The organism is Maritimibacter sp. DP1N21-5 (genome assembly GCF_019218295.1).
Taxonomy (GTDB): domain Bacteria; phylum Pseudomonadota; class Alphaproteobacteria; order Rhodobacterales; family Rhodobacteraceae; genus Maritimibacter.
This window is the reverse complement of the sequence record NZ_JAHUZF010000002.1, coordinates 115,344-168,874: the sequence shown is the minus strand read 5'-3', so window position 1 is coordinate 168,874 and position 53,531 is coordinate 115,344. Positions and strand designations below refer to the sequence as shown.

The following is a 53,531-nucleotide window of genomic DNA, read 5'->3' as shown; positions in this document are numbered from 1 at the left end:
GCTCTTCGGGTTGGGCGACCTGCGCCAGATCGGGTCCGGCAACATCGGCGCGACCAATGTGCTGCGCACCGGCAACAAGCTCGCTGCCTTCCTCACCCTGATCCTCGACGCGGGCAAAGGCGGCATTGCGGTGTTGATCGCGCGTGCCGTCTTCGGTCCCGATGCGGCGCAACTCGCGGGCTTCGCGGCCTTTCTCGGTCACTGCTTCCCCCTCTATCTCGGGTTCAAGGGTGGCAAGGGCGTGGCGACCTGGCTCGGCACGTTGCTCGGGCTCGCCTGGCCGGTGTTTCTCGCCGCCGGCGCCACCTGGCTGGTCACCGCCGCGCTCTTTCGCATCTCCTCGCTTGCGGCGCTCGTCGCTGCTCTGCTCACGCCGCTCTGGGCCTATCTCCTCGGCTATCCGCAGATGACCCTGCTCCTCGTTGCGCTGGCCGGGCTCATCTACCTGCGCCATATCCCCAATATCCGGCGCATCCTGGCCGGGACCGAAACGAAGATCGGAAAGAAGTCCTGAGCCCCGGGGGAGCAGGATAAACGCAAGCGAAAACATGAATGTGGCCCGCCCGCCAAGGCCCGCGTTGCTTTTCGCCGTGGTTGAGGCAAAGTGTCTTCACGAAAACATTACCGAACACGGAGATCTGGGGACATGAACATGATGGAGGCCGTCAGGGCCGTCTTCTCGAAATACGCGGTCTTCAAGGGCCGTTCGCGCCGGGCCGAGCTTTGGTGGTTCGTGCTCTTCTGTTTCATCGTGAACATCGTGCTGGGCGTCGTCGACAGCGTGCTCTTCGGCACGACGACCGAAACCGGAAGCCTCGCGACGGGCGACTACAACTTCTCGTCCTCGACCGACACGCCGATCCTGTCGATGATCTTCGGGCTGGCCACGCTGATCCCGTCGATCGCGGTGGGCGTGCGGCGTCTGCACGACATCAACAAATCCGGCTGGTGGATCCTGATCGGGTTGATCCCGCTCATCGGTATCATCATTCTCATCGTCTGGTATGCCAAGGCCGGCGACAAGGGAGGGAACCGCTTCGGTCCCGATCCCATCGACGGCGCGGGCGGTGGTGGCGGCTATGCGCCAAGCTCGGTGCCCCCGGTCGCCTGATCGAGGATCTGGAAGGAGAGACGGACCATGGATTGGAAAACAGCGCTTCACACCTGCCTGCGCGAAAAATACGCCGACGTGAACGGCCGCGCGCAGCGGTCGGAGTTCTGGTGGTTCGTGCTCTTCATTTTTCTGGGCTCCCTCGTGGCCTCTGCCCTTGACGCGATGCTCTTCGCGCCGGTGGCAGGAACCACGGGGCCGCTCAACCTGATCTTTACGCTGATCACCATCGTGCCCGCCGTGACCGTAACGGCGCGCAGGCTTCATGACACGGACCGCTCCGGCTGGTGGCAGCTTCTGCTCCTGATCCCGATCGTGGGCTTTCTCGTCATCCTGTGGTGGACGGCGACCAAGGGCACGGACGGGCCCAACCGCTTCGGCCCAGATCCGCTTGGTGGCAGTGGCACACCGGCGCCCGAGGAGCCCCTGAACCGGGTGCCTCCGGCGGGGTAAGCGGGAACACGGATCGTGTTACAACAAGGCCGGGATCACATCCCGGCCTTTCCTTTCGGGCGACAGGGCGTGTGGTCCTCGCCTTTCCGGTGTCAGATTACAAGCGCAATCACCAGAAGCCCGAGGGCAAGTTCCGCGCCGTGCCCGATGACACGGATCGATCCGGCATGGCGGGCGCCGACTTCACCCAGACCACCGCGCAGGCTCGTCGAGGTCAAGGCAACGGCCAATGTCACCAGCGCGGTGCCAAGCCCCATCGCGTAAGTCGCGGCAATCCCGACCCAGACCGCACCGATCATCCAGGTGAGGAGCATGAGGAACACCGCCCCCGTGCAGGGCCGGAGCGCCACGCCCGCGATAAGCGCCAGAGCTTCGGGGAGCGTGGCCTTCGCGCTCGCCTCGAGGTCGGGCGTATGCGCATGGCCACAGTCGCACTCTGCGCCGTGGGCGTGATGGTGGTCCTGCGCACGGTGGTGGTGTCCGTGGTCGTGGTGGTGCCCGGCGTGAGCCACCGACACCCGATCCATCCGCCAGAATCCGCGGACGCCGCGCAGGACGAGCCAGGCGCCCAGCCCCGCGATCACCAGATTGCCCAGCGTCGTCACCGGCCCCTCGGCGATCCCCGTCAACGCCTCGCGCCCAAGGTCGAAGATCAAGGCCCCGGCCAGAACGATGACGATGGCCGTGGTCGCCTGCGCGAGGCTCGCGATCACGGTGATGGCCACCACCCGCCACAGGCTCGCCCGCGTCGACCAGGCCCAGGCCCCCATGACGACCTTGCCGTGCCCCGGGCCGACCGCGTGAAGAACGCCGTAGACAAAGCCGAGCCCGGCGAGACTCAGGGCGGCGCCGGGTGTCCCCGCCTTGAGCGCCCGGACCCCGCCGGCCAGGTCTGCCTGAAACGCGCGTTGCGCCTCGACAATGGCGAGCCGCGCCGCCGTCAATCCGCCCAGCGCCCAGAGCGCCGCAAGAAAGAAGGCCACCGCGCCGAGCGCGAGTATCAGCCGCCGCATGTGACCCGCACCTCGCGGGCGTAGAGCCGCCCGATCTCGCCCAACCCCAGGAGTTCCGGCGAGGCCTCCGGCGGGAGTGCTGCCACCTGTTCGGCGACCTCCGCGCTGACCGCGTCGTCATCCGGCGCGACGACTTCGCCCGAGCAATCATCGCGCCCGGTAAAGACGGGCTCGGCTATCACGTCGTAGTCCACATAGAAATAGGGATCGAAGGGTCGGATCACGACGCCGCCCGCGACATCGACCGGCGAGGTGAGCTCGCGGGTATGGAACGACACGGCCCGACCTTCGATCCAGTCCGCATCCCAGTCCTTGGGCCGGGACAGGTCCATGACCTCGCCGCCGACGACGACTTCGACATCGCCTTCGAAATCCGCGGGCCAGTCCGCATCCCAAAGGCGCATCGCCTCAAGCTCCCTGGGCGAGATCGACCCGTCGCCGTCCTTGTCGAACCCGCCATCCTCGACCATGAGAAGGGTGAAGACCTCGTCATAGGACCATGTCGCACGCAGCGCCGTGAGCCGCCCCTTGGCGTCGAAGATCAACTCGTGGCGCGCGTCCACGAAGATATGCGGATGGGCGAACGCGGGCAGCGCCGCCGTCAGGAAAAGGGCGAAGGACAACCGGATCATGCCATGGTGATGGCCTGCGCCGAGGCAAAGGTCCAGCGGAGTCTGCGAGCGGGCTGCGGTAAACCGCTCACCCCACGCAGGATACCCCGGGTCGTGCCGTCAGTAGGAGTATTCTCCGAAGACCCGCGTCACGTCGCCGTTCCAATCCCCTTCGAACCGCGCGATCATCTCGTCGGCCTGCGTCGCACCCTCTTCGACCATGTCCTCGAGCGTGTTGAGGAAATGGCGCTCGTCGGGGACCATCCCTCCGAAGCCCGGCATGGCCCGCCGTTTCAGACCGGCGCGCGAGATGTCGAGCACCTGTTCGGCGAGATCCTTCATCTTTAGCGCCCCGACCTCGGCATCGAGCGCATCCACGCTGGCGGCGACGCGCAGTTCCTCGCGCGTCTCGGCGTCCCAGCCTTTGACAAGGTCCCAGGCCGCGTCGAGCGAGACCTGATCGTAGAGAAGCCCGGTCCAGAGCGCAGGCAGCGCGCAGATCTTGCGCCACGGACCCCCATCGGCCCCGCGCATCTCCATGAACTTCTTGATCCGCGCCTCGGGGAAAATTGTGGTCAGGTGATCGGCCCAATCCGACAGCGTCGGCACTTCACCGGGCAGCGCGGGCAATTCACCCTTCAGGAAGTCGCGGAAAGACTGGCCGAGCGCGTCGATGTACTTCCCGTCGCGGTAGACGAAATACATCGGCACATCGAGCGCGTAGTCCACATAGCGCTGAAACCCCATGCCCTCTTCAAAGACGAAGGGCAGCATCCCGGTGCGCGCGTCGTCGAGTCCGCGCCAGATCCGGGAACGCCACGACTTGTGGCCATTGAGCTTACCCTCGAAGAAGGGCGAGGTCGCGAAGAGCGCGGTGGCCACGGGTTGCAGCGCGAGCGCGACCCGGAACTTCTGGACCATGTCGGCCTCGGAGGCGAAGTCGAGGTTCACCTGAACCGTGCAGGTCCGATACATCATCTGGGTCCCATGGGTGCCGACGCGCCCCATGTAATCGGTCATGAGGGCATAGCGCCCTTTCGGCAGGCGCGGCATGTCATCGTGACGCCAATGCGGCGCCGCGCCCAACCCGATGAATCCGGCACCGATGCGGTCGGCGATGGTGCGCACCTCGTCGAGATGGGTGTTCACCTCGTCGCAGGTCTGGTGGATGGTCACGAGCGGCGCACCCGACAGCTCGAGCTGCCCGCCCGGCTCGAGGCTCACGTTCGCCCCGTCCTTTTCCAGACCAATGAGCGCGTCCCCTTCGAGGATCGGCTTCCAGCCGAAATCGTCCCGCAGGCCTTCGAGCATGGCGACAACCGAGCATGGCCCGTGATAGGGCAAGGGCTCCAGCGTGTCCTTCACATAGCCGAATTTCTCGTGCTCGGTCCCGATCCGCCAGTCTTCCTTGGGTTTGCACCCGCTTTCGAGGTATTCGGCAAGCTGGTTCGGGTCGGTGATCGGCCCGCCACCGGACTGTGGTATCGACATGGGAAACTCTTCTTCTGATCGGGCCTAACCGTTGGGCGATTGCGCGCCGGGTGTCAATCCGCCCCAAGCGCCGTCAGTTGAGCCGCACCCGATGTCCCCAGACAGTCACCGCCTGCGCCGGTGGGGCATGCAATGCGCGGATCGCGGCTTCCATGTCGGCGCGGGGCAGCTGCGTCAGCACGTCGAAAAGCGCCCCCGCCCCTTCCGCCGCGGCGGGAATGGTCAGGACCTCGGTCCCGGTCATCAGCCGCCAGATCGCAGCCCCGGCCCTGTCGCGGGCGATATCCACCTGCGTCAGGGCCTCGACGCTCGCCACCCCGCCCCCGACCGGGGACAGATAGGTTACCTGCCGCTCGGTCACTTCGACCACGCCAAGCCCCCCGGATGCCGTGCGAAACCGCCCCCGCTGCACACCCGACCACAGAAGCGCCGCACCGACCACCGCCACCAGAGCACCGAGCCAGACGACAAGTCCAAGGCCGGTCAGCGCCCACCACAGGCCAATGGCAATGACGACGCCCCCGATCAGGGCCTCGCGCCAGCGGGACAGTCCGGCAACCGCCTCGGGCCGGAGAAAACTCATCGCCAGTCTCCCAGACGGTCCTGCCAGAGCGTCATCGCCGCCACAGCAGCCGTATCTGCGCGCAGCACGCGAGGTCCGAGCGAGACCGCGACGGCTTGGTCCATGCCGTGAAGCCGCGCGCGCTCGGCCCCGGAAAACCCGCCTTCCGGCCCAATGAGGATCGCCCAGGATCCACCGTCGCCCGCGAGCGCCGCGTCCCGACCCACCAGCGCCTCGTCGCAGAACATGATCCGCCGGTCGTCCCAGCCCGCGAGCAGCCGGTCAAGCTTCACCGGATCGGCGACCTCGGGCACGAAGGTGCCGCCGCATTGTTCGGCCGCTTCGACCGCGTGGGCCTGCAACCGATCCACGCGGACCCGTTCGGCATTGGTGAACTCGGTCAGGACCGGCACGATCCGCCTCGCCCCCATCTCGGCGGCTTTCTCCACGATAAAGTCGGTCCGCGACTTCTTGATCGGCGCGAACATGAGCCAAAGGTCCGGCGGGTCGAGTTGCGCCGCCGCCTGCCCCAGACAGGTCAGCACACCGCCGCGCTTTCCGGCCTCGGTAATCTCGCAGGTCCACTCGCCGTCACGCCCGTTGAACAGTGCGACCTGCCCCCCGACGGCCTGCCGCATCACCCCGAAAAGGTAATGCGCCTGCTCCCGCGTCAGATCGACGGATTGCCCCTCGGCCAATGGGTGCTCTACAAAGAGCCGGATTTTCGCTCGGTCCATCATGGGAGGCACGTTATGGCGACGAAACAGGGGATGCCAGAGGGCACGGTAGCCGATGCCTATTCCGGCAACTGGGTCGACCGCCATGCACCTGCCCGGCTTCGCCCCTTCCTGCGCCTATCGCGCGCCGACCGGCCGATCGGCACATGGCTCCTGCTCCTGCCCTGCTGGTGGGGGCTGCTCCTCGGGATGGGTCAGACCGGCACGATGCGGCTTCATGACCTGTGGATCGCCGTCGGCTGCGCCATTGGCGCCTTCCTGATGCGCGGTGCGGGGTGCACCTGGAACGACATCACCGACCGCCATATCGACGGCAGCGTGGCGCGCACCCGGTCGCGACCGATTCCCTCGGGTCAGGTGACCGTGGCACAGGCCATGGCATGGCTCGTGATCCAGTCGCTCGTCGCCTTCTTCATCCTGATCAGCTTCAACACCGCCGCCATAATCCTCGGCATCGTCGCGCTCGCCCCGGTCGCGATCTATCCTTTTGCGAAGCGCTTCACCTGGTGGCCGCAGGTCTTTCTCGGCATCGCCTTCAACTGGGGCGCGCTTCTGGCCTATACCGCCCATACCGGCAGCCTCGGCTGGCCCGCCGTCGCGCTCTATTTCGCGGGGGGGAGCTGGACGCTTTTCTACGACACCATCTATGCGCATCAGGACAAGGAAGACGACGCGCTCATCGGCGTGAAATCCACCGCACGCCTCTTTGGTGCCGCGACCCCGCGGTTCCTGCTGGGCTTTCTCGTTCTCACCGTCACGCTCATGATGCTCGCCGTGGTGCTGGCCTATCTGCCCGGGCGCTCAACTCTCGCGCTAATCGTCGCGCTCGCCGCGCCCTGGGCGGTGGGCTGGCACATGTCCTGGCAGATGCGCGTGCTCGACATCGACGATCCCGACACCTGCCTCAGGCTTTTCCGGTCGAACCGGAACGCGGGCCTGCTGCCTGTGCCGTTTCTTGCCGCTGCACTTTTCCTTTGATTGCACCCCCGGCCAAAGCGCCCTAAGGAAACCAACGTTTCTGACTGCTCGGGAATCCAAGCCCATATGCGCCTTACGAAAGCCCTTCTGGCCCCCGCGGTCTTTGTCGCCGCTGCCCTGATCGCGATCATCGCGGCCTGGAGCGCGGTGGGCGCGATCGAACGGGTATCGAAATCGGCCATCGAGAACGCGCTGATCTTGCAGGGCGAGGACTGGGCCACGGTCGAAACCGACGGGCTTCAGGTCATCCTAACCGGCATGGCCCCGTCCGAGAACGCGCGCTTCAAGGCGATATCGGTCGCCGGCGGCGAGGTCGACAGTTCGCGCGTCATCGACCGGATGGAAGTGCCCAGCGCCAAGGCGGTGACCCCGCCGCGCTTCTCGGTCGAGATCCTGCGCAACGACGCCGGCATCTCGATGATCGGCCTCGTGCCCGCCGCCACCGACCGCGAGGAGCTTGGCCGCCGGATCGGGCGCATCAATCCTGACCGTGCGGTAGCGGATTTCCTGGAAAGCGCGGACTACGCCGTGCCCGAGGGCTGGGACGCCGTGCTCGACTTCGCGATCAGCGCGCTCGAGGAACTGCCGCGCTCCAAGATCTCCATGGACGCCTCCCGGGTGGAGATCGAGGCCATCGCCGACAGCGAGGCCCAGAAGAAGGCCTGGGAAACCGACCTCGCCCGCCGGGCACCGGGAGGCCTCAGGCTCGCCCTCAACATCTCGGCGCCACGCCCGGTGATCACCCCCTTTACCGCCCGCTTCGTCATCGACGAGGACGGCGCGCGGTTCGACGCCTGCACCGCCCATACCGAACAGGGCCGGACCAGGATCGTCGCTGCCGGAATCGCCGCCGGGGTCGAAGGCCGGCCCAATTGCACCATCGGCCTCGGCGTGCCCTCGCCCGACTGGCCCGATGCCGTCGCCATGGGCATCGCCGCCCTGCGCGAGCTTGGCGCTGGCACCATTACCTTTTCCGACGCCGATGTATCGCTCGTCGCCGCCGCATCGGTCGAACAGCGGAATTTCGACCGCGTCGTGGGCGAGCTCGAGACCGACCTGCCTGACGTCTTTTCCCTGCATGCCTCCAAGACCGCGCGCGAAGACGCGGCCCAGCAGGGCGCCGAGGAATTCGTCGCGACCCTGTCGTCCGAAGGACAGGTCCAGTTGCGTGGCCGCGTGGCCAGCGAACAGGACCGCGCCATTACCGAAACCGTTGCGCGGTCGCGCTTCGGTATGGACCGGGTCTATGCCGCGACCCGGCTCGACCCCGACCTGCCGCCGGGCTGGTCGAACCGTGTGCTGGTCGCAGTCGAAGCGCTGTCCTATCTCGACAGTGGCACCGCGACCGTGAAGCCCGACATCGTCGAACTGCGCGGCAGCACCGGCGATCAGGGTGCCTCGGACGAGATTAGCCGCATCCTGTCTGACAAGCTCGGCACGTCGCAGGACTTCCGCGTCAACGTCACTTATGACGAAGCGCTCGATCCCGAGGCGAACCTGCCCTCTCCCGAGGAATGCGTGGCGCAGATCAACGATGTGATGCGCGGCGCCAAGATCACCTTCGCCCCCGGCTCGGTCGAGATCGAGGCCCGCGCCGCCCCGACCATCGACAAGATCGCCGATATCCTGCGCAACTGTCCCGACGCACCCATGGAGATCGGCGGGCATACCGACAGCCAGGGCAGCGAAGAGCTGAACAAGTCGCTGTCGCAGCAACGAGCGAACTCGGTCCTGAACGCGCTGCTCGCGCGGCGCATCCTGACCGCGAACCTGACGGCCCATGGCTATGGCGAAGAACAGCCTATCGGCGACAACGACACCGAAGAAGGTCGCGAGGACAACCGCCGGATCGAGTTCCGCCTGATCGGCAGCGCGGAACTGCCGGAGACCGGCGCCCTGATGGCCGAGGGCACCGAGGTCATCGAAGAAGGCACCCCCTCGAATGCCGAACTCGCCGCCATCCGCCCCCGCCCGCGCCCCGAAAGCGTGCTCGAGGCCGCCGCTGCTGCGGGCGAAGAGGCAGGCACGGATGAGGCTTCAGGAGATGAGGGTTCGGGCGATGAGCCGCCCGCCGAAGACACCGAAGCGACGGTAGACGACGAAATATATGTGCCCGGCGATGCAGGTCCGGAAGGCGAAACGACTGCGGACGAGAGCGCGGCGGACGATGGGGCGGACGAAGCGCCTGAAGACGAGGCGGTTCCTGCTGGGACAGAAGGCTCAGGTGACGACAGCGCCACGGCCGACGCCGACCAGACGATCCCGGCAGATGAGGCCGAGCTCGTCGACACGGAGGGCGAGGACGCCGGCGAACTCGCCGCGCCTGACGCCCCGGTGACCGACGCGCCAGAAGAGACCGAGGCCGAAGAGACTGCGAGCGACGCGCTTGCGGGCGACGACACCGGCACGCTCGCCACCACGGACGACGGCACGGAAGGGGCCGTACCGGTCGAGCAAACAGCGGAAACGACTGAAGATACCGTTGAAAACGCTGGGGAAACGGACCAGACTGCAACCGACACCACGACCCTGGGCCCGCCCGTCGTCGTGCATCCGGAGCTGGAAGGGGTTCGCCCCCCGCCGCGTCCGGACCGATAGGGATAGGAACATATGAACCGCGCCGAGTTCATCATTGTCACAGCGATCATTCTCTTCATCGCCTTCGCGCTCGGCTGGTTCGCCTATTGGCTGATCCATCGCTTCACCCGCGTCTCGGGGGCGGAAATGGGCGAGCTCGATCGCATGGCACAGGCCCTGCATGAAGCGGAAGAAACCCGCGATCAGGCGATCACCTATCTGCAGCAGCGCGAATCGGAGCTGTCCAACCAGCAGCACCAGACTGAAGCGGAACTGCGCGCCGCGATGGACGGTCTTCGCTCGGCCCGGCAGGAGGCCGAGGAACTGCGCGCCTATATCGAACGGATGAACGCGGGCTGATCGTCGGGTGTGTGCCGGCACCTACGTGGCCTGCCCGTTGACGCTGATCTGCAAGCCGGTCGGAGCCCTTAAGGGTGGCGATGCGCTCCAGAGCTTTTTCCGCGCGCCAAGACGGATGGCCCGCACGATGGCCCGGCTCACCGTATTTTCGCACAGGTGTGGCCCGGTGATCGCCCCATGGACGAGGCGCACCGCCATCTCCTTGGACAAGCGACCGGTCACCGGATGCCCCGCTCCGCCCAGTGCCATCATGCGCGGGGCCACAAACAGGCGTTTGACCTCGCGCGCCTGGGCCTGGTCGCCGGGCACGAGCGGGTCGTAGAGCACCGCCACCTCGCCCCGTCGACGGCCGCTGTCGCGGATGATGCCATGGGCGTGGCGCAGGAAATCCGCGTCGGCTTGCCCGGAAAGATAGCGCAGGTCCCCCAACGGGTGCCGTGAGGGCAGGTCCGGCAGCGGCGTGGTATGCGGAGACAAAAACAATGCCTGATCGAGCGAGATGGCCCGGCTCAGGATCAAAAGCCCATATCCCCCCATGGAATACCCGACACCCCGGCGGGTACGGTAGGGACCGCTCGCCCCTTCCACCGCATCGAGCAGAGCGGGAAGGTCAGGGTTCAGGAACCAGTCGTTATGCGCGGACTGGATGCGGATGTGATCGAAACCCGCGTCCACGAATCCCCGTGCCGGCGCGGCTTGGACGAACCCGGCCCGGTCGCACCGCCAGTGATCGAAGGTGAAGATCACGTCGCGCCCGCCGCCGCCGAAAAGCGTGGCCCGCAGATTGTCGCTGGAAAAGATCGTCGTTCCGAACATGGGCCAAGTCTGGCGCCCGTTCGTTAGGATCAGGTGAACGACCCTCCGCTCGGGTGTGAAACGCTCACCAGCGCGACAGCGCGTCCTCGTCTTCGTCCTTCGCCGCGACCCAGGCTTCGCCGTCTGCCCCGAATTCCTTCTTCCAGAAGGGCGCGCGGGACTTGAGGTAGTCCATCAGGAACTCCGCCGCTTCGAAAGCGGCCACGCGGTGACGGCTGGCGGTGGCCACCATCATGATGCGCTCGCCGGGCGCCAAGGTGCCGAAGCGGTGGATCACCAGCGCATCGGCCAGATCCCATCGGTCCATCGCCTGTTCCACGATGGCGGCGATCGCCTTCTCGGTCATGCCGGGGTAGTGCTCGATCTCCATCCGCGACAGGCCACCGGTGTCGCGCACCACGCCCGTGAAGGTCACGATCCCGCCCGCATCGGTGCGGCCCCGGGCGAAAGCCTCCGCCTCCTCCCCCAGCGAAAAGGGTTCGGACTGAGCGCGGACGGTGGGCATCTCAGCCGCCCGTCATCGGGGGGAAAAAGGCGACCTCGCGCACACCGGCAAGCGGCGCGTCGAAATCCGACAGTTCCTGATCCAGCGCCACGCGCAGCGCCGAAAGGTCGGCAAAGGCCGCCTCGTAGCGCGGTTCGCGCGCTTTCAGTTCCTCGACCAGATCGGCCACGGTCGCAGCCCCGGTCTCCACTCGTTCACGGGGTTCCCCGATCCGTTCGCGCACCCAGGCGAAATACATCACGTCCACCTCTGTCCGATCAGACATCCGGCTTCTCCTTCAGATAGGGCCAGGCCTTGCGGAAGTAGTCGTAGCCCGACACTGCGGTCAGCAGGGCCGCGACCCACAAGAGCACGACACCGATGTTGCCCGACCAGACCATGACCTGCATCTTCCAGCCAAGACCAAGGTGGTCTGTCCGCTCGCCCGCGATCACGCTGTCAAAGACCTCGGGCGCCATGCCGGTGGCCTGCATGCCGACATAATGCTCGAAAACGCCCTTGGCGAAAAGGAACGTGAGCGCGACCATCTGGACCGTCGTCTTCCATTTGCCGATCTTGGTGACCTTGAGCGCGCGAGCCTGGTCGCCCAGAAACTCGCGCAGGCCCGAGACGAAGACCTCGCGGAAGATGATGATGGCCGAGGGCAGGATGATCCAGACGGCAAGCCCGGAATAGGCGGCAATCACCAGAAGCGCCGTCAGCACCAGCGCCTTGTCCGCGATGGGGTCCATCGCCGCCCCGAAGCGGCTTTCCTGCGACCAGGCCCGGGCGAGATAGCCGTCCACATAGTCCGTGACGGACGCCACGATGAACACGACGAGCGCGAACCAGTCGGCGTAGGGGCGGTAGAAGAACAGGAACATGACCGGCAGGAGCGGCACCGCAATGAGCCGCCCGACGGTCAGGATATTCGGGATCGTCCAGGTCATAGGGGTGATCTAGCCTTTGGCGCGGGCGGGGGAAAGCACACATTCGTGCCGGATGCCCTCAACGCGCCCGGCGCCGTGAATGTTTCGCCCTGCGCGCCGCGCCGGGCGACCGCCTTGGGGAGAGGCTTTGCCTCTCCCCAAACCCCTCTCCAAGGTATTTTTGAAGCGATGAAGGAAGGACCCGGTCTGCCTATCCTCTTTCATGGAAGAAACCGTGGATGGTTTCGGCCAGTGCCTCGGAAATTCCGGTGACGTTCTGCAAATCCTCAAGCGACGCGGTGGACACGGCCTTGGCGCTTCCGAAATGGCTCAGAAGCGCTTTCTTGCGGCCCGCGCCCACGCCGGGAATGTCGTCCAGCGGGTTGGCCGAGATCGCCTTGGCCCGTTTCGCACGATGCGTGCCGATGGCGAAACGGTGCGCCTCGTCGCGCAAGCGCTGGACGAAATAGAGCACGGGGTCGTTGCGTTTGAGCGCGAAGGGCCGCTCACCATGCCGATGGAACTCCTCTTTGCCGGCGTCCCGGTCGATCCCCTTGGCGACGCCCACCATGGCGATGTCCTCGACCCCCAGATCCTCCATGATCTGGTTCACCGCCGACACCTGCCCCGCCCCGCCGTCGATGAGGAGGAGGTCGGGCCAGGCCTCGGTCTGGCGATCCGGATCCTCCTTCAGGAGCCGCTTGAAACGCCGGGTCAACACCTCTTTCATCATGCCGAAGTCGTCGCCGGGGGTCAGCTCTTCGCCTTTTATGTTGAACTTACGGTATTGCGACTTCAGGAATCCCTCGGCCCCGGCCACGATCATGGCGCCGACCGCATGGGCGCCCTGGATGTGGGAGTTGTCGTAGACCTCGATCCGCTTGGGCGGACCATCGAGCGCAAAGGCCTCGGCCAACCCGTCGAGCAGCCGCGCTTGGGTCGCGCTTTCCGACATCTTGCGGCCCAGCGATTCACGCGCATTCCGCGCAGCATTGGCCATGAGTTCCATCTTCTCGCCCCGCTGGGGCACTTCGATCGTGACCTTGCGCCCGAGTTTTTCGCCCAGAGCGCCCGCCATCAACTCGCGGTCCTCGATGTCGTGGGACAGGAGCAGCAGCCGCGCCGGGTCCTTGGTGTCGTAGAACTGGCCGATGAAGGCCTGCAACACCTCGGCCTCGCCCGCGCCCGCCCCGGTCTTGGGGTAGAAGTCGCGGTTGCCCCAGTTCTGGTTCGCCCGGATGAAGAATACCTGCACGCAGGCCTGGCCCCCCTCCATGTGGAGCGCGATGACGTCAGCCTCGGTCACGCCGCGCGGGTTGATGCCCTGCGACGACTGCACGCGGGTGAGCGCCGCGATCCGGTCGCGCAGGATGGCGGCGCGCTCGAACTCCATCTCCGCCGAGGCCTTCTGCATCTCGGCCGCAAGCTCGGATTGCACCTTGGTCGATTTGCCCGACAGGAACCGCTCGGCGTCCTTCACAAGCTCGGCGTAATCGGCTTGGGACACCCGTCCGTCACAGGGCCCCGAACACCGCTTGATCTGGTAGAGAAGACAGGGCCGCGTGCGACTTTCGAACATCGCGTCCGAGCAGTTGCGCAGCAAAAAAACCTTCTGAAGCTGGTTCAATGTTCGATTGACCGCATCCGCACTAGCAAACGGGCCATAGTAGGCTCCCTTCGTCTTCTTCGCGCCGCGATGTTTGCGGATCTGCGGAAAGCCGTGGTCCTTGGTCACGAGGATGTTCGGAAACGACTTGTCGTCGCGCAGGAGCACGTTGAAATGCGGCTTGAGTTGCTTGATGAGGTTTTGTTCGAGCAGCAGCGCCTCGGTTTCGGTGCGCGTGGTCAGGAACATCATGCTCGCCGTCTGCGAAATCATCCGCGCGATACGGGCGGAATGGCCGGTGCGATTTGCGTAATTCGAGACCCGGTTCTTCAGGCTTTTCGCTTTGCCCACATAGAGCACCCGGCCCTTGTCATCGAGCATCCGGTAGACGCCGGGCGAATTATCGAGCTTGCGCACGTAATCCCCGATGAGCGCATGGCCACGACGCCCCTCGGGGCCCTGAGGCGTGCCATCCGGCGACGTAGGGTTCTGGCCTGTTTCGTCCATTGGATCGGTCCACTGATTCCCGGCTTGGCTGCAATGTAGGTAGGACGGCGGCAAGAGCAAACAACTCCACAGTTTCTGTGGATAAGTCCGGGGAGCAATTCATTATCCGTGGAAATTTCCCTTGTTTCACTGGCCCCGGATCGCGCTGCCTAATTTTTAGGCGACAATATAAAACTCTGATAACATTGGAGAAAAAAGTAAAGGAAATGTAAAGGCATGAAATTGCTGGATAAAGGAGGTTGGATTTGGGCAAGTCTTCGCCAAAGTGCACAACTTGTCGCAGGTTTCGCTTGGAGAATGGCAATTGCGGCCGGAATCACGCCCCTGAAACGCCCGCGATGCGCGTCAATCCCGTGACGTCAGATCCGGTGTCTGCCAGGCGAGATGCTGTCCGCCGTCGACTGCGAGCATCTGTCCGGTTACGGCGCGCGCATCGAGGAAGTAGCCCAGCGCCGCGCAGATATCCTCGGGGTTCGAGCCACGGGCGAGGACCGTGTTTGCGCGCTGTTCGGCGAAGTCCTCGGCACCCTGGTGTGCACCCTGGAGGGTGGGTCCTGGTCCGATGCCGTTCACCCGCACATGAGGCGCCAGCGCGCGGGCCGCAGTCTGGGTCATGGCCCAGAGACCCATCTTGGCGATGGTGTAGCTGGCGAAATGCGGGGTCAGTTTCTTCACCCGTTGGTCGATCATGTTCAGGACCAGCGCCTGTGCGACCGGCTCGCCCCGGTCGTCGGGGATGGCACGAGGGGCTTGGTCGGCGAAGGACTGGGTCAGGAAGAAGGGCGCACGGAGGTTCGAGTTGATCGCGCGGTCCCAGCTTTCGGGCGTGGCGTCGTCGAACCCGTCGTGCTCGAAGATCGAGGCCGAGTTCACAAGGACGGTAAGCGGCTTGCCCAGCGCCTCCGACGCGCGCGGCACGAGGGCCTGCGTGGCCTCCATGTCCAGAAGATCGGCCTGTAGCGTGGCGGCGGAAACGCCCATATCCCGCAGGGCACGGGCGGTTTCCTCGGCACCGTCCTCGGACCCGGAATAGTGCACGGCCACTTCGTAGCCCCGCTGGCCCAAATAGAGCGCCATAGCCCGCCCGAGCCGCCCTCCGGCCCCTGTCACCAGCGCAGCGCTCACAGGATCACCATGACGGTGTAGAGCGCATAGAGCGCCACCAGCGCGGTGCCCCAGACCCGGCCCATGTACCAGCCCTTGAAGACGAAGGGCGCGAGCAGAAGCGAGGAGGCGAACATGACGACCATGTCGAAGCGCAGCATGAGCGGATCCACCGGGATGCGCCCGACGAAGGCCGCGACACCGATGATGCCCAGAAGGTTGAACATGTTCGAGCCGATGACGTTGCCCAAGACCACGTCGGTCTGACGCCGGTAGGCCGCCATGACCGTGGTCGCGAGTTCGGGAAGCGAGGTGCCCACGGCGACCAGCGTCAGGCCGATCACGGTTTCCGACACACCCAGAACGCGGGCGATCTCGGTCGCGTTCTCGACGAGGAGATTGGCCCCGATAGGAAGACCGACGAGGCCGATCACGAGGAAGAGGCCGATCTTCCAGCCGGCAAGGTCTGGGTCCGCACCCTCGACCTCGTCCAGTTCATCGCCTTCGACGGCCTGCCCGGCACGGCGGTGGCGCATCGACTCGCGGAAGGCATGGGCGAGCATGAAGGCGAGGCCTGCCAGCAGGATCACGCCCTGCACCCAGCCGAAACCGCCAAAAAGCGCCGCCAGCGTAACGAAGAGCACCGTCGCCACCATCATCTGGATGAAGCTGTCACGGCTGTCGCAGTCGCGGGTGGAAAGCCCGAAAAACAATGCGGGCACGCCAAGCACCAAGAGCACATTGGCGATGTTCGACCCCACGACATTGCCCAGCGCAAGCCCGGGCGCTCCGTCGAGCACCGCCTTGATCGACACCAGAAGCTCGGGCGCCGAAGTCCCGAAGGCCACGATCGTGAGGGACACGATGAGCGCCGGAATCCCGGCCCGAAGCGCGAGGTTCACCGCCCCCTTCACGAGGCTGTCGCCTGCCAGCAGAAGGATGACCAACCCGAGGGCCACGAGAAGAAGATTGACGATCATGACTTACCGCAGGGACAGGGGGATTTGCCCAGCCGGAACCGCCCGCACTTGGGGCATTTCGCGTCCTGGAGTTTCTGTTGGCCGGGAAAGCGCAGACGCCCGAACATGGCGAGCACCAGCATGAAAATGAGGAAGACGGAGATGATCTTGATCATGGATCAGAGACCGAACCGCGACCAGGCGAGTCGGTCGTCGAGCACATCCAGCGTCTCCGACGCGACCTGCGCGCCAAACCGTTTGAAGAGCGACTTCTTGGGGCCAAAGACGGAAAACTTCACGTCTTTCCCGAATTTCGTCTTCATAAAGGGTACCAGATGTTCGATTCCGTCAACGAGCCCAAGCTCCCGCGCACGTTCGCCCGCCCAGAATTCGCCCGAGAACACGGCGGGCTCGTCCGCCAGCCGCACGCCCCGGGAGGCTTTCACATGGTCGATGAAGGCCTCGTGGATCTGGCCACCGAGCGCCTTGATCCGGGCCACGTCCTCGGGGTTTTCGGGGCGGAAGGGATCGAGCTGCGACTTGCTCTCGCCCGAGGTGTAGACGCGCCGTTCGATACCGTGCTTGCCGATGAAATCCGCAAAGCCGAAGCTCGCCATGATGACGCCGATGGAGCCCACGATCGAGGACCGGTCGGCATAGATCTCGTCCGCCGCACAGGCGAGCCAATAGCCGCCCGAGGCGGCAGCATCCTCGACGAAGGCATAGACGGGCACCTCGTTCTCGTCGGCCAGACGCCGGATGCGCGCCGCGATGAGCGAGGATTGCACGGGACTGCCGCCCGGCGAATTGACCGAGAGCGCCACCGCGGCTGGCTTGCGCTTGAAGGCGCGTTCGATCACCGGGCCCAGGCTGTGATCGCTCAACTGCCCACGTGCGCCGGTGGAAATCGTGCCGTGAAGGCGTATGACCGCAACCATCGGGTCCGGTTTCATGAACGGAATGAAGCGCTTCATGCGGAGCGATGTAGAACCGCCCCCCTGCCCCTGCAAGGGCGGGAGGCGCTATAAAACGACCCTGTGGCGAAAACGCCGGGTCACGTCAGGTTCTGATCTTCCAGCCCGACCGGAAGATCGCGTTGATCACCACCAGACAGACCACGAGGAACACCGCGATCGCGGCGAGCGAAATCCCTACCGACACGTCGGAAATCCCGAAAAACGACCAGCGGAACCCGGAGACGAGATAGACTACGGGATTGAAGAGCGCGATGGTCTGCCAGGCCTCGGGCAGCATCGAGATCGAGTAGAAGGCCCCGCCCAGGAACACCAGCGGCGTGATCACCAGCATGGGGATCAGGTTCAATTGCTCGAAGTTCCCTGCCCAGATTCCGATGATGAACCCCAGAAGCGAAAAGCTGAAGCAGGTCAGCACCATGAAGGCGAGCATCGCGAAGGGATGCTGGATCTGCAAATCCACGAAGAGCGCCGCGGTGGCCAGGATGATGAGGCCGATCATCATCGACTTGGTCGCCGCCGCCCCTACGTAACCGATCACGATCTCCTTGGTCGACACGGGCGCCGAGAGGAGCTCATAGATCGTGCCGATGAACTTCGGGAAATAGATACCCAGCGCTGCGTTGGTCACCGACTGCATGAGCATCTGGAGCATCATCAGGCCCGGCACGATGAAAGCGCCATACTGCACGCCCTCGACCGTCTCGATGCGGCTGCCGATGGCGGCACCGAAGACCACGAAATAGAGCGAGGTCGAAACCACCGGGCTGACCACGCTCTGCCAGATCGACCGGAAGGTACGCGCCATTTCGAATTTGTAGATGGCGCCGATCGCGGTCCAGTTCATGCCGCGTCCTCCCTCTGTTCATGGACGAGGCCGACGAAGATGTCTTCGAGGCTCGATTGGCTGGTGGAGATGTCGGAGAGTTGCAGCCCCGATGCGCGCAGGCCCGCGAGAATATCGGTGATCCCGGTCTGCGGCGCCGCCGTGTCGTAAGTGTAGACGAGGCTCGTGCCGTCCTCGCCAAGTTCCACGCCCTTGGCGGCAAGGTCCGGGGGTACCCCGGACAGGGTCTGGTCGAGTTCTATGGTCAGAACCTTCTTGCCGAGGGACTTCATCAGCTCGTTTTTCTCCTTCACCAGAAGGATCTCGCCCTTGGATATCACCGCGACGCGGTCGGCCATCATCTCGGCCTCTTCGATGTAGTGGGTGGTGAGGATGATGGTCACGCCCGCGGCCTTCAATGCCTTCATCACCTCCCACATCTCCTTGCGCAGCTCGACGTCCACCCCGGCGGTGGGTTCGTCGAGAAACAGGATACGCGGCTCGTGGGAAAGCGCCTTGGCGATCATGACCCGGCGCTTCATGCCGCCGGACAGTTCGCGCAACTTGTTGTCGCGCTTGTCCCAGAGGGTCAGACTCTTCAGCACCTCCTCGATCTTCGCGTCGTCCTTCGGTTTACCGAAGAGCCCACGCGAAAAGCGCACGGTCGCGATGACCTTCTCGAAGACCTCGATGTTCATCTCCTGCGGAACGAGCCCGATCAGGTCGCGCGCCTTCCGGAAATCATTGACGGTGTCATAGCCGCCGACCGTCACGGAACCGCCGGTCTTGTTCGCCATGCCGGTCACGATGGAAATGAGCGTGGTCTTGCCCGCCCCGTTGGGACCGAGGAGTGCGAGCACTTCGCCTTCCTCGATGTCGAGGTCGACAGCTTTCAGGGCCTGGAACCCGTTGTCATAGGTCTTTTCGAGCCCCTTGATGGAAATGATCGGTGCCATCGTCCCCCTCCTGATCGTCGGTCTTTTCATGTTTGCGCCAACACGTCGGCCATAGGTAGGGCGCGCGGACCCGGCGCGCCACCCCTCTTGCAAGGTTGGCTGCGCACAGGGCGGACTTACGTTGCGCACATCGGCGCGCGTCATGAACCTTTCGGCCCGCTTCGCGTTGCAAAGACATGACCTACTCAGACGACACGTCAGCCGCTCCCGAAGCATCGGCGCATTTCTGGGGCGAAGAGGAGAACTTCTGGCTCGAGGGGCCGGACTACTACCGGGCTCATATGGTGCCTGACGCGGTGATGTCCTTTCCCGAGCCCACCGGACTTCTGAAGGGCGAGCAGGTGCTGGCCGCACTCGAAAACGCGCCGCGCTGGGACCGGGTGGTGTTCTTCGATAAAACCCGCGAGACCCTTGGCAACAAGGTCCGCCTCACCTACCGCGCCGAAGGCTGGAAGGACGGCGCAGCGAGCTACCTCGCCCGATGCGAAAGCACCTATGTGAAGATGGGCGGCGACTGGCTTCTCGCGAGCCACAAGCAGGAGCCGATCAAGTCGTAATCCGGTGAGCCTCTCGCTCGCATCGGCAGACCGCCAAGCGGCCAAGCGAGACATGCTCTAGACCGACTTCCGTGCTCGCAACGCCGCCGTAATCGTGCCATCGTCGAGATAGTCGAGCTCGCCACCGATGGGCACGCCCTGCGCCAGTGTCGTCACCGAACAGCGCCCCTCCAATTCCTCCGCGATGTAATGCGCCGTCGTCTGGCCCTCGACGGTGGCGTTGAGCGCGAGGATCACCTCGGACACGTTTTCATCCGCCACCCGCGCGATCAGCTTCGGAATCCGAAGCTCCTCGGGGCCCATCCCGTCCAGCGCCGACAGCGTGCCGCCCAACACGTGATACTTGCCCTTGAAGACCTGCGCCCGTTCCATCGCCCAGAGGTCCGCCACATCCTCGACCACGCAAAGCTCTCCATTAGCGCGTTTCTCGGAGGCGCAGATGTCGCAGACCGCCGTCGTGCCGATGTTGCCGCAGGTAATGCACTCCCGCGCGGAGGCTGCGACCTCGTGCATGGCATCGGCGAGGGGCGTAAGAAGCAACGCCCGCTTGCGGATAAGATGGAGCACCGCCCGGCGGGCCGAGCGGGGGCCGAGCCCCGGCAGCTTGGCCATCAGGTCGATCAGGTTGTCGATCTCACGCGGGGTGTCGGACATGGAAGGGGTCAGCCGCCGAAGGGATTGCCCATACCTGCGGGCAGGCCAAGCTCCTCGGTGATCCGTTGCATCTCCTGCGCCGAACGCTCGCTCGCCTTGACCTGCGCGTCCTTGATCGCGGCGAGGATCAGGTCCTCCACCACTTCCTTTTCGTTCGGGTCGAAAATCTGGGGATCGATGTCGAGCCCGGTCAATTCGCCCTTCGCGGTCGCCGTCGCCTTGACGAGCCCCGCGCCCGATTCCCCGGTCACGGTGATCGTGTCGAGCCGCTCCTGCATCTCGGCCATCTTGCCCTGCATTTCCTGTGCGGCCTTCATCATCTTGGCCATATCGCCAAGCCCGCCTAGTCCCTTGAGCATTGCTCTCTCCTTGATCCGTTTGGCCTTGATCCGTCTGGACCCTATATCGGGTCGCCCGTCAGGCCGTGCAACTCACTGATCCTCGAAGGGATCCCATTCATCTTCGACTTCCGCCAGCGCCTCCACGGCGGCTTCGGCCTCGGCGGCTTCCGGCGTGCGGATGTCCGCAATCCGCGCCTTTGGAAAGGCAGCGAGCACGGCCTGCACCAGGGGATGTGCCTCGGCCTCTTTCCGGCGGGCCAGTTCGTCGGCGTTCTGGGTCTCGTAGAGCGTCGGCGCGTCGGAGGTGCTGGTCACCGAGACGCCCCAGCGCACGCCGGTCCAGCCTTGCAGGCGGTTCGCCAGACGCGCGGCGAGGTCCGCGGGGGCCTCGGGCGTCGGCGTGAACTCGATGAAGCCGGGCCGATAGGCGGCGAGCCGGATGTATTTCTCGATGTCGTTCAGAAGCACCATGTCGCGGTTCGAGCGCACCAGCGCGACGACCGCTTCGAAGGTCTGGAACCGGGCGAGCGCATGTTCGGTCTGGGCGGCAAGCGCGGTGACGGTGCCGCCAGAACCACCACCGGTGCGCGCGCCGGAATAGGCGCCCGAACCGCCCATCGCGCCGCCGCCATTGCCCATCGGGGCACCACCGCCCGAAGGCGGCGGCGGGGGCGGCGCATCCTGCAACCGTTTCACAAGTTCCTCGGGCGAAGGCAGGTCCGACACATGGGTAAGCCGGATCACCGCCATTTCGGCCGCCATCATGGCATTGGGCGCCGCGCCGACCTCTTCGATGGCCTTCAAGAGCATCTGCCACATGCGGGCGAGCACCCGTTGGGGAAGCGCCTCGGCCATCCCCTGCCCCCGCGCGCGTTCGTCTGGCGATACGGTGGGGTCTTCGGCGGCCTCGGGCGTGATCTTGATGACGCTCACCCAATGAGTGACCTCGGCGAGGTCGCGCAGGACAGCCATCGGGTCGGCTCCGTCCGCATATTGCTGACCCAACTCGGTCAGTGCCCCCGCCGCGTCGCCCTTGAGGATCATGTCCATGAGGTCGAGCACCCGCCCCCGGTCGGCAAGACCCAGCATGGCACGGACCTGTTCGGCCGTCGTTTCGCCGGCCCCGTGGGAAATTGCCTGATCGAGGAGCGAGGTCGCATCCCGCGCCGACCCCTCCGCCGCGCGTGTGATCAGCGCGAGGGCATCGTCGGCGATTTCGGCGTTCTCTTTCGTGGCGATCTTGCGCAGGAGGGCGATCATGTCCTCGGGTTCGATCCGCCTGAGGTCGAAGCGCTGGCAGCGCGACAGGACCGTGACCGGCACCTTGCGGATCTCGGTCGTGGCGAAGATGAACTTCACATGGGCCGGCGGCTCCTCAAGCGTCTTCAGAAGCGCGTTGAAGGCGCTCGTGGACAGCATGTGAACTTCGTCGATGATGTAGATCTTGTAGCGGGCCGAGGCGGCGCGGTAGTGAACCGAGTCGATGATTTCGCGAATGTCGCCCACGCCCGTGCGCGAGGCCGCGTCCATCTCCATCACATCGACATGCCGCCCCTCGGCAATCGCCACGCAATGCTCGCATTGGCCACAGGGCTCAACCGTCGGCCCGCCGGTCCCATCGGGTCCGATGCAGTTCATCCCCTTGGCGATGATCCGGGCCGTCGTCGTTTTCCCGATCCCGCGAATCCCCGTCATGATGAAGGCCTGCGCGATCCGGTCCGCCGCGAAGGCGTTCTTCAGCGTGCGCACCATCGCGCCCTGCCCGATCAGGTCGGCAAAGGTCTCGGGGCGATATTTGCGGGCGAGCACCTGATAGGCGGTGGTGTCTGACATGGGTCCCTCGTCGTGTCCGGGTGAATGTAGGGGGTCCGGAGGGCGAGGTCCAGTTGGGTTGGGCGGGGCCGGTACGGGTCGGTTTTTCAGGAGCGGCTTCGGGCGCGCCTACTCCTGGCGTTAAGGACTTCGTTAAGGCGACTTCTGAAAATGTCTTAATTTCAGAGCCTTAAAGATCTCAGGATTCTGGAATTCCGGAATCCTGGAATCGCGTATTGCGCAGCCGCAGCCGTTGGCAGAGCATCACTCGCCTCCGCAGGATCCGCCACCCCGCAAAGAAAAAGGGCCGCCTCAAGGACGGCCCCGTTTCGTCACGTCTGTCGGCTCAGAGCCGTTCGATGGCGATGGCGATCCCCTGCCCGCCGCCGATGCACATCGTGATGAGGCCGATCTTGCCCCCCGTGCGTTCGAGTTCGTACATCGTCTTGATCGTGATGATCGCCCCGGTCGCACCGACCGGGTGGCCCAGCGCGATGGCGCCGCCGTTGGGGTTCACCTTGGCCGGGTCGAACCCAAGGTCATTGGAAACGGCGAGCGCCTGCGCGGCGAAGGCCTCGTTCGACTCGATCACGTCGAAATCTGCGACCTTCAGACCGGTGCGCTCCATCAGCGCGCGCACGGCCGGGATCGGGCCCACGCCCATGACCTCGGGCCGGACGCCGGCATGGGCATAGCCCAATACGCGGAACTTCGGCGAGAGGCCCGCCTTCTCTGCCGCCGAGGCGCGGGCGAGCACGATGGCCGCGGCCCCATCGTTGATGCCCGACGCGTTTCCGGCTGTCACCGTCCCGTCCTTCTCGAAGGCCGGCCGCAACCCGGCCAGCGCCTCGGCGCTCGTCGCCTTGGGGTGTTCGTCGGTATCGAACTGGACCGTCTCGCGACGCGAGGGGATCTCGACGGGCACGATCTGGTCCTTGAAGATACCCTTTTCGATGGCACGGGCCGCGCGCGTCTGGCTCTCGAGCGCGAAGGCGTCCTGATCCGCACGGCTCACGCCGTTCTCGCGGGCGACGTTTTCAGCCGTGACGCCCATGTGCCCCGTGCCGAAGGGACAGTTGAGCGCCCCCAGCATCATGTCGAGCGATTTCACATCCCCCATCTTCTGGCCCCAGCGCGCGGCGGGCAGGATGAAGGGCGAGCGGCTCATGCTCTCCGCTCCGCCGGCAAGGGCGAAATCCGCATCCCCCAGCATGAGCGACTGGGTGGCAGAGACGATGGCCTGCGCGCCCGATCCGCAGAGGCGGTTCACATTCATCGCGGGGGTGGTCTCCGGCACGCCGGCCTGCATCGCGGCAACGCGGCTGAGATACATGTCACGGGGTTCGGTGTTGATCACATGGCCGAAGACCACATGCCCGATCTGGCCGCCTTCGACGCCGGAGCGTTCCAGTGCCGCCTTGGCCACGGTCGCGCCGAGGTCGATGGGCGGGATGCCGGCGAGGCTGCCGCCGAAGGTGCCGATGGCGGTGCGTGCGCCGCCCAGAATGACGATGTCTTCCATGATATCCTCCAATGTTGCGCCGAACCTGAAGGCTCGTGCGCGGATGTCCAGTGCGAATGTCCCATTCTGCGCGGTGACGCCCCGTCAGGCCATCATGGGACAGAAAACACTCAGTCCGTGTCGACGTCCCGTTCGGATCCGCCGGGCGCCCTGTCTCGTGCGTATGCCGTGAGCTTGGCCACCCGTTCGCGAAAAAGACTGTCGTCGCCGCCCAGCACCTTTCGCAGTTCCGCGTCATAGGCATCGGCAAGCGGCGTGAGCGTTTCGACCATGTCGCGCCCCTTGTCGGTCAGGCTCAGGGCCACAAGGCGCCGGTCGAGTTCATTGGTGACCTTGGTGACATAGCCCGCCGCCTCAAGCCGCGAGGCCGCGCGGCTGACCTTGGGTTTGTCGAGCCCGACGCGCACCGTGATCTCGCGCACGGAAACGGCGTCCTCTTGGCTCAGATGGGCGACGACGCGCCACTCGGCCACCGTGATGCCGTAGCGTTCCCGGTAGTGGCGCGAGAAACCCGCGCTCACGGCGCGCGCCAGGACGGCCAGTTGATAAGGCAGAAAATCATCGAGTTTGAATGCGGTCACGTCGGTCTCCAGAAGGTCGTTCCGATCAAAAGGGATTACGTGGCTCCATGCAAGCCGCGCGCGCGGGGTTGCGAAGGCGCGCGTTCGCGTGTTGTCTCGCTCGGACGTGTCGGCGGGGGAGGATCGCATGCGGGCCGGAATCGTGACCTTGGTGGTCGCCTATGTCTTGTCGCAGTTTTATCGCGCATTCCTCGCCGTCATGGCCCCCGTCCTGGGGTCCGACATCGGCGCGACACCCGAAGACCTGTCGGCCGCATCTGGGCTCTGGTTTCTCGTCTTTGCCGGGATGCAGCTTCCGGTGGGATGGCTGCTCGATCACATCGGCCCGCGGCGCACGGCCTCGATCCTCTTCGGGCTGGGCGCGGGCGGCGGGGCCGCTGTCTTCGCCCTCGCGCAGGGACCCGGGCATGTGAGCCTCGCGATGGCGCTCATCGGGGTCGGCTGCTCACCCGTGCTCATGGCAGCCTATTTCACCTTTGCCCGCATCTACGAGCCGCGCGTCTTCGGCACGCTCGCCGGGATCGTGCTGGGGGTCGGCACCTTCGGAAACCTGATCGCCTCCTACCCGATGGCCTGGAGCGTCGACACCTTCGGCTGGCGCGAAACCATGGGGGCGCTCGCGGTCATCTCCACCACCGTCGCGCTGGTCCTCGCTGTGCTTGTGCGCGACCCGCCCGCCCTGGTCCACGAGGGCCCGGCGCCGCGCGGTTCGGTCCTGACCCTTCTGGCGATTCCCGCTCTCTGGTTCATCCTGCCGATGCAACTCGTGAACTACGCCCCCGCCGCGGGTCTTCGGGGCCTTTGGTCGGGGCCCTTTCTCGAAGACGTCTACGGCATGGGACCCGAGGGGATCGGCATGGTGACGCTGGTCATGGCGTTGGGGATGATCGCGGGCAACTTTGCCTATGGGCCGGCGGACCGGCTGTTTCGCACACGCAAGTGGGTGATCTTCGCGGGCAACCTCTGCTCGTCCGCCGCGCTCTTCACACTCTGGGCGATCCCTGCGGGCGGCGTGGTGACGACCACCATCCTCCTGACCGCTATCGGGTTCTTCGGGGCGTCCTTCCCCCTCATCATGGCACATGCGCGGGCGTTCTTTCCGCCGCATCTGACCGGCCAGGGCGTGACGCTCATCAACCTCATGGGGATCGGGGGCGTGTCGCTGTTCCAGTTCGTCACCGGCGGGCTCTATGCCGCGACGAAAACGGGCGCGACCGAACCGGTCGCGCCCTATGAAGCAATCCTGCTGCTCTATGCCCTCGCCGTGCTGGGGGGCTGCATCGTCTATCTCTTCAGCCGGGATACGACGACCTAGGCCGCCTTGGCCCCACGACGGCGGCTGCGGCTGCGCTGGCCGCCACCGTTCGCGGGCTTGCCCTGGGCCGCCGACTTCGGCTTGGACGAGCGCTGCCCGCCCTTGTGACCGCCGTTGCCGCCACCATTGCCACCGGCGCCGCCACCCCGGCGTCCGCCGCGTCCACGCTGTTTTTTCTCGGGCTCGACCTCTTCGGGGCGGGTGCCGCCCAGAACCGGGATGTCGATCTTCATGACCTTCTGGATCTGCTTGAGAAGCCCGATCTCGTCCCCGGTCACGAAGGCGATGGCATCGCCATCGGCACCGGCCCGCGCCGTGCGGCCGATCCGGTGGACGTAGTTCTCGGGCACTTCGGGCAGGTCGAAGTTGTAGACATGAGACACGCCGGGAATGTCGATCCCGCGCGCAGCCACATCCGTCGCCACGAGCACGCGGGCGTCGCCGTCTCGGAACGCCTGCAACGCACGGTCGCGCTGGCCCTGGCTTTTGTTGCCGTGGATCGAGACGGCCTTGAAGCCCGCCTCTTCCAACTGCCGCTTCAGCTTTTCCGAGCCATGCTTGGTGCGCCCGAAGACGAGCGACAGCGAGTCGGGCTCTTTCGACAGATACCTGATCAGGAGGTCGAGCTTCTCGCCCTTGGACTGGGCCCAATGCACGCCCTGGGTGATCTTGTCAGCGGCCTTGCCGGGGGCGGCCACCTGCACCTTCGCGGGGTCGGTCAGATAGGACCGCGACAGTTCTTCCATGAGCTTCGGCATGGTGGCGGAGAAAAGCATGGTCTGGCGCGGCGTGCCGAGCTTCGGCGCGATCTGACGCAGGGCATGGATGAAGCCCATGTCGAGCATCTGGTCGGCCTCGTCGAGGACGAGGAAGGTCGTCTCGCCCAGGCGCACCGCGCCGCGGTCCATCAGGTCGATGAGCCGGCCGGGCGTGGCGACGAGGATGTCGACGCCCTTCGTGAGCATCTGCGCCTGCTTGTTGATCGACAGACCGCCCACCACGGTGCCCACGAAAAGCTTCGTGCCCTTGGCATAGATGCGCAGGTTGTCGGCGATCTGCGACACCAGTTCGCGCGTCGGGGCGAGCACGAGGGCCTTCACCGTCTTGGGCATCGGTTTGCCCGGCTGGTTCATAAGGGTATGGATGAGCGGCAGGCCGAAGGCGGCCGTCTTGCCGGTGCCGGTCTGGGCGAGGCCCATGACATCGCGGCCCGAGAGCACCAGCGGGATGGCCTGCTCTTGAATGGGCGAGGGTTTGTCGTAGCCCGCCGTTTCGATTGCGGCGAGGAGTTTCGGGTCGAGCCCGAGATCGGAAAATTTGGTCATAATGTCTTTCTGGCGCGCATATGTCGCCTGTCCGGCGCGTGCGCCGCGCCGTCTTCGCATGGGACGCGCGGCCTCGTGACGCGGCTCATGCCCATCACCGTCCGGCGCGAAGCCCCCCTGCGTGACGTGGGAACTGATGTGATGGCCCGACCTGTCGCTGGATCGATTTTCGTCTTTCTGACGCGACGGCGGCTCACGCGGCCGCACTCGGGATAAGGGCCATATCGGTTGCTGCATGTGCAAAGTCAATGGATATCTTCATGAAACATCATGGGACCCCGCGCATTGTCCCCTTTCAAAGCGGGGGCGGTTCCTGTATTTCCCCCCGGACTTTTGACACACGCGAAGGAGAGCCACATGGGCTACAAGGTCATCGTCTGTGGCGCCACGGGTAACGTGGGCCGCGAAATGCTCAACATCCTGGCCGAGCGCCAGTTCCCGGTCGACGAGATCGCGGCGCTCGCGTCGCGCCGGTCGCTGGGAACCGAGGTGAGCTTTGGCGACAAGACCCTGAAGACCAAGGACCTCGACACCTTCGACTTCACGGGCTGGGATATCGCGCTCTTCGCGATCGGCTCGGACGCCACGAAGAAATATGCGCCCGTCGCGGCCAAGGCCGGCTGTGTCGTGATCGACAACTCGTCGCTCTATCGCTACGACCCCGAGATCCCGCTGATCGTGCCGGAGTGCAACCCGCAGGCGATCCACGACTACAAGAACAAGAACATCATCGCGAACCCGAACTGCTCGACCGCGCAGATGGTGGTGGCCCTGAAGCCGCTCCACGACCGCGCCAAGATCAAGCGCGTCGTCGTCTCGACCTATCAATCGGTATCGGGCGCGGGCAAGGAAGGCATGGACGAGCTCTGGGACCAGACCAAGGGCATGTATGTGCCGGGTCAGGAAAAAGACCCCGCGAAATTCCAGAAGCAGATCGCCTTCAACGTCATTCCGCAGATCGACGTCTTCATGGAAGACGGCTCGACCAAAGAGGAATGGAAGATGGTCGTCGAGACGAAGAAGATCGTCGACCCCTCGATCAAGGTGACGGCGACCTGCGTGCGCGTTCCGGTCTTCGTTGGCCATTCGGAAGCGGTGAACATCGAGACGGAGGAATTCCTCGACGAGGACGAGGCCCGCGACATCCTGCGCGAAGCCCCCGGCATCCTAGTCGTCGACAAGCGTGAACCCGGTGGTTACGTCACGCCGGTGGAATGCGTGGGCGACTTCGCGACCTTCATTTCGCGCATCCGTCAGGACCCGACCGTGGAGAACGGCCTGAACTTCTGGTGCGTGTCCGACAACCTGCGCAAAGGGGCCGCACTGAACGCCGTTCAGATTGCCGAGCTTCTGGGGCGCGAGGTCCTCAAGAAGGGCTAATCCCTCTATTGGACCGATCCAAAGGACGCCGCCGCGGGAGACCCCGGCGGCGTTTTTCGTTTCGGGCGCTCCGGCCAGATCCGGGCGTAGGTGAAGAAGCGCCGACGGTTGCGGGGCCACTAGGCGGGGTCCGGCGCAGGGGATAGCTTCGGCGGCAACACTGTCGAAAGGAAGGTATCCATGCGTGTTTCCGTTTCCCTCCTCGCCCTGCTCGCGGCCACGCCTGCGCTAGCGGACAGCTTCTATGCGCAGGCCCCCGTGGCGGCGGCGGTGATTTATCCGGATGGGGCGACGCTCACCCTGCGGGCCGAGGTCGAGCTGCCGGCGGGCACGCATGACGTGATGATCCCCTATCCGGGCGCGGCGGCTTCGGGCGCCTTGCCCCGGGTGGCGACCTCGGAAGGTGTGGTGATCGGCGCCCTCGGGTTTCGGGAGGATCGCGTAGCCGACCCGACCGCGCTTTATTCCCCCGCACAACGGGCCGCGCTCGAGGCCGTCGAAGCCGCAGAAGAGGAGGCAGAGGCGAAACGCGACGAACTCGCGCTCGCCCAGACCGAGATCGCGGCGCTCAAGGCCCGGCTCGACTACCTCGCCGCGATCGCCCCGCCGGAGGCCGGAACCGCAGAGGAGATCCTTGCCGTGGCCGATCTCGTCTCGAACCAGACGCTGACCACGCAGGCCGCGCTCGAGGAGGCGCGCAAGCGCCTGCGGCCCCTGACTGAAGAGATGGACGAGCTGACCGCCGCCGTAGAGGCCGCGCAGGCCGCGTTGGACCGCCTTGCGCCGCCCGGCCAGGTGAACGAGATGCTGACGGTCGAAGTGACGGCGGCAGAGGCCGGGCCGGTCACGCTCGAACTGACCGAACAGACCTGGAACGCGGGCTGGCGGGTGGACTACGACGTGAACCTCGACCGCGCGGCAGGCGTGATAGACCTCGACCGCAAGATCGTGGTCATGCAGGAGACCGACCGCGCCTGGACCGATGTGGCGATGACCTTCTCGACCGCGCGGCCCAGTGACCGGATCGCGCCGTCCGAGGTCTGGCCCGACCTGGCAGATATCTACGACCCCGCCCCGCCGATGCCGCTGGCCCGCGACGGAGCGGCGGATTTCGCGCGGGAAGAAATGATGGCGGTGGCCGAGCCCGCGCCGGCCGAAATGAAGACGGCGGGGTTGGTCGTCGACGGGCTGGCCGTGACCTACGTCTATCCCGACCCCGTGACCATCGTGCCGGGCGAGGCCGCCGAACTCGCGCTCGACACGCTCACCCTGGATGCCGAGACGACCATCGAAGCCGCGCCGCGCTATGACGAGACCGCCTTCCTCGTGGCCGACATAGTTAACGTCACGGGCGAGCCGATCCTGCCGGGAACGGCAAGTATCTCGCGTGACGGATATCTCGTCGGTCAGACCGATCTGGCTCTGATCCCGGCCGGTGCGGAAGAAACGCTTGCCTTCGGGCCGATCGAATCCATCCGCCTCGACACAATCTTCAAGCGCAACGCCGAAGGCGACCGGGGGATCATTTCGCGCTCGTCGAACCGCCGGCAAGAGATCACCTTCACGGTCGAAAACCTGTCGAACGAGACACAGGAGGTCCGCGCGCTCTTCCCGCTCACCTTCTCGGAGAAGGAGGAACTCGACGTCACGGTAACAGCGACGCCCGCGCCCGACGAGACCGATGTGGAAGACCGGCGCGGTGTCAGCGCCTGGGATCTGACCGTCGCGCCCGGCGAGACCCGGACGGTCGAAATCGTCGTGGACCTCGACTGGCCCGAGGGCAAGGAGCTTGGCTGGAACCCGTAAGCCTGCGGACGGGCGCAATCCGGAATTCACAAGACGGCGAAGGGCGGGCGGCACACATGTCGCCCGGCCCTGTCCCTCTGCGGGCCCCGTGCCCCTTTGGTAAAATCCGGCTCGAAGCACACAAATTGGCCAGACGAGGGCGCGATTTGTGCCCTGAATCACCGGCAGGTTGAGGGCGTCGGACAAGAACCGACCCTGCGGCAAAGCCCGCCCTGCCCGGCCCCCATGGTCCGGGCGCAGGTCCCCGAGGCCCTGACCGAAAAACCGGTTCCTTCAATGTGAACGCGCGTGGCTCCGTGAGCCCGTCGAACCGGAGACCCGTCATGCCCACGAATGTCCTGCCTTTCCCGTCCGCACATCCCGCCAACACCAATGCCGGCACCGAATCGCAATGCCCCGGCGCGGTCATCTCGCTCACGGCCTGGCGAAAGCGCACGCGGGCGCGTCGCACCGCAGGCGGCGTGTTCTTCATGACACCCGTCCTGACCACCACCGGCGATTTCGCCTGAGACCTCAAACCAGAAGGAGAAAGACCATGGCCGTCCAAGACTTCGACACCCTTTGCACCGACATCATCGCCACCGGTCCTTCGCTGGCCGACAAGGTCCGCCGGGGGCGACTTGCCGCGCTCGCATCGCTTCGCGCAAAGGCCGCAGCGTCGCAAAACGTCGTCTCGATCTTCGACAATGTGCTTCCCCTGCGCGAAGCGGTCCCCGTCTTTCACAGCCGTCGCGTGAAACGCACCCGCCCGATGTCGCGCCTTCTTTTGACCAATCCGACCGCCGCCTGAGAGGTGATTCTTCAGAAATAAGGCAGAGCGACATATCCGCGCCGCATTACCCGGGGCAGTTATCGGCAATCGGGGCGCTCGCGCGTCGGAAAGGGGCAAATCAAGAGATCATTCCGTGTCGAAAGAATGAAATGCCACGCCTTTGCCCCAATTGAGCACATTTCCCGCCCGAATCGGGGCGCAGCTTTGACTGCATCGGAACCAAAAAGTGCCAACGAGGTGAAGAATGGCTGCCACCAGTCGAACCCGCCCCGGACAGGACGCCGAAGACGAAAACGTCGTTCCCTTCAACAAGCTACACCAAGCTGTTGAAACGAGGGACCGCCGCCAACGCCTGCCGCACCTGTCCTGTGCCGACATCGAAGACTTCTTTGCTCATGCCGAGAAGCGCAACCGGATCAACAAGCTCGCAGCCTGACCACTGCGCTCGCTGATCCCAAGACCAAGAACCTGACCAAACCTTCGAACAACCCGGCCGACAAAAACAAAGAACGGCCATAAGATCCTGGGGAAGACCAAAATGACCAACAACGTGATCGAACTCGCCGCCCACCGTGCCGCTGTCAAAGCCGCCACCACGGATGCTCCGGCCAAGGTCATCCATTCCGAAAACAACGTGATCTCCATCTTCGAGTGGAAAGCCCAGGGGCACCAGCGCAAGTCGGCTGCCATCATGTCCACGACCGATGTTCTCGCCTTCGGCGGCTACGCCGCCTGAACTGTCACGCCATTTTCACGGAGATTCCCGACATGACCCTGCTCGAAAAGGCCCGGATGGGCCGCCAAGCCGCGCTCGCTTCGCTTGCCGAAAAGAATGATGACACGACCAGCGTGGTTTCGATCTTCGATTTCGCCAGCGAGCGTGACAAGCGCCGGCAACCCGCGCCGATCCCCTCGTTCCATTCGATCCGGTCGCATGGCAGCGTGGTGAAGATCGCCGCCTAGAACCACCCCACTCTCCCCCTCCGAAGCAAGGTCGGGCGCTGGCGGCGCCCGGCCTTTTCCTTTGCAGGCCTACGCCCAGAAATACCGGACCAGGTGGAAGAACACCGGAGCAGAGAAGACCACCGAGTCGAGCCGGTCGGTAAAGCCGCCATGCCCCGCGATCAGATGGCCCCAGTCCTTCACGCCCTTGTCCCGCTTGATCGTGGACATGACGAGCCCGCCGAAGAAGCCCAGCGCCACGACCACGGCCGCCATGAGCCCGGCCTGCCAGATCGCGAAGGGCGTGAGCCAGACGAGCAGCATGCCCAGAACAACCGACGACGCCATGCCGCCGGCGAAGCCTTCCCAAGTCTTCGAGGCGGAGAGCGTGGGCGCGATCCGGTGGCGGCCAAAGAGCATGCCGAAGAGGTATTGCAGGACGTCCGCCCCCTGCACGACCACCACGAGCCAGGCGATGAGAAGCACCCCGCGCCCCTCGAACCCCGGAATGATGAGCGTGATCAGCGCGGGCACGTGGCTGACCGCGAAGACCGCGATCATGAGACCCCACTGGGTTTCCGCCACGCGGGTCAGGAAGCGGTCAGTATCGCCTCGTAGCGCGACGAGGATCGGCATGAAGAGGAAGGCATAGACCGGGATGAAAATCGAATAGAGCCCGTACCAGCCCCGATAGACCAGCCAATATTGAAACGGAATGATCACGAAGAAGGACACGAGCAGGGCCCAGTGATCGGCGCGGGCCTTGGAGGTGAGCGTGAGAAACTCACGCAGCGCCGCGAAGGAGAGGAAGGCGAACAGGACGACAACGCCGAAGCGCCCGAAGAGAAAGGCGATGGCCATGAGCGCGACCATCCCCCACCAGGACGCGATCCGCGCGTTGAGGTTCTCGATCACCGCGTTGCGCCCGTCCGCGTCGTAGCGCTGGCGCAGCACCTCGCCGATGGCGGTCGCGACGGACAGAACGACGATCACCGCCAGAAGCAGCCGGAAGAACTCGACCGGGGCGCTCATGGCTCTTCCTTGGGTTTGAGCGCGAGGAGCGCGTTGCGGGCGCGGGTGAGGAAGGTGTCCTTGTCCTCGTCTGGCCGCAGATGGATCGGCTTGCCGAAGGTGACCGTGCACAGGAGTGGAACCGGAATCACCTCGCCCTTGGGCAAAATGGCGTTCAGGTTCTCGATCCAGGTCGGAACAAGGTCGACGCGCGGGCGCCGGGTCGCCACGTGGAAAAGCCCGGTGCGAAACGGCAGAAGGGAATCGGGTCCCATGTTCCGGTTGCCCTCGGGAAAGAGGATGAGACTCGCCCCCTCGTCAAGCGCCGCGACCATGAGCGCCACCGGGTCATCGGTGCGCGTCTCGGGGTTGCGGTCGATCAGGACGGCGCGAAACGCCTCCTTCCCTACGAAGGACCGAAGCGGCGTGGTCAGCCAGTAGTCCGCCGCCGCCACGGGCCGGGTACGCCGTCGCATCGCCTCGGGAAGCGAGGCCCAGGCAAGCACGAAATCCCCGTTCGAGGTGTGGTTGGCGAAATAGATGCGCTGGTGGGGGATCGGCTCGATCCCCTGCCAGACGGTCCGGGGTGCGGTGATGAGCCGGGCGAAAAGCACGATGGCGTCGCCCGTGATCCGGGCGGCAAGCCTGCGCAGGCCCCCCGTGAGCCCCGCCCCGGTCATACGTGGACGAAGGCCCCGCTGGCGCCGTCGAACTGCATGAGCCCGCCTTCGCCGATGTCGTGCCAGAGGCCATGCAGGGTCAGTTCTTCCGCCTCGACCGCCGCCTTCACGAAGGGGAAGGTCATCAGGTTCTCGAGCGACACTTTCACCGCTTCACGCTCCAGCGCGTGGATGTCGCCGTGATCGTCGATCCGGTCATATCCGGGTTTCAGGATCTCCATCCAGCGCCCCACGAAGCTGGTTTTTTCCTGAAGCTGCGGTGCCTTGCCGTTGGCCATGTCGTGATAGCCCTGCACGCCGCCACAGGCCGAGTGACCGATCACGATCACATGGGCGACCTTGAGCGCGGTCACGGCATATTCCACGGCGGCCGAAGTCCCGTGTTGTTGTCCGTCGGGCTGATAGGGCGGCACGAGGTTGGCGATATTGCGGTGGATGAAGAACTCCCCCTGGTCCGCGCCGAAGATCGAGGTGACATGCACGCGGCTGTCGCAGCAGGAGATGATCATCGCACGCGGGTGCTGTCCTTCCGAGGCCAATCGCCGATACCAGGACTTGTTCTCGGAATAGGCCGTCGCCTTCCAGCCATGATACCGTTGAACCAGATAATTCGGCAGCAATCGCGCGTTGTGCATCCCGACCTCTTCTTCTTGACCGTTCGTAAGGTTACCCGTGGTTATAGCGGTTTTGCGGGAAATTCGAGCGATTTCAGGCGCGAACGGCAACGATTTCTTGAGGCAGATCACCGACCCTGTCCCGGCTTTGAGGGAAAAGGGGTGTCCGATGGGTGTAACGGCGTTGCAACCGATTGAAAACGTGCGGCTGGATCGTGACCAGCTCCAGGTGCTGTATCGCCAGCTTGGCCCCGTGGGGGCCGACAAGGTGCTGAACCACGCGCTGGAAGAACTCGCGTCGCTGCTGGTCGAGGTGCCCGCGGACTACCGCGCGGGCCGTTTCGACAGGGTCCAGGCCGGGGCCAGGGCGCTCGCTGCGGTGGCGCAACAGGTGGGCATGATCACGCTCGCCCGGGTGGCCCGGGATGCCGCGGCGCTGGCCCTTGGCTATGACGGGGCAGCCTTCGGCGCGGTTGTGGCGCGGCTCGAACGCATCGGCGACCGCTCGCTGGTCGCGGTCTGGGACATGGGCGATCCCCCGGGGTGATCCGTCGCCCCGCTTGCCGATGACGGTCCTATGAGGTCCGGGTCCTTGCGAGTGCCGGCGACTGGGGTAGTGTCGGGCAAAGGGCCGGACGCCCCCTGCCCCCGAACGACCGAAGGAAAGCCCATGAGCCTCACATTCGCCGCCCCGACTGACGACGCCGTGCCCCTTGTGACGGTGGACAAATCCGACGTAGAGGCGATGAAGGCCGGTCTGTCCGTGCGTGACGCAGCCTGGGCAGAAGCGACAGGGTTCGCCGGCGGCTTGGGCGAGGTCCTGATCCTGCCGGACGAAAAAGGCGGCGTGGCGCGCGCTTTCGTCGGGCTCGGGGATGCCAAGGCCCGGGAGCGCACGCGCTTTGGCACCGCCCGCGCCCGTGCGAAGCTGCCGGCCGGGAGCTATACCCTGGACACGGCGCTCACCGGACCCGCGCTGGACGAATTTGCCCTGGGCTGGCTTCTGTCCGGCTACGTCTTCGACCGATACAAGAAGAAATCCGCCCCGCGCGCCGAGCTGGTCGCACCCGACGGGATCGACGCCGAGCGCATCGAAGCGATTGCCGCAGGCGAGGCACTGACCCGGGACCTGATCAACACGCCGTCCAACGACATGGGGCCGCAGGAGCTTGAAGACCTCGCGCGGAGCCTTGCAAGAACCCATGGGGCGGAGATTGAGGTCACGACGGGCGAGGACCTTCTGAAAAACAATTTTCCCATGATCCACGCCGTGGGCCGCGCCTCTGCCCGGACCCCGCGCCTGGTCGATCTGCGCTGGGGTGACACCGGGCCAATGCTCACGCTCGTGGGCAAAGGGGTCTGTTTCGACACCGGCGGGCTGAACCTCAAACCCGGGTCGTCCATGGCGCTCATGAAGAAGGATATGGGCGGCGCGGCCACGGTTCTGGGCCTTGCGCATATGATCATGGTGCTGGGGCTGAAGCTGCGCCTGCGCGTCCTGATCCCGGCGGTAGAAAACGCGGTCTCGGGCGAGGCATTCCGCCCCGGCGACATCCTGACGAGCCGCAAGGGGATGACCGTCGAGATCAACAACACCGATGCGGAAGGCCGTCTGGTGCTGGCCGATGCTCTGGCGCTGGCAGATGAGGAGAAACCCGACCTCGTCGTCTCCTTCGCGACCTTGACCGGGGCCGCGCGGGTCGCGGTCGGGCCGGACCTGTCGCCCTTCTATGCCACCGACGCGAGAGACGCCGCCGCGTTGCGGGACGCGGCACCCATGGTCGCCGATCCGGTCTGGGAACTGCCCTTCTGGGCGCCCTATGAGACCATGATCGAGCCGGGGATCGCAGATCTAGACAACGCGCCCTCCGGCGGCTTCGCCGGGTCGATCACGGCGGCGCTGTTCCTCAGGCGCTTCGTCACCGAGACCGAACGCTACGTCCATTTCGACATCTATGGCTGGAACCCCTCCGCCGCGCCCGCCCGTCCAAAGGGCGGGGTTGGCATGGGCGCGCGGGCGCTGCTCGCCGCGCTGCCGGGGATGCTGCCCCTGTGAACGCCATGACGGACAAGCGGGAACTGCGTTTCAACGGCCGTGTCGCACATGAGAGCCTGCGCGGGCTGGTCGAGGCCGAGGTCTTCACGGAAGGCACGCCACATCAGATCGCGGTGCAGTCCGCCGCACTCCTCGGGTCACCACAGGGTCCGCGCGAACGCGAAATCCTGACCGGCGAGCGGTTTCGCGTGCTCGACCGCGAGGGACGTTTCGTCTTCGGTTTCGCCGAGAAGGACGGCTATGTCGGCTGGCTTTTGGCCGAACTTCTGCGCGACGCCCGAACCCCGACCCATCGGGTCACCGCGGCCCGAACCTTTCGCAAGGCGACGCCGGAGGTGAAGACCTGGGAGCCTGTCTTTCCGCTGTCCTACGGCGCGCTGGTCGAGGTGACGGAGGCCGACGCGCGATGGTCGCGGATCGTGCTTCAGGACGAACCACTCACGGAAGGCTATCGCGAGTATTTCGTCCCGACTGCCCATCTCGCCCCGATCGACGCGCGGGCAGACGACCCGGTCGCAGAAGCGGCGAAACTTCTGGGGACGCCCTATCTCTGGGGCGGCAACACGAGCTTCGGGATCGATTGTTCCGGTCTGGTGCAAGCCGCCTGGGGCGCCTGTGGCGTGACGCTCCCGGGTGACAGCGACCAGCAGTCGCGGATCGGGACGTCGGTCGAGACGCCCGAACACGGCGATCTGGTCTTCTGGCGCGGGCATGTCGCACTCTTCGCCGACGGGGGGCGGATCATACACGCCAACGCGGGCGCCATGGCCGTGTCCTGGGAAGGGTTCGACGCCACCGTGAACCGCATCCGCGCGCAAGGCGAGGGCGAGGTGACGGGGATCCGGCGCCTGCGCTAATCGTCGATGGGACGGATGAGCTTTCGTTCGAGCACCCGCAGCACCGTCTTCAGGTCCGAACCGCGCTTGAGCACCTGACCGTCCATCCCGATCACCGCATAGATCCCCTGCTTGCCACGCAGCTTGGGGCGTTTCTCGATCCGGTAGAGCGGGTTCTCGGCGCTGCGGCGGAACACCGAGAATACCGCGACCTCGCGCAGGAAGCTCATGCCATAGTCCCGCCATTCGCCGGCAGAGACCATCCGGCCATAGAGACCCAGAATGACCCCCAACTCGTGACGGTCGAAAACGACCTGATCTTCAGTGGGGCGTGAAAACGGTGTCGGCGCGTTCATAGGTCGACTGTGATCCGAGATGCCGCGCAAATCAATCCCAAGCTGAGTGCGCCCCATTCGCGCCGTAAAAAGACCCCCGCTTTTCCCCGGGCCGCCCGAAATCGTGCCCCGTTCGGGCGGCAAAGATGATCCCAGAAGCACTTGCTTCCCCGGTGCCGCGTCAACAGCCCCCACCCAGTTTGCGGCACCGGGACCATGAACCCCGCCATGCGAATGGCGGGGTTTTGGTTTTCGGGGGACGTTCTTTTCCCGGAAAGCGCAGTGACGGCTGGACTTCGCACGTGGCCACTGTGCGAGGTCTTGGCCCTGTCTTCAGAATTCCCGGATTCTAGAACTCCGGAATCCTGAAAACGTCAAGCCTATGGAACGATTATAGAAAGAGACCGCGCGTTAAGACCTTCGTTAACGGATCGCCTTCTTCGGGAACCGTTCACACCGCCCCGTCGTCGGCCCCCGGCTCACGCCGGATAACGAATCCGTTGGTCCCCGCGATCACGATTGTGAGGCCGGGGTCGCGTGCCTACCTCAACTGAAACCTCAGGCAAGGAGCGGACCCAATGGATGTGACCAGACTTCTCGAAGGCTTTCTCGGCGGACAGGGCGGGCAGATGCCTTCTGGCGGCCAGACGGCACGTAACAGGACCGGGAGCGGGCTCCCCTCCGGCCTCGTCGGCGGCGCGGCGGCCGGCGGCGCCATCGCGCTCTTGCTAGGCTCCAAGAAGGGCCGCAAACTTGGCGGGAAAGCGCTCAAGTATGGCGGTCTGGCCGCCGTGGGTGGGCTGGCCTACAAGGCCTATTCCGATTGGCAGAACAACAAGACCTCCGGCACCGAGCCGCGCCCTCTCGACCTGCCGCCCCCGGCAGTGAACAGCGGTTTCGACGTCGACCATGACCGGGACGCGACCGGTAACGATTTCCGCCTCACCCTCATGCGCACGATGATCGCGGCGGCGCAGGCGGACGGGCATATCGATAAGGCCGAACATGCGCGCATCCGCGAACAGGTTTCGGCCTTCGACCTTGGCGCAGAGGAAAAAGCGCGTCTTTACGAGTATTTCGCGGAACCCGCCGACCCCATGGCCATCGCCCGCATGGCGCGGACAGAGGAGCAGAAGGCGGAGATCTATCTCGCCTCGGCGCTGTGCATCGACCCGGACACGATGGAGGAACGCGATTATCTCGACAGGCTCGGCACGCATCTGAACCTGCCTGCCGGTCTGCGCGGCCATCTCGACGCCGAAGCAGAGGCCGCGAAGGCCCAGGTGGGTTGATCGCAGGCCTTCAGCCCGCGCCGATGAGCGCCCCCGCCCCAAAGACCAGCGCGCCGCCCAGAACAACCTGAAAGGTGGCGCGCAGGAAGGGTGTCTTCATGAAGCGGTTCTGGATCCAGACGATGGCCCAGAGCTCGACGAAGACGATCACGATGGCCAGGATGGTCGCGGTCCAGAAGTGGTTGATGAGATAGGGAAGCGCATGGCCAAGCCCGCCCAGCGCGGTCATGACCCCCGCTGAGATCCCGCGTTTGATCGGCGAGCCGCGCCCGGATAGCTCACCATCGTCCGACGCGGCTTCCGTGAAGCCCATGGAAATGCCCGCGCCCACCGCGGCGGCGAGACCAACGAGTAGCGTCGTTCGCGGGTCCTGCGTGGCGAAGGCGGTGGCGAAAATCGGCGCGAGGGTCGAGACCGAGCCGTCCATCAATCCGGCCAGTCCGGGCTGGACCCATGTGAGGATGAACTGGCGGTGCGCGTCGGCGTCTTCTTCCGACCGGGCGGTGCCCCCAAGATACCGGGCTTCGAGCTCGCCCGCGAGGTCGCCATGTCCGGCTTCGGCCGCTGCGAGGTCGCCCAGCAGTTTGCGCGTCCCTGCGTCCGAGGTCCGATCCGCCGCCTTGCGATAGAACTGCTCGGCCTGTCGCTCCATTTCCCGCGCCTCGGCCCTGATCCGCTCGAGCCCGAGGTTCTCGACCAGCCAGACCGGCTGACGGGCATAGTAGCCCGAGACATGCTCCCGCCGGATCAGCGGGATCACGTCGCCGAACCGCCGCTGATGCTCGGAAATCAGGAGCGTGCGGTGGGCGTCCTCTTCTTCCGCCATGCCGTCGAAGACCTTGGCCGACGCCGGATACTCGGCGCGCAGGTCGGCGGCATACTGGCGATAGATGCGCGAATCGTCTTCTTCATTGGAAATCGCGAGCGCGAGGATTTCCTGTTCGGACAGGTCGGAAAAGCGTCGGCGGGACGAGGAAAAGCCGGGGATCATCGGGGCACCGTAATTTGGAATGGTTCCAAACTAGCTAGGGGCGCGACGAGCGCAAGGGGCAGATCGTCCCACCCCGCCGCCCGCTGCCCGCTTAACCCTAATCGACGCGGCGGATGAAGATGTGGTTGCCTTCGCGCTTGGTCTCGAACCGCCGGGTGTCGCGGATCAGGTCCGACAGCTTCTGGCGCCCGTAGGTTCGTGTATCGAAATCGCGGTTGTCGGCCTGGATGGTCTGGCCGATGTGGCCAAGCTGAAACCACTCTCCGTCCGGTTCGATTTTGTCCATCGCGCTGTAGATCAGCGGAAGCGCGTCCATCGCGTCGCGTTTGCCGGTCTTCTTCTCGTCCGGTTTCGCAGGTTCCTCGACGATGTTCTCGATCATCACGAAACGGGTGCAGACATTGCGCAGGCTTTCCGGCGTCTTGCCTTCGCCGATCCCGATCACGGTCAGCCCATGTTCGCGGATCCGGTTGGCGAGCGCGGTGAAATCGCTGTCCGACGACACCAGCACGAAGCCGTCGAAACGGCCCGTATGAAGAAGGTCCATCGCGTCGATGACCAGACCGATGTCCGAGGCGTTCTTGCCCTTGGTATTCGCGCTTTCCTGATGCGCGACGAGGCCAAGCTCCTGCACCTTGCCCTTCCACGGGCCAAGCCGTTGCGAGGACCAGTCGCCGTAGACCCGGCGCAGCGCCGGTTCGCCGTAGGAGGTGATTTCCTTCAGGATCGCCTCGGCAAAGCGGGCGGGCACATTGTCGGCGTCGATCAGGACGGCAAGGAGGGGCGTGTTCTCAGGCATGAGATCACCCCTATCCCGTCCGCGCGACCGGGACCAGCGGTTAAGCCCGGACAAGATAGGTATGGATCGAAAAGATGACCGCGCCGGTCGCGGGCAACTTGCGGATCGCCTGCCGCTCCTGTCGCAAGAAGGGGCGCGGGCCGTCCGGGGCATGGGTCGCGGCGCTGTCGGCCTCGCGTTGCGGGTTATGCAGTTCGGCAGTGCGATAGGGCAGACGGTTCCAGCGCACGATGGGCCGGTCCGGCTGGACCCCGTCGAAGAGCCGCTGCACCCGGCGCGCGAGGTTGTCGTCGTATTGCGGCACGGGAATGTGGATGCCGGTCAAGGGGCGCCCCATCTTTTCGGCCAGCGTCCAGCGCGACGGAAAACAAAGCACACCGGCAGCGAGCCAATGTTCCTCGGGTCCCCTGAGGTGAACGAGGAAATCCTCCTGCGCGAGACGCCCGACCGTGGCGAGCGGATCGGCGGGATCGAGCGGCACGGTCACGCCATCGGGCCGGGTGTGTTGTGACCCGGTGGCGCCGACCTCGGCCAACACGGTCGCGTAAAGCTCGGCCAGCGCCACCTCTGCCTCGGGCCGTGTCGCAATGACGGCCTCCCGACGTTCGGCAATCAGCCGGTCGCGCAGGGCCATCTGCTCGGCAAAGCGTTCGTCCCGCCGAAGCCAGTCGTCCTGTTCCATCGGTCGCGTGCCCGGCAGCGGATAGGCGATCGCGTCCACGGGCATGACATCTTGCAGGATCTCGGGAAAATCATCGCTCATGCGCCCTGAAACCCCGCAGCACGAAAATTGGCAAGAGGAACGGCGCGGAACTCGGTCCCGCGCCGCTTGGTATTCTGGGCCGGTCCGGTCAGTAGAGCACCACGGACCGGATGGATTCCCCGGCGTGCATCAGGTCGAAGCCCTTGTTGATGTCGTCGAGTCCCATGGTGTGGGTGATCATCGGGTCGATCTCGATCTTGCCGTCCATGTACCAGTCGACGATCTGCGGCACGTCGGTGCGGCCACGCGCGCCACCGAAAGCGGTGCCTTTCCAGACACGGCCAGTGACGAGCTGGAACGGACGGGTCGAAATCTCGGCCCCCGCCGGTGCCACGCCGATGATGATGCTCTCGCCCCAGCCCCGGTGCGCGCATTCCAGCGCCTGCCGCATCACGGTCACGTTGCCGGTCGCGTCAAAGGTGTAGTCCGCCCCGCCAAAGGTATCCCCCCGGCGTTTCGTGAGGTTCACGAGGTAGGGAACGATATCGCCCTCGACCTCTTTCGGGTTCACGAAATGGGTCATGCCGAAGCGTTCGGCCATCGGTCGCTTGGAGTCGTTCAGGTCCACGCCCACGATCATCTCGGCCCCGGCAAGGCGCAGACCCTGAATGACGTTGAGCCCGATGCCGCCCAGACCAAAGACGATGGCGGTGGAACCGACCTCGACCTTGGCCGTGTTGATCACCGCGCCGATGCCGGTGGTCACGCCGCAGCCGATGTAACAGATCTTGTCGAAGGGCGCGTCCTCGCGCACCTTTGCGAGGGCGATTTCCGGCAGGACCGTGTGGTTCGAGAAGGTCGAGCAGCCCATGTAATGCAAGATCGGGTCGCCATCGAGCGTCGTGAAGCGGCTGGTCCCGTCGGGCATGAGCCCCTGCCCCTGCGTGCCCCGGATCGAGGTGCAGAGGTTGGTCTTCTGGCTCGTGCAGGCGTAACATTCGCGACACTCGGGCGTGTAGAGCGGGATCACGTGATCGCCGGGCTTGAGGCTTTTCACCCCCTCGCCGACTTCGACCACGACGCCGGCGCCTTCATGACCGAGGATCGCGGGGAAAAGCCCTTCGGGGTCCGCTCCCGAGAGCGTGAACTCATCGGTATGACAGATGCCGGTCGCCTTGATTTCGACCAGCACTTCGCCCGCCCGGGGGCCGGCGAGGTTCACCTCCATCACTTCGAGGGGTTTGCCTGCCTGAACGGCGACGGCGGCGCGTGTTCTCATGGGATCCTCCAAAGGCTCTGGCGACACCTTGGGCGCAAACCCGCCGGGTTTCAACCGCTCGACTTGCGGGAATTGTCGTTTCATCCCAAATGACTGGCATGACACGTTTCGCCCTTGCCCTGCCCGCCGTTCTGGCCCTTGCCACCCTCGCCGCCTGTCAGGAGGAGGAGGTCGCCGGGGCCACGCCCACCGACGATCTCTGCGGTGCCTCGCAGTATCAGGACCTGGTGGGTCAGGACGAGGCGGCCGTCGCGGCGGCCGGGATCACCCCTGGCCAGAAGGCCCGGGTCTTTGGCCCCGATGCAGTTCTCACGATGGATTACCGGTCGGACCGGATCAATGTGGAGCTGGACGCGTCGGGCAAGGTGATCCGGGTCTACTGCGGATGAGGGCGCTGGCTCTGACCGCGCTGGTCGCGCTCGCCGCCTGTGGCGACGGCTACCGCGTGGACCGCGACCCCACGGGGCAGTTGGGCGTCTGCCCGGCCCCGGCCTTTCAGCAATTCGTCGGCCAACCCTATGCCAACGCGCGGTTCGACTGGCCCGAGCTTCGGGTCATTCGCCCCGGTGACGCGGTGACGCGGGACTATCGCGAAGGACGGCTCAACATCGACCTCGACGCGGGCAGCCGGATCACGCGGATCTGGTGCGGCTGACAGGTGCGGCTTCGTCCCCCAGCCTGCCGACCCTGCACGCCCACGAAAAAGCCCCGGCACGATGGCCGGGGCTTTGTTGTCCTGATAGATCGAGTCGGCTCCTAGAGTTTGTAGGGCTTGTGGCAGGACCCGCAGGCACCGCCGACCGCGCCCATCGCGGATCCCAGCGAGGATTCGTCGGACACGCTGGCGCCCTGCGCTGCAGTTTGCAGCGCCTCGGCCTTGGACACGAAGTCATCCCAGTTGGCCCAGATGTCCGACGAGGCGTCGGTGTCCGTTCCTTCGATCGCCTCGGTCTCGAAGAGCACCGGCACGGTTTCGGCGGTCGCAGCCATGGTGGCCAGCGCCTCGTTCGCGGCCGTCGCGTCGAAGGGCGCGGCGCCCTTGGACATGTCGGACAGAACCTTCATCTGCGCGCCGATGGTCTTCATCGCGGCCTGCCGGGCCTTGATCACATCCTCCTGCGCGTGGACATAGGCCGCGCCGATGGCGGTCATGGTGGCGGCGGCGAGGATGAGTTTGAACGTTTTCATATGGTTGTCTCGTCTGTTGGTGTTCTGTTCGGGCCCACTCTACGGTTCGCCTCGTGACAGGACAGTAACATCCGCGTCATAGGCGGGACTCGACACTTCGGGGGCGACTCGAATAGAACAAATAACGAACAAATGCTCCGCTGCCCCACCTTCGCCTGCGATCTGCCATGCCGCCCAAGCGCCACCTTTCCCTGTGGTTTCCCCGCCTCGCCGCCGAGCGGCTGATCCGGCTCGAACGCGGTCTGCCGCCGGGCCCCTTCGTGGTGGTCGAGGATCAGCGTGGCGCGCAGGTGATTTCCTCGCTCAATCTCGAAGCCTCGCAGGCCGGGCTGACCCCGGGGCAGCCGCTGCGCGATGCGCGGGCCATGTGCGCGGGGCTGGTGGCGCGGCCCGCGAACCGGGTGGCGGAGGCCGGTTTCCTGACCACGCTCCGGCGCTGGTCGGGCAAGTTCACGCCCTGGGTGGCCGAAGCACCGCCCGACGGGCTGATCCTCGACATCACGGGTTGCGCGCATCTTTTCGGCGGGGAAGAACCGCTGGCCCGCGCGGTGGACGAGGATTGCGCCGCACTGGGGCTGACCGTGCGGCTGGGGATCGCCGACAGCCTGGGCGCGGCCTGGGCGCTGGCGCGGTTCTCGGGCAGCGCGGCGGGCGGATACCGCAACAGCGACGCCATCGACCAGGAAGCGCGCGCCACCCGCTCCCGCGCGGCCAAGCGCCGGCACTGGACACGCGGTGGCGAGGTGCCGGGACTGCGCGTCGAACGGCCCATCGCGCCCCGGATCGCCGCCGTCGGCCAGACCCGGCAGGCGATCGGCCCCCTGCCCGTGGCCGCGCTCCGGCTCGATCCCGAAACCGTGGCCGGGCTCAATCGCCTTGGCCTGCGCCGGATCGAGGATCTCATCGGCACGCCCCGCGCCGGGCTCGCCCGGCGGTTCGGACGCCATATGGTGCAAAGGCTGGATCAGGCGCTGGGGGTCGAACCCGAGCCCGTCTCGCCCGCGCGGCCGCCCCAGGTCTTTGCCGTGCGGATGCGGATGCCCGACCCCATCGGGCTTCTCGACGACATCTCCGCCGCGCTCGACCGGCTGTTGCCCGAACTGGGCGAGCGGCTCGCGCGGGCCGGTCGCGGCGCGCGGCGCATCCGGGCCGAGTTCTTCCGCGCCGATCACACGATGGACTGGATCGACGTGGGCCTCGCCCGGCCCTCGGCCGACCCCGACCGGATCCGGCCGCTGCTGGCGCTTCGTCTATCGGATCTGGATGCGGGCTTCGGGATCGATCAGGTCCGGGTGATCGCCACGGTCCATGAAGCCATCCACCTGCGCGAACATGCCGGACACGCCAACGCCGGGGCGGCGGTATCCTCACGCGGCGCGACCGCGCGGCTCGACGATCTTCTGGGCCGGATCGGCGCACGACTGGGGCTCGACGCGATGACCCGGCTGCATCCGGCGGAAAGCCATATCCCCGAGAAGACCGCGCTCGTCCTGTCGGCGGCCTTTTCCGAACCCGCGACCCATTGGGCCCCACCCCCGCGCGACCGGCCCCTGCGGCTCTGGCCCTCGGAGCCCATCACGCCGGTGGCGCCCGAGACGGGTCAGGTCGCGGGGGTTGTGCCGGAACGCTGGCCAGAACGCAGGCCAGAACGCAGGCCGGAGCGGGAGCGCGCCTTGCCCGCCTGCTTTCGCTGGCGCGGGCGGGTGCATCGGGTTCTGGCGGGCCGGGGGCCGGAACGCATCCTGCCGGAATGGTGGCTCGACAGTCCCGAATGGCGCAGCGGTCCGCGCGACTACTGGATCGTCACCACCGAGAGGGGCGAGCGGCTCTGGCTTTACTATGCCCATGGCGGCGAGATGAGCGCGGGCTGGTTCTGCCAGGGCGACTTCGGCTGAGGCGCCTCAACGGGCGAGCGCCCTTTGCATATTCCCCCGCGCGGGCCCCCATGCTACGGGCGAAACATGCTCGACGTCCTGATCCAGACCCTGCCGTTCTTCACCCTCATCGGCCTTGGCTACCTCGCCGGGCGCACCAGCTTCTTCTCCGCCGAGGCGACCGCGGCCCTGACGAAGTTCGTCTTCTACTTCGCGCTGTCGGCTATGCTGCTACGGTTTTCGGCCAACCTGAACCTGCGGGACGTGCTCGACTGGCCCTTCGTCTGGGCCTATCTCATCGGAACCTCGGCGGTCTACCTCGTGGCGACCGCCGTCGCCCTGATCCGCAGGCGCGGCATCGAGGAAGCGGCGGTCGAGGCGCAATGCGCCGCCATCGGCAACACCGGGTTTCTGGGCGTCCCGATGCTCGCGCTCCTCTTCGGACCCGAGGCGATCGGCCCGGTGATGCTGGTGCTCGCCGTGGACCTCGTCGTCTTTTCCTCGCTGATCGTGATCCTGATCACCGGACACCGCGACGGGCGCGTCAGCCCGCGGGTGCTGGGCACCGTGGCGCTGGGGCTTGTGAAGAACCCGATGATCGTCTCGATCGTGCTGGGGTTTGCCTGGTCGGCCACCGGCCTTCCCCTGCCCGGCCCGGTCAACCAGTCGCTCACACTGCTGGGCGCCGCCGCCACCCCCGGCGCGCTCTTCGCCATCGGCGCCTCGCTCGCCTCCAAATCGGCCGAACGCCTGTCGGTCGCGGCCTGGCTGTCGTTCTGCAAACTGGTGCTGCACCCGGCCGCGGTGGCGGTGATGGCGCTGGGCGTTTTCGCGATTGACGGCTTTTCGGCCAAGGTCATGATTTCCGCCGCCGCGCTGCCCGTGGCGGGCAACGTCTATATCCTCGCGCAACACTACGGCGTCGCACCGGCGCGGGTGTCGGCCTCGATCCTCGTCTCGACGGCCCTGTCCATCTTCACGGTATCCGCGGTCATCGCGATCCTGAGCTAGGGTCAGACCGACACCCGCAGCACGAAGGCTCCGAGCAGCGCGAAGAGCGCCAGCATGACGAGTACAATGAGCAGGTCGGCAAAGCTGCCTTCGTCATTGGCCATCGTCGCAGAGTCGATCCGCCGCGCCACGATCCTTGTGCGCAGATAGGCGACGACGATCACGAAAGCCCCCGTCCCCAGAACGACGGCATCGGGCCAGCCGGGTCCCGCCCGTCCATCGAGCCGCGCGGCTGCGATCCCGAATCCGACGATGGCGACCACCGTACGCACCCAAGCAAGGAAAGTGCGTTCGTTTGAAGCGTGCTGGTCGAATTTCTCGATCATGGGCGGTGTCCTTCTGGCGGCGCGTCTTCAGGACGGCACGGGTGACGGGTGGCTCGGGTCTTCCGCGTTACTGGAATTCCAGAGTTCTGACATTCCAGGATTCCGGAATTCTAGAAAACTAGAATCTTGAATATGATGCCTTCCATCCTCTCTGGCACCGTCAAGCCAGAGCTTAAAGGCGATCGCCACGATGCCTCCCACACCAGTCCCCGACCTGGGCCAATCGGCTTGCCCTCTATCGCCCTCCATGATCATCTGCGCCGAGATCAAAAGGAGACGGACATGGAAACCATATCGGAGAACGCCTGTTTCGGCGGCATTCAAGGTGTCTATCGCCACGCCTCCACCGCCACGGGCACCGAGATGACCTTTGGCCTGTTCCTGCCCGCCGAGGCGCTTGAAGGTCCAGTGCCGGTGCTTTGGTATCTCTCGGGCCTGACCTGCACCCATGAGAACGCGATGGTCAAAGCCGGCGCCCAGAACTGGGCCGCCGAGCACGGCATCGCGCTGGTCTTCCCGGACACCTCGCCGCGCGGTCCCGGCGTGGCCGACGACGAGGCCTACGACCTTGGCCAGGGTGCGGGTTTCTACGTCAACGCTTCCGAAGACCCCTGGGCGCCTCATTTCCGCATGTGGGACTACATCACCGAGGACCTGCCCGCGCTATTGTTCGAGAATTTCCCTCTCGATCCCGAGCGGCAGGCGATCACCGGCCATTCCATGGGCGGTCACGGGGCCCTGACCATCGGCATGACCTTTCCCGAGCGGTTCTGTTCGATCTCGGCCTTCTCGCCGATCTGCAATCCGACGGCATCGGACTGGGGGCAGAAACAGTTCACCGCCTATCTGGGCGACGATCAGGACGCCTGGGAGGCGCATGACGCCACGCTCCTCATGCGCGAACGGGGTTTCGACGGGCCGGTGCTGGTGGATGTAGGCACAAAGGACCAGTTCATCGACCTCCTGATGCCCGAAGCCCTCATGCAGGCCATCGCCCAGCGCCGCCAGCAGGCGATCCTGCGACTGCAACCGGGCTATGACCACAGCTATTTCTTCGTCTCGACCTTCATGGAAGAACATATCGCCTTCCATGCCGAGGCGCTCTACGCGTGATATATGTTGATGCCGACGCCTGCCCGGTCAAGGCCGAGGCCGAAGCGGTCGCGACCCGGCACCGTGTCGGGCTGAAGCTCGTCTGCAACGGCGGGCTGCGCCCCTCGCAAAACCCGCTGGTCGAGGTCGTCTATGTGCCCGACGGGCCGGATGTGGCCGACATGTGGATCGCGGATCGTGCCGGTCCCGGCGATGTGGTGGTGACGGGGGACATTCCGCTCGCAGCGAAATGCGTGGCGGCGGGCGCTCAGGTGGTGAAACACGACGGCGAAGCGCTTACCGAGCGCAACATCGGACAGGTGCTGGCCACCCGCGATCTGATGGCCGACATGCGCGCTGCCGACTCGTTTCGTCAGGGCGGCGGGAAACCGTTTTCCAACGCGGACAAGTCGCGGTTTCGCGACGGACTGGAACGCGCGCTCCGGCGCGCCCAGTCCACTGGTGGGGCCTAGACCCCCACCCCGATCGGACAGCTCACGCCGGTCCCGCCGATCCCGCAATAGCCGTTCGGGTTCTTGTGGAGATATTGCTGGTGATAGTCCTCGGCCCAGTAGAATGGCCCTGCCTCCGCGATCTCGGTCGTGATGGTGCCGTAACCCGCCCCGCGCAGCCGTTCCTGATAGACTGCTTCGCTCGCCTTGGCCGCCGCAAGCTGATCCGGTGTCGTCGCATAGATCGCCGAACGATACTGCGTGCCACGGTCATTGCCCTGCCGCATTCCCTGGGTGGGATCATGACCCTCCCAGAACACCCGCAGAAGGTCGTCAAAGCTCACCTCGTCGGGATCATAGACCACGCGCACCACCTCGGTGTGGCCTGTCTTCCCGGTGCAGGTTTCCTCATAGGTCGGGTTGGGCGTGAAGCCACCGGCATACCCTACCATCGTCGACCAGACCCCCGGCACCTGCCAGAACTTGCGCTCGACACCCCAGAAACAGCCCATCGCGAAGATCGCGACTTCCATCCCCTCGGGCACGTCGAGCCTCAGGGGCCGCCCGAACACTGCGTGCTCCGAAGCCGTCGGAATGGCACGGTCCCGACCTGGAAGGGCCGCATCCGCGCTCACCATTTCGTTTTTCTCAAACAATCCGAACATTGCGTCTCTCCCAGATGTGTCGATCAGTTGTCGCGTTTGCGTGAGATATAGGCAGCCTCCGGTCACCCCGAAACCCCGCTCGCGCATCCGTCACCCGGCGGCACGTCTCATTCGGCGGGGGCCGGCACGGTCCCGGCCAACACCGTTTCGTTGCCCTTCTCCGGGTGACGCGGAATCAGCATGGCAAAAAGAAGCGAAACGCCCGCCATCCCCGCGGCCAGCCCGAAGACCGAGCCCGGCGACTGCACCCAGAGATAGCCCAGAAGCGCCGGCAGAAACACCGCGGCGATGTGGTTGATGGTAAAGGCCACCGCCGCCGTCGGCGCGATATCCGGCACATCGGCGATCTTCTGGAAATAGGTCTTGAGCGCGAAGGCCAGCGAGAAGAACAGATGGTCCAGCACATAGAGCGTCGCGGCCAGCGCCACCCCCCAGCCGAAGTAGTAGATCCCGCCATAGGCGAGAAACACACCGATCAGCCCGATGTATTCGAACATGAGCACCCGCCGCTCGCCGTATTTCATGACAGCTTTGCCCATGAAGGGCGCGGCTATCATGTTGGCGAGGAAGTTGATGATGAAAAGCGCCGTGATCTCGTGCACCTCGAAGCCGAACCGCTCCACCATCATGAAGGCCGCGAAGACCACGAAGATCTGCCGCCGCGCGCCAGACATCATCTGAAGCGCATAGTAGAGCCAGTAGCGCCGGCGCAGGACGAAGGTCTTGAGCTGTGGCTCGGGGCTTTCGAACTGCGGGTAGAGGAAGAACGCGGCCCCGGCGATCAGCGCCGTGATCCCGCCGGAGACGAGATAGACGAAGTTGTAGCTCAGGTCGAAGGTCTTCCACGTGACCACGAGAAGCGCATAGGCCACCAACGACGCTCCCGACCCGATCGCCACCAGCCAGCCCAGGACCTGCGGTGCCCGCTTGCGGTCGAGCCACTGAAGCTGGAGGGATTGGTTGATCGTCTCGAAGTAATGAAACCCGATGGACGAGAGCATGGTGATGGTAAGGATGCCGCCGAGCGACGGAAACCACGCCGTGATCGCCGTGGCGACCCCGAGCATCAGGAGCGCGACGAGCCCCAGCACCTGTTCCCGGATGAAAATGATAAGCGCGATGACCCCGATGGCGAGGAAGCCGGGGATTTCGCGCACGGTGTGGAGCCAGCCTATCTCGACCCCGGTAAAGCCTGCCACTTCGATGACGAAGTTGTTCAGAAGCGCGTTCCATGTCGCAAAGGCGATGGGCATGGCGGCCGCCATGACGCCCAGCAGTACCTGCGGCTGCCGCCAGCGGGGAAGGCTTTTCGCCTCTTCGAGGGTGATCTTCGTGAAGGCCATGATCTTCCATAAAGCGCGGGCGCCCCTGCGGCGAGCCGCCCGACTGTGCCGGATTGAACAAATCTGCAGCCCAGCACAAGAATTCCGCACATTCGGTCACATTCAATCAGGCCGATATGTCATGATCCAAATCAAGGCACCGCGACCCGTCTGACGCCATTCTCTCCCGCGAAGGAGACGCGCCATGGACATCATCCCCCTTATCGACCGCATCGGCGAAGCCCCTACCGGCGCACTCTTCGGCCTTCTCACCGGACTGGTCTTCGGCGTGGCCGCGCAACGCTCGCGTTTTTGCCTGCGCGCGGCGACCGTGGAATTCGCCCGTCGCCAGATGGGCCCTTCGGTCGCGGTCTGGCTCCTGACTTTCTCGACCGCGCTCGTCTGGGTTCAGGGCGCCACGCTCCTGGGCCTCTTTCGGCCAGAGGACGCGCGGATGATGGCCGTCACCGGATCGTGGTCCGGCGCCATCTTCGGCGGCCTCATGTTCGGCGTGGGCATGGTCCTCGCGCGGGGCTGCTCTGGCCGGCTTCTCGTCCTCGCCGCCACCGGCAACCTGCGTTCTGTGGTCTCTGGCCTCATTTTCGCGGTCGTGGCGCAGATGTCGCTGCACGGCTGGCTCTCCCCTGTCAGGACCGAGATCGCCCAGCTCTGGACCACGCCAGGAGGCGCAAACGTGAACCTGCTCACCCTCCTCCACCTACCCCGTGGATCGGGTCTGGCCATCGGCCTCGCGCTCGCGGTTCTCGCCCTCGTCATCTCGCGGCGGAACCGCATCGGGCCCGGCCGGCTGGTCTTCGCCTCCGGCGTCGGCTTCTCGGTGGCGCTGGGCTGGGTGCTCACATTCACGCTCGCGCAATCGGCCTTCGAGCCGGTCACTGTCAGCTCCGCCACCTTCACCGGACCTTCGGCCAACACGCTCATGTTCTTCCTCACCGAACACCCGGTCCTCGAGTTCGACGTGGGCCTCGTCCCGGGCGTCGTCCTCGGCGCCTTCGCCGCTTCCTGGCTCAAGGGCGAGTTCCGGTTTCAGGGGTTCGAGAACGAGGCCAACATGCGCCGTGCCTTCACCGGCGCCGCCTTCATGGGGTTCGGCGGCATGCTCGCGGGCGGCTGCGCCATCGGCGCAGGCGTCACCGGCGGCTCGATCTTCGTGGGCACCGCCTGGCTCGCGCTCTTTTTCATGTGGGTGGGCGCCATGGCGACCGACCGCCTCATCGACCAACGCGCGACGCCCGCGGGCCTGCCGGCCTGACCCTTTCATCTTTCTCCAAATACGCTCGGGGGAGCCCCGCAGGGGCGGGGGCGAAGCCCCCCTCGTGCCCTCTCGCCGAAGGCGAGGGGGCGCAAGACCTGTGCGGGCGCGAGCCCGCGCCTTTCGCTAATGAAAGCTCCGGTTAATAGAAGCTCTGCGGATCGATATCGACCGACAGCCGGATATCACCCTTCACCGGCACCCGGGACAGCCACGCCCGAAGCGCCGGCTGCACGGCCACCGACTTGGGCGCCTTGATCAGGAGCCGCACCCTGTGGCGCCCGCGGACCCGGGCGATCGGCGCCGGGGCAGGCCCGAAGACCTGCGCGCCGATCTGCACCAGCGGCGCATCGGCCCTTGCCAGCGCCGTTCCCAGCGCCATCGCCGCGTCAAGATCGGGCGAGGAGATCACGACGCCCACGAGCCTGCCATAGGGTGGCACACCCGCTGCCTGCCGCTCGCCCGCCTCGGCTTTCCAGAACCCCTCCTCGTCGCCCGACAGGATCGCCCGGATCACCGGATGCTCGGGCTGGAAGGTCTGGAGCATCGCCTTGCCGGGAATGTCGCCCCGGCCGGCCCGGCCGGCCACCTGCCGAATAAGCTGGAACGTCCGCTCCGCCGCGCGCAGGTCCGACCCTTGCAGCCCGAGATCCGCGTCGATCACGCCAACCAGCGTGAGGAGCGGGAAGTTGTGCCCCTTGGCCACGATCTGGGTCCCGATGATGATGTCGGCCCCGCCACCCGCGATCAACTCGATCTGTGCCTTGAGCGCCCGCGCCGATCCGAAGAGGTCGGACGACAGCACCGCCACGCGCGCCGTCGGAAAGACCTCTGCCACCTCCTCGGCCAGCCGCTCGACCCCCGGCCCCACCGGCGCGAGCTTGCCCTCAGCCTCGCAACTCGGGCAGGCATCGGGCATCGGTTTCGACTCGCCGCACTGGTGGCAGACAAGGCGCTTCAGGAACCGGTGCTCGACCATATTCGCATCGCAATGATCGCAGCCCACCTTGTGTCCGCAGGCCCGGCAGATCGTCACCGGGGCATAACCGCGACGGTTGAGGAAAAGGAGCGCCTGCTCGCCCGCCTCGATCCGGCCTTCGACCGCGCGGATGAGCGTTGGCGAAATCCAGCGGTTCGCTGGCAGGTCCTCCGACCGAATGTCCACGGCAGCCATTTCCGGCAGGACGGCATGACCGAAGCGGCTGATCAGGTCGATGCGCTTGTATTTCCCGGCTTCGGCGTTGGCCCATGTCTCGAGCGAGGGCGTCGCACTTGCCAGCACGACCTGCGCCTCGCAGATCGACGCCCGCATCACCGCCATGTCGCGCGCGGAATAGAGGACCCCGTCCTCCTGCTTGTAGGAGGTGTCATGCTCCTCATCGACGACGATCAGACCAAGGTCGCGAAACGGCAGAAACAGCGCCGAGCGCGCGCCGACGACGAGCCCGAAGCCTCCCTCGCCCGCCATGCGCCAGACCCGGCGCCTCTCCGTCATGGTGACGCCCGAGTGCCATTCGGCGGGCTTCTGACCGAAGCGCGCCTCGACACGCTTGAGGAACTCCGAGGTAAGCGCGATCTCTGGCAAGAGCACGAGCGCCTGCCGTCCGGCCTTGAGACAGGCCGCGACCGCTTCGAGGTAGACCTCGGTCTTGCCCGACCCGGTAACGCCGC

At 65.5% G+C, this 53,531-nt stretch carries 61 protein-coding genes (2 of these 61 cut by a window edge); 26 read left to right on the top strand and 35 right to left on the bottom strand.

From position 1 onward, the window contains the following. The 3 genes from plsY to KJP29_RS01375 form a co-directional block, all read left to right on the top strand. Nucleotides 1–514, top strand: the 3' portion of a protein-coding gene (gene plsY / locus KJP29_RS01385; protein ID WP_218461751.1) for a glycerol-3-phosphate 1-O-acyltransferase PlsY. It extends 95 nt beyond the left edge of the window; 514 of the gene's 609 nt are visible here — the last part of the coding sequence; the start codon falls outside the window, past its left edge; the stop codon is at nt 512–514. Nucleotides 515–646: 132 nt separating this feature from the next. Further along, on the top strand, nt 647–1,111 hold the full coding sequence (locus KJP29_RS01380) for a DUF805 domain-containing protein (protein ID WP_218461750.1): 465 nt from the start codon (nt 647–649) through the stop codon (nt 1,109–1,111). A gap of 27 nt (nt 1,112–1,138) precedes the next feature. Then, nucleotides 1,139–1,564 (top strand): DUF805 domain-containing protein, encoded by a 426-nt coding sequence (locus tag KJP29_RS01375; RefSeq protein WP_218461749.1) that lies wholly within the window; start codon nt 1,139–1,141, stop codon nt 1,562–1,564. A 92-nt stretch (nt 1,565–1,656) separates the two neighbouring features. On the opposite strand, the gene KJP29_RS01370 is transcribed toward KJP29_RS01375, so the two are convergent. From KJP29_RS01370 to KJP29_RS01350, 5 genes are all read right to left on the bottom strand, one after another. After that, complete coding sequence (locus KJP29_RS01370) at nt 1,657–2,577, bottom strand: nickel/cobalt transporter (RefSeq protein ID WP_218461748.1); 921 nt, start codon at nt 2,575–2,577, stop codon at nt 1,657–1,659. Beyond that, entirely contained in the window at nt 2,565–3,209 is a 645-nt protein-coding gene (locus tag KJP29_RS01365; RefSeq protein ID WP_218461747.1) for a DUF1007 family protein, read from the bottom strand. The genes KJP29_RS01370 and KJP29_RS01365 overlap by 13 nt, the downstream gene beginning before the upstream one ends. Nucleotides 3,210–3,308: 99 nt before the next feature. Then, nucleotides 3,309–4,679 carry a glutamate--cysteine ligase gene (locus tag KJP29_RS01360; RefSeq protein WP_218461746.1) on the bottom strand — a complete coding sequence of 457 codons (1,371 nt, stop codon included), beginning with the start codon at nt 4,677–4,679 and terminating at the stop codon, nt 3,309–3,311. A gap of 73 nt (nt 4,680–4,752) precedes the next feature. Further along, a complete protein-coding gene (locus KJP29_RS01355) occupies nt 4,753–5,262 on the bottom strand; it encodes a hypothetical protein (protein WP_218461745.1) in 510 nt (169 codons plus the stop codon). Beyond that, nucleotides 5,259–5,978, bottom strand: a complete 720-nt coding sequence (locus KJP29_RS01350; protein ID WP_218461744.1) for a 16S rRNA (uracil(1498)-N(3))-methyltransferase — start codon at nt 5,976–5,978, stop codon at nt 5,259–5,261. Before KJP29_RS01350 ends, KJP29_RS01355 begins: the two co-directional genes overlap by 4 nt. 15 nt (nt 5,979–5,993) lie before the next feature. Here KJP29_RS01350 and ubiA point away from each other — a divergent pair, with 15 nt between their 5' ends. The 3 genes from ubiA (at nt 5,994) to KJP29_RS01335 (ending at nt 9,893) form a co-directional block, all read left to right on the top strand. Then, the gene (ubiA, locus tag KJP29_RS01345) at nt 5,994–6,956 is read left to right on the top strand and encodes a 4-hydroxybenzoate octaprenyltransferase (protein WP_255553383.1); all 963 of its coding nucleotides are present in this window, start codon (nt 5,994–5,996) and stop codon (nt 6,954–6,956) included. A 66-nt stretch (nt 6,957–7,022) separates the two neighbouring features. Beyond that, a complete protein-coding gene (locus KJP29_RS01340) occupies nt 7,023–9,554 on the top strand; it encodes an OmpA family protein (protein WP_218461742.1) in 2,532 nt (843 codons plus the stop codon). A 12-nt stretch (nt 9,555–9,566) separates the two neighbouring features. After that, on the top strand, nt 9,567–9,893 hold the full coding sequence (locus KJP29_RS01335) for a hypothetical protein (RefSeq protein WP_218461741.1): 327 nt from the start codon (nt 9,567–9,569) through the stop codon (nt 9,891–9,893). Nucleotides 9,894–9,914: 21 nt separating this feature from the next. Here the strand turns inward: KJP29_RS01335 and KJP29_RS01330 are convergent, their stop codons facing one another. The 11 genes from KJP29_RS01330 to KJP29_RS01280 all read right to left on the bottom strand — a co-directional run bounded on the left by KJP29_RS01330 (nt 9,915) and on the right by KJP29_RS01280 (nt 19,054). After that, the gene (locus KJP29_RS01330; protein ID WP_218461740.1) at nt 9,915–10,709 is read right to left on the bottom strand and encodes a hypothetical protein; all 795 of its coding nucleotides are present in this window, start codon (nt 10,707–10,709) and stop codon (nt 9,915–9,917) included. Nucleotides 10,710–10,773: 64 nt separating this feature from the next. Next, entirely contained in the window at nt 10,774–11,214 is a 441-nt protein-coding gene (locus KJP29_RS01325) for a molybdenum cofactor biosynthesis protein MoaE (protein WP_218461739.1), read from the bottom strand. A gap of 1 nt (nt 11,215) precedes the next feature. Then, on the bottom strand, nt 11,216–11,461 hold the full coding sequence (gene moaD, locus KJP29_RS01320; protein WP_218461819.1) for a molybdopterin converting factor subunit 1: 246 nt from the start codon (nt 11,459–11,461) through the stop codon (nt 11,216–11,218). A gap of 10 nt (nt 11,462–11,471) precedes the next feature. After that, complete coding sequence (pgsA, locus tag KJP29_RS01315; protein ID WP_218461738.1) at nt 11,472–12,143, bottom strand: CDP-diacylglycerol--glycerol-3-phosphate 3-phosphatidyltransferase; 672 nt, start codon at nt 12,141–12,143, stop codon at nt 11,472–11,474. Nucleotides 12,144–12,333: 190 nt separating this feature from the next. Next, nucleotides 12,334–14,235 (bottom strand): excinuclease ABC subunit UvrC, encoded by a 1,902-nt coding sequence (uvrC, locus tag KJP29_RS01310; protein ID WP_218461737.1) that lies wholly within the window; start codon nt 14,233–14,235, stop codon nt 12,334–12,336. 345 nt (nt 14,236–14,580) lie between these two features. Then, nucleotides 14,581–15,312 carry an SDR family oxidoreductase gene (locus KJP29_RS01305; RefSeq protein WP_370630754.1) on the bottom strand — a complete coding sequence of 244 codons (732 nt, stop codon included), beginning with the start codon at nt 15,310–15,312 and terminating at the stop codon, nt 14,581–14,583. Nucleotides 15,313–15,356: 44 nt separating this feature from the next. Next, entirely contained in the window at nt 15,357–16,319 is a 963-nt protein-coding gene (locus KJP29_RS01300; protein WP_218461735.1) for a calcium/sodium antiporter, read from the bottom strand. Further along, the gene (locus tag KJP29_RS01295) at nt 16,316–16,474 is read right to left on the bottom strand and encodes a hypothetical protein (RefSeq protein ID WP_218461734.1); all 159 of its coding nucleotides are present in this window, start codon (nt 16,472–16,474) and stop codon (nt 16,316–16,318) included. Before KJP29_RS01295 ends, KJP29_RS01300 begins: the two co-directional genes overlap by 4 nt. A 3-nt stretch (nt 16,475–16,477) precedes the next feature. After that, the gene (locus KJP29_RS01290; RefSeq protein WP_218461733.1) at nt 16,478–17,272 is read right to left on the bottom strand and encodes a S49 family peptidase; all 795 of its coding nucleotides are present in this window, start codon (nt 17,270–17,272) and stop codon (nt 16,478–16,480) included. Between the two features lie 85 nt (nt 17,273–17,357). Beyond that, nucleotides 17,358–18,119 (bottom strand): ABC transporter permease, encoded by a 762-nt coding sequence (locus KJP29_RS01285; RefSeq protein WP_218461732.1) that lies wholly within the window; start codon nt 18,117–18,119, stop codon nt 17,358–17,360. Continuing rightward, on the bottom strand, nt 18,116–19,054 hold the full coding sequence (locus KJP29_RS01280; RefSeq protein ID WP_218461731.1) for an ABC transporter ATP-binding protein: 939 nt from the start codon (nt 19,052–19,054) through the stop codon (nt 18,116–18,118). Before KJP29_RS01280 ends, KJP29_RS01285 begins: the two co-directional genes overlap by 4 nt. A gap of 176 nt (nt 19,055–19,230) precedes the next feature. On the opposite strand from KJP29_RS01280, the gene KJP29_RS01275 reads away from it, so the two are divergent. Then, the gene (locus tag KJP29_RS01275) at nt 19,231–19,611 is read left to right on the top strand and encodes a nuclear transport factor 2 family protein (protein WP_218461730.1); all 381 of its coding nucleotides are present in this window, start codon (nt 19,231–19,233) and stop codon (nt 19,609–19,611) included. Between the two features lie 57 nt (nt 19,612–19,668). On the opposite strand, the gene recR is transcribed toward KJP29_RS01275, so the two are convergent. From recR to KJP29_RS01250, 5 genes are all read right to left on the bottom strand, one after another. After that, complete coding sequence (gene recR, locus KJP29_RS01270) at nt 19,669–20,265, bottom strand: recombination mediator RecR (protein WP_218461729.1); 597 nt, start codon at nt 20,263–20,265, stop codon at nt 19,669–19,671. Nucleotides 20,266–20,273: 8 nt separating this feature from the next. Continuing rightward, a complete protein-coding gene (locus KJP29_RS01265; protein ID WP_218461728.1) occupies nt 20,274–20,624 on the bottom strand; it encodes a YbaB/EbfC family nucleoid-associated protein in 351 nt (116 codons plus the stop codon). A gap of 72 nt (nt 20,625–20,696) precedes the next feature. Further along, entirely contained in the window at nt 20,697–22,439 is a 1,743-nt protein-coding gene (locus tag KJP29_RS01260) for a DNA polymerase III subunit gamma/tau (protein ID WP_218461727.1), read from the bottom strand. Nucleotides 22,440–22,764: 325 nt separating this feature from the next. Then, entirely contained in the window at nt 22,765–23,940 is a 1,176-nt protein-coding gene (locus KJP29_RS01255) for an acetyl-CoA C-acyltransferase family protein (RefSeq protein WP_218461726.1), read from the bottom strand. Between the two features lie 110 nt (nt 23,941–24,050). After that, entirely contained in the window at nt 24,051–24,521 is a 471-nt protein-coding gene (locus tag KJP29_RS01250) for a MarR family winged helix-turn-helix transcriptional regulator (RefSeq protein ID WP_370630752.1), read from the bottom strand. 127 nt (nt 24,522–24,648) lie between these two features. On the opposite strand from KJP29_RS01250, the gene KJP29_RS01245 reads away from it, so the two are divergent. Then, nucleotides 24,649–25,836 (top strand): MFS transporter, encoded by a 1,188-nt coding sequence (locus KJP29_RS01245; RefSeq protein ID WP_218461724.1) that lies wholly within the window; start codon nt 24,649–24,651, stop codon nt 25,834–25,836. On the opposite strand, the gene KJP29_RS01240 is transcribed toward KJP29_RS01245, so the two are convergent. After that, nucleotides 25,833–27,161 (bottom strand): DEAD/DEAH box helicase, encoded by a 1,329-nt coding sequence (locus KJP29_RS01240; protein WP_218461723.1) that lies wholly within the window; start codon nt 27,159–27,161, stop codon nt 25,833–25,835. The genes KJP29_RS01245 and KJP29_RS01240 overlap by 4 nt on opposite strands. 357 nt (nt 27,162–27,518) lie before the next feature. Between KJP29_RS01240 and KJP29_RS01235 the strand changes: the two genes are divergently transcribed. The 7 genes from KJP29_RS01235 to KJP29_RS01205 all read left to right on the top strand — a co-directional run bounded on the left by KJP29_RS01235 (nt 27,519) and on the right by KJP29_RS01205 (nt 32,082). Beyond that, nucleotides 27,519–28,541 (top strand): aspartate-semialdehyde dehydrogenase, encoded by a 1,023-nt coding sequence (locus tag KJP29_RS01235; protein WP_218461722.1) that lies wholly within the window; start codon nt 27,519–27,521, stop codon nt 28,539–28,541. Nucleotides 28,542–28,721: 180 nt separating this feature from the next. Beyond that, the gene (locus KJP29_RS01230; RefSeq protein WP_218461721.1) at nt 28,722–30,347 is read left to right on the top strand and encodes a mucoidy inhibitor MuiA family protein; all 1,626 of its coding nucleotides are present in this window, start codon (nt 28,722–28,724) and stop codon (nt 30,345–30,347) included. Nucleotides 30,348–30,670: 323 nt separating this feature from the next. Further along, nucleotides 30,671–30,856, top strand: coding sequence for a hypothetical protein (locus KJP29_RS01225; protein ID WP_218461720.1), 186 nt, complete (start codon nt 30,671–30,673; stop codon nt 30,854–30,856). A gap of 26 nt (nt 30,857–30,882) precedes the next feature. After that, nucleotides 30,883–31,137, top strand: a complete 255-nt coding sequence (locus KJP29_RS01220; RefSeq protein ID WP_218461719.1) for a hypothetical protein — start codon at nt 30,883–30,885, stop codon at nt 31,135–31,137. A 226-nt stretch (nt 31,138–31,363) separates the two neighbouring features. Next, nucleotides 31,364–31,555: a hypothetical protein gene (locus tag KJP29_RS01215; RefSeq protein WP_218461718.1), complete on the top strand. Its 192-nt coding sequence runs from the start codon at nt 31,364–31,366 to the stop codon at nt 31,553–31,555. Nucleotides 31,556–31,657: 102 nt separating this feature from the next. After that, the gene (locus KJP29_RS01210) at nt 31,658–31,855 is read left to right on the top strand and encodes a hypothetical protein (protein WP_218461717.1); all 198 of its coding nucleotides are present in this window, start codon (nt 31,658–31,660) and stop codon (nt 31,853–31,855) included. Between the two features lie 32 nt (nt 31,856–31,887). Next, nucleotides 31,888–32,082: a hypothetical protein gene (locus tag KJP29_RS01205; RefSeq protein ID WP_218461716.1), complete on the top strand. Its 195-nt coding sequence runs from the start codon at nt 31,888–31,890 to the stop codon at nt 32,080–32,082. Nucleotides 32,083–32,151: 69 nt separating this feature from the next. On the opposite strand, the gene KJP29_RS01200 is transcribed toward KJP29_RS01205, so the two are convergent. The 3 genes from KJP29_RS01200 to KJP29_RS01190 are packed head-to-tail and all read right to left on the bottom strand — an operon-like array spanning nt 32,152 to nt 34,387. Beyond that, entirely contained in the window at nt 32,152–33,093 is a 942-nt protein-coding gene (locus KJP29_RS01200; RefSeq protein ID WP_218461715.1) for a phosphatidate cytidylyltransferase, read from the bottom strand. Beyond that, complete coding sequence (locus KJP29_RS01195; RefSeq protein ID WP_218461714.1) at nt 33,090–33,752, bottom strand: 1-acyl-sn-glycerol-3-phosphate acyltransferase; 663 nt, start codon at nt 33,750–33,752, stop codon at nt 33,090–33,092. The genes KJP29_RS01200 and KJP29_RS01195 overlap by 4 nt, the downstream gene beginning before the upstream one ends. Then, nucleotides 33,749–34,387, bottom strand: coding sequence for a carbonic anhydrase (locus tag KJP29_RS01190; protein ID WP_218461713.1), 639 nt, complete (start codon nt 34,385–34,387; stop codon nt 33,749–33,751). The genes KJP29_RS01195 and KJP29_RS01190 overlap by 4 nt, the downstream gene beginning before the upstream one ends. Before the next feature lie 148 nt (nt 34,388–34,535). Between KJP29_RS01190 and KJP29_RS01185 the strand changes: the two genes are divergently transcribed. From KJP29_RS01185 to KJP29_RS01175, 3 genes are all read left to right on the top strand, one after another. Beyond that, complete coding sequence (locus KJP29_RS01185) at nt 34,536–34,913, top strand: hypothetical protein (RefSeq protein ID WP_218461712.1); 378 nt, start codon at nt 34,536–34,538, stop codon at nt 34,911–34,913. A 123-nt stretch (nt 34,914–35,036) separates the two neighbouring features. Next, the gene (locus KJP29_RS01180; RefSeq protein WP_218461711.1) at nt 35,037–36,422 is read left to right on the top strand and encodes a M17 family metallopeptidase; all 1,386 of its coding nucleotides are present in this window, start codon (nt 35,037–35,039) and stop codon (nt 36,420–36,422) included. 5 nt (nt 36,423–36,427) lie between these two features. Next, nucleotides 36,428–37,279, top strand: coding sequence for a C40 family peptidase (locus KJP29_RS01175; protein ID WP_218461818.1), 852 nt, complete (start codon nt 36,428–36,430; stop codon nt 37,277–37,279). Here the strand turns inward: KJP29_RS01175 and KJP29_RS01170 are convergent. Then, nucleotides 37,276–37,614 carry a DUF2794 domain-containing protein gene (locus tag KJP29_RS01170; protein WP_218461710.1) on the bottom strand — a complete coding sequence of 113 codons (339 nt, stop codon included), beginning with the start codon at nt 37,612–37,614 and terminating at the stop codon, nt 37,276–37,278. The genes KJP29_RS01175 and KJP29_RS01170 overlap by 4 nt on opposite strands. A gap of 557 nt (nt 37,615–38,171) precedes the next feature. Here KJP29_RS01170 and KJP29_RS01165 point away from each other — a divergent pair. Then, the gene (locus tag KJP29_RS01165; RefSeq protein WP_218461709.1) at nt 38,172–38,885 is read left to right on the top strand and encodes a tellurite resistance TerB family protein; all 714 of its coding nucleotides are present in this window, start codon (nt 38,172–38,174) and stop codon (nt 38,883–38,885) included. Between the two features lie 10 nt (nt 38,886–38,895). Here KJP29_RS01165 and mbfA read toward each other — a convergent pair whose 3' ends face one another. The 4 genes from mbfA to KJP29_RS01145 form a co-directional block, all read right to left on the bottom strand. Next, complete coding sequence (gene mbfA, locus KJP29_RS01160) at nt 38,896–39,876, bottom strand: iron exporter MbfA (protein WP_218461708.1); 981 nt, start codon at nt 39,874–39,876, stop codon at nt 38,896–38,898. Between the two features lie 97 nt (nt 39,877–39,973). Further along, nucleotides 39,974–40,675 carry an NYN domain-containing protein gene (locus KJP29_RS01155; RefSeq protein ID WP_218461707.1) on the bottom strand — a complete coding sequence of 234 codons (702 nt, stop codon included), beginning with the start codon at nt 40,673–40,675 and terminating at the stop codon, nt 39,974–39,976. 40 nt (nt 40,676–40,715) lie between these two features. Continuing rightward, nucleotides 40,716–41,438, bottom strand: a complete 723-nt coding sequence (locus KJP29_RS01150) for a DUF3445 domain-containing protein (protein ID WP_218461706.1) — start codon at nt 41,436–41,438, stop codon at nt 40,716–40,718. A gap of 88 nt (nt 41,439–41,526) precedes the next feature. Beyond that, nucleotides 41,527–42,657 carry an S-(hydroxymethyl)glutathione dehydrogenase/class III alcohol dehydrogenase gene (locus KJP29_RS01145; protein WP_218461705.1) on the bottom strand — a complete coding sequence of 377 codons (1,131 nt, stop codon included), beginning with the start codon at nt 42,655–42,657 and terminating at the stop codon, nt 41,527–41,529. Nucleotides 42,658–42,755: 98 nt separating this feature from the next. Between KJP29_RS01145 and KJP29_RS01140 the strand changes: the two genes are divergently transcribed. Next, complete coding sequence (locus tag KJP29_RS01140; RefSeq protein ID WP_218461704.1) at nt 42,756–43,046, top strand: I78 family peptidase inhibitor; 291 nt, start codon at nt 42,756–42,758, stop codon at nt 43,044–43,046. Further along, nucleotides 43,043–43,312: an I78 family peptidase inhibitor gene (locus KJP29_RS01135; protein ID WP_218461703.1), complete on the top strand. Its 270-nt coding sequence runs from the start codon at nt 43,043–43,045 to the stop codon at nt 43,310–43,312. Before KJP29_RS01140 ends, KJP29_RS01135 begins: the two co-directional genes overlap by 4 nt. A gap of 101 nt (nt 43,313–43,413) precedes the next feature. Here KJP29_RS01135 and KJP29_RS01130 read toward each other — a convergent pair whose 3' ends face one another. Continuing rightward, nucleotides 43,414–43,845, bottom strand: a complete 432-nt coding sequence (locus KJP29_RS01130; RefSeq protein ID WP_218461702.1) for a cytochrome c — start codon at nt 43,843–43,845, stop codon at nt 43,414–43,416. A 167-nt stretch (nt 43,846–44,012) separates the two neighbouring features. On the opposite strand from KJP29_RS01130, the gene KJP29_RS01125 reads away from it, so the two are divergent. After that, a complete protein-coding gene (locus KJP29_RS01125; RefSeq protein WP_218461701.1) occupies nt 44,013–45,740 on the top strand; it encodes a DNA polymerase Y family protein in 1,728 nt (575 codons plus the stop codon). A 66-nt stretch (nt 45,741–45,806) separates the two neighbouring features. Beyond that, complete coding sequence (locus tag KJP29_RS01120) at nt 45,807–46,730, top strand: AEC family transporter (protein WP_218461700.1); 924 nt, start codon at nt 45,807–45,809, stop codon at nt 46,728–46,730. A 2-nt stretch (nt 46,731–46,732) separates the two neighbouring features. Here KJP29_RS01120 and KJP29_RS01115 read toward each other — a convergent pair whose 3' ends face one another. Next, complete coding sequence (locus KJP29_RS01115) at nt 46,733–47,056, bottom strand: DUF202 domain-containing protein (protein ID WP_218461699.1); 324 nt, start codon at nt 47,054–47,056, stop codon at nt 46,733–46,735. Between the two features lie 282 nt (nt 47,057–47,338). Between KJP29_RS01115 and fghA the strand changes: the two genes are divergently transcribed. Both fghA and KJP29_RS01105 read left to right on the top strand, forming a co-directional pair. Next, nucleotides 47,339–48,169, top strand: coding sequence for an S-formylglutathione hydrolase (gene fghA / locus KJP29_RS01110; RefSeq protein WP_218461698.1), 831 nt, complete (start codon nt 47,339–47,341; stop codon nt 48,167–48,169). Then, nucleotides 48,166–48,621, top strand: a complete 456-nt coding sequence (locus tag KJP29_RS01105; protein ID WP_218461697.1) for a YaiI/YqxD family protein — start codon at nt 48,166–48,168, stop codon at nt 48,619–48,621. Before fghA ends, KJP29_RS01105 begins: the two co-directional genes overlap by 4 nt. Here KJP29_RS01105 and msrA read toward each other — a convergent pair. After that, nucleotides 48,618–49,265, bottom strand: coding sequence for a peptide-methionine (S)-S-oxide reductase MsrA (gene msrA, locus KJP29_RS01100; protein WP_218461696.1), 648 nt, complete (start codon nt 49,263–49,265; stop codon nt 48,618–48,620). The genes KJP29_RS01105 and msrA overlap by 4 nt on opposite strands. 107 nt (nt 49,266–49,372) lie before the next feature. Beyond that, nucleotides 49,373–50,608 (bottom strand): MFS transporter, encoded by a 1,236-nt coding sequence (locus KJP29_RS01095; RefSeq protein ID WP_218461695.1) that lies wholly within the window; start codon nt 50,606–50,608, stop codon nt 49,373–49,375. Between the two features lie 184 nt (nt 50,609–50,792). Here KJP29_RS01095 and KJP29_RS01090 point away from each other — a divergent pair, with 184 nt between their 5' ends. After that, nucleotides 50,793–51,860, top strand: a complete 1,068-nt coding sequence (locus tag KJP29_RS01090) for a YeeE/YedE family protein (RefSeq protein ID WP_218461694.1) — start codon at nt 50,793–50,795, stop codon at nt 51,858–51,860. A gap of 142 nt (nt 51,861–52,002) precedes the next feature. Here the strand turns inward: KJP29_RS01090 and KJP29_RS01085 are convergent, their stop codons facing one another. Then, a protein-coding gene (locus KJP29_RS01085; RefSeq protein WP_218461693.1) for a primosomal protein N' crosses the window boundary here: on the bottom strand, nt 52,003–53,531 show its 3' portion. Its footprint extends 658 nt past the window's final position; only the last 1,529 of its 2,187 coding nucleotides appear in the window; its start codon lies off the right edge, out of view; it ends in the stop codon at nt 52,003–52,005.

Bases quoted from the DNA above. Each gene is read 5' to 3' on its own strand.
- KJP29_RS01240 (WP_218461723.1), bottom strand. From the start codon at position 27,161: ATGACCAAATTTTCCGATCTCGGGCTCGACCCGAAACTCCTCGCCGCA.
- KJP29_RS01175 (WP_218461818.1), top strand. From the start codon at position 36,428: ATGACGGACAAGCGGGAACTGCGTTTCAACGGCCGTGTCGCACATGAG.
- KJP29_RS01305 (WP_370630754.1), bottom strand. From the start codon at position 15,312: ATGGCGCTCTATTTGGGCCAGCGGGGCTACGAAGTGGCCGTGCACTAT.
- KJP29_RS01370 (WP_218461748.1), bottom strand. From the start codon at position 2,577: ATGCGGCGGCTGATACTCGCGCTCGGCGCGGTGGCCTTCTTTCTTGCG.
- KJP29_RS01180 (WP_218461711.1), top strand. From the start codon at position 35,037: ATGAGCCTCACATTCGCCGCCCCGACTGACGACGCCGTGCCCCTTGTG.
- KJP29_RS01135 (WP_218461703.1), top strand. From the start codon at position 43,043: ATGAGGGCGCTGGCTCTGACCGCGCTGGTCGCGCTCGCCGCCTGTGGC.
- KJP29_RS01235 (WP_218461722.1), top strand. From the start codon at position 27,519: ATGGGCTACAAGGTCATCGTCTGTGGCGCCACGGGTAACGTGGGCCGC.
- KJP29_RS01195 (WP_218461714.1), bottom strand. From the start codon at position 33,752: ATGACCGGGGCGGGGCTCACGGGGGGCCTGCGCAGGCTTGCCGCCCGG.
- KJP29_RS01295 (WP_218461734.1), bottom strand. From the start codon at position 16,474: ATGATCAAGATCATCTCCGTCTTCCTCATTTTCATGCTGGTGCTCGCC.
- KJP29_RS01340 (WP_218461742.1), top strand. From the start codon at position 7,023: ATGCGCCTTACGAAAGCCCTTCTGGCCCCCGCGGTCTTTGTCGCCGCT.
- KJP29_RS01190 (WP_218461713.1), bottom strand. From the start codon at position 34,387: ATGCACAACGCGCGATTGCTGCCGAATTATCTGGTTCAACGGTATCAT.
- KJP29_RS01140 (WP_218461704.1), top strand. From the start codon at position 42,756: ATGACACGTTTCGCCCTTGCCCTGCCCGCCGTTCTGGCCCTTGCCACC.
- KJP29_RS01090 (WP_218461694.1), top strand. From the start codon at position 50,793: ATGGACATCATCCCCCTTATCGACCGCATCGGCGAAGCCCCTACCGGC.
- pgsA (WP_218461738.1), bottom strand. From the start codon at position 12,143: ATGACCTGGACGATCCCGAATATCCTGACCGTCGGGCGGCTCATTGCG.
- KJP29_RS01200 (WP_218461715.1), bottom strand. From the start codon at position 33,093: ATGAGCGCCCCGGTCGAGTTCTTCCGGCTGCTTCTGGCGGTGATCGTC.
- KJP29_RS01170 (WP_218461710.1), bottom strand. From the start codon at position 37,614: ATGAACGCGCCGACACCGTTTTCACGCCCCACTGAAGATCAGGTCGTT.
- KJP29_RS01330 (WP_218461740.1), bottom strand. From the start codon at position 10,709: ATGTTCGGAACGACGATCTTTTCCAGCGACAATCTGCGGGCCACGCTT.
- KJP29_RS01130 (WP_218461702.1), bottom strand. From the start codon at position 43,845: ATGAAAACGTTCAAACTCATCCTCGCCGCCGCCACCATGACCGCCATC.
- KJP29_RS01275 (WP_218461730.1), top strand. From the start codon at position 19,231: ATGACCTACTCAGACGACACGTCAGCCGCTCCCGAAGCATCGGCGCAT.
- KJP29_RS01350 (WP_218461744.1), bottom strand. From the start codon at position 5,978: ATGGACCGAGCGAAAATCCGGCTCTTTGTAGAGCACCCATTGGCCGAG.
- KJP29_RS01265 (WP_218461728.1), bottom strand. From the start codon at position 20,624: ATGCTCAAGGGACTAGGCGGGCTTGGCGATATGGCCAAGATGATGAAG.
- KJP29_RS01220 (WP_218461719.1), top strand. From the start codon at position 30,883: ATGGCCGTCCAAGACTTCGACACCCTTTGCACCGACATCATCGCCACC.
- KJP29_RS01115 (WP_218461699.1), bottom strand. From the start codon at position 47,056: ATGATCGAGAAATTCGACCAGCACGCTTCAAACGAACGCACTTTCCTT.
- KJP29_RS01120 (WP_218461700.1), top strand. From the start codon at position 45,807: ATGCTCGACGTCCTGATCCAGACCCTGCCGTTCTTCACCCTCATCGGC.
- KJP29_RS01290 (WP_218461733.1), bottom strand. From the start codon at position 17,272: ATGAAGCGCTTCATTCCGTTCATGAAACCGGACCCGATGGTTGCGGTC.
- mbfA (WP_218461708.1), bottom strand. From the start codon at position 39,876: ATGATCCCCGGCTTTTCCTCGTCCCGCCGACGCTTTTCCGACCTGTCC.
- KJP29_RS01380 (WP_218461750.1), top strand. From the start codon at position 647: ATGAACATGATGGAGGCCGTCAGGGCCGTCTTCTCGAAATACGCGGTC.
- KJP29_RS01125 (WP_218461701.1), top strand. From the start codon at position 44,013: ATGCCGCCCAAGCGCCACCTTTCCCTGTGGTTTCCCCGCCTCGCCGCC.
- uvrC (WP_218461737.1), bottom strand. From the start codon at position 14,235: ATGGACGAAACAGGCCAGAACCCTACGTCGCCGGATGGCACGCCTCAG.
- KJP29_RS01280 (WP_218461731.1), bottom strand. From the start codon at position 19,054: ATGGCACCGATCATTTCCATCAAGGGGCTCGAAAAGACCTATGACAAC.
- KJP29_RS01260 (WP_218461727.1), bottom strand. From the start codon at position 22,439: ATGTCAGACACCACCGCCTATCAGGTGCTCGCCCGCAAATATCGCCCC.
- KJP29_RS01095 (WP_218461695.1), bottom strand. From the start codon at position 50,608: ATGGCCTTCACGAAGATCACCCTCGAAGAGGCGAAAAGCCTTCCCCGC.
- KJP29_RS01355 (WP_218461745.1), bottom strand. From the start codon at position 5,262: ATGAGTTTTCTCCGGCCCGAGGCGGTTGCCGGACTGTCCCGCTGGCGC.
- KJP29_RS01365 (WP_218461747.1), bottom strand. From the start codon at position 3,209: ATGATCCGGTTGTCCTTCGCCCTTTTCCTGACGGCGGCGCTGCCCGCG.
- KJP29_RS01335 (WP_218461741.1), top strand. From the start codon at position 9,567: ATGAACCGCGCCGAGTTCATCATTGTCACAGCGATCATTCTCTTCATC.
- KJP29_RS01210 (WP_218461717.1), top strand. From the start codon at position 31,658: ATGACCAACAACGTGATCGAACTCGCCGCCCACCGTGCCGCTGTCAAA.
- KJP29_RS01145 (WP_218461705.1), bottom strand. From the start codon at position 42,657: ATGAGAACACGCGCCGCCGTCGCCGTTCAGGCAGGCAAACCCCTCGAA.
- recR (WP_218461729.1), bottom strand. From the start codon at position 20,265: ATGTCCGACACCCCGCGTGAGATCGACAACCTGATCGACCTGATGGCC.
- KJP29_RS01215 (WP_218461718.1), top strand. From the start codon at position 31,364: ATGGCTGCCACCAGTCGAACCCGCCCCGGACAGGACGCCGAAGACGAA.
- KJP29_RS01375 (WP_218461749.1), top strand. From the start codon at position 1,139: ATGGATTGGAAAACAGCGCTTCACACCTGCCTGCGCGAAAAATACGCC.
- KJP29_RS01285 (WP_218461732.1), bottom strand. From the start codon at position 18,119: ATGAACTGGACCGCGATCGGCGCCATCTACAAATTCGAAATGGCGCGT.
- KJP29_RS01325 (WP_218461739.1), bottom strand. From the start codon at position 11,214: ATGCCCACCGTCCGCGCTCAGTCCGAACCCTTTTCGCTGGGGGAGGAG.
- KJP29_RS01245 (WP_218461724.1), top strand. From the start codon at position 24,649: ATGCGGGCCGGAATCGTGACCTTGGTGGTCGCCTATGTCTTGTCGCAG.
- KJP29_RS01255 (WP_218461726.1), bottom strand. From the start codon at position 23,940: ATGGAAGACATCGTCATTCTGGGCGGCGCACGCACCGCCATCGGCACC.
- KJP29_RS01150 (WP_218461706.1), bottom strand. From the start codon at position 41,438: ATGAGCGATGATTTTCCCGAGATCCTGCAAGATGTCATGCCCGTGGAC.
- KJP29_RS01360 (WP_218461746.1), bottom strand. From the start codon at position 4,679: ATGTCGATACCACAGTCCGGTGGCGGGCCGATCACCGACCCGAACCAG.
- KJP29_RS01225 (WP_218461720.1), top strand. From the start codon at position 30,671: ATGCCCACGAATGTCCTGCCTTTCCCGTCCGCACATCCCGCCAACACC.
- KJP29_RS01155 (WP_218461707.1), bottom strand. From the start codon at position 40,675: ATGCCTGAGAACACGCCCCTCCTTGCCGTCCTGATCGACGCCGACAAT.
- KJP29_RS01300 (WP_218461735.1), bottom strand. From the start codon at position 16,319: ATGATCGTCAATCTTCTTCTCGTGGCCCTCGGGTTGGTCATCCTTCTG.
- KJP29_RS01230 (WP_218461721.1), top strand. From the start codon at position 28,722: ATGCGTGTTTCCGTTTCCCTCCTCGCCCTGCTCGCGGCCACGCCTGCG.
- KJP29_RS01185 (WP_218461712.1), top strand. From the start codon at position 34,536: ATGGGTGTAACGGCGTTGCAACCGATTGAAAACGTGCGGCTGGATCGT.
- KJP29_RS01205 (WP_218461716.1), top strand. From the start codon at position 31,888: ATGACCCTGCTCGAAAAGGCCCGGATGGGCCGCCAAGCCGCGCTCGCT.
- ubiA (WP_255553383.1), top strand. From the start codon at position 5,994: ATGGCGACGAAACAGGGGATGCCAGAGGGCACGGTAGCCGATGCCTAT.
- KJP29_RS01165 (WP_218461709.1), top strand. From the start codon at position 38,172: ATGGATGTGACCAGACTTCTCGAAGGCTTTCTCGGCGGACAGGGCGGG.
- fghA (WP_218461698.1), top strand. From the start codon at position 47,339: ATGGAAACCATATCGGAGAACGCCTGTTTCGGCGGCATTCAAGGTGTC.
- msrA (WP_218461696.1), bottom strand. From the start codon at position 49,265: ATGTTCGGATTGTTTGAGAAAAACGAAATGGTGAGCGCGGATGCGGCC.